The 57,331-nt window shown below is 54.1% G+C and carries 54 protein-coding genes and 1 tRNA gene (2 of these 55 running past the window's edge); 36 read left to right on the forward strand and 19 right to left on the reverse strand.

The genetic code is table 11. The features are described from left to right. Positions 1-973, reverse strand: partial view of an AI-2E family transporter gene (locus MKY58_RS08040; RefSeq protein WP_339324137.1) — the 5' portion only. 110 nt of this gene lie to the left of the window's left edge; only the first 973 of its 1,083 coding nucleotides appear in the window; it begins with the start codon at positions 971-973; its stop codon lies off the left edge, out of view. 207 nt (positions 974-1,180) lie between these two features. Between MKY58_RS08040 and MKY58_RS08045 the strand changes: the two genes are divergently transcribed. Beyond that, the gene (locus tag MKY58_RS08045; RefSeq protein ID WP_339324138.1) at positions 1,181-1,297 is read left to right on the forward strand and encodes a YjcZ family sporulation protein; all 117 of its coding nucleotides are present in this window, start codon (positions 1,181-1,183) and stop codon (positions 1,295-1,297) included. A 78-nt stretch (positions 1,298-1,375) separates the two neighbouring features. Here MKY58_RS08045 and MKY58_RS08050 read toward each other — a convergent pair whose 3' ends face one another. Further along, positions 1,376-1,537 (reverse strand): mechanosensitive ion channel protein MscL, encoded by a 162-nt coding sequence (locus MKY58_RS08050; protein ID WP_339324139.1) that lies wholly within the window; start codon positions 1,535-1,537, stop codon positions 1,376-1,378. A gap of 146 nt (positions 1,538-1,683) precedes the next feature. Between MKY58_RS08050 and MKY58_RS08055 the strand changes: the two genes are divergently transcribed. Further along, entirely contained in the window at positions 1,684-2,418 is a 735-nt protein-coding gene (locus MKY58_RS08055; RefSeq protein WP_339324140.1) for a glycerophosphodiester phosphodiesterase, read from the forward strand. A gap of 105 nt (positions 2,419-2,523) precedes the next feature. Here MKY58_RS08055 and MKY58_RS08060 read toward each other — a convergent pair whose 3' ends face one another. Both MKY58_RS08060 and MKY58_RS08065 read right to left on the reverse strand, forming a co-directional pair. Further along, the gene (locus tag MKY58_RS08060) at positions 2,524-2,682 is read right to left on the reverse strand and encodes a hypothetical protein (RefSeq protein WP_339324141.1); all 159 of its coding nucleotides are present in this window, start codon (positions 2,680-2,682) and stop codon (positions 2,524-2,526) included. 205 nt (positions 2,683-2,887) lie between these two features. Then, entirely contained in the window at positions 2,888-3,091 is a 204-nt protein-coding gene (locus tag MKY58_RS08065; RefSeq protein WP_339324142.1) for a hypothetical protein, read from the reverse strand. Positions 3,092-3,433: 342 nt separating this feature from the next. Here MKY58_RS08065 and MKY58_RS08070 point away from each other — a divergent pair, with 342 nt between their 5' ends. After that, the gene (locus MKY58_RS08070; RefSeq protein ID WP_339325085.1) at positions 3,434-5,296 is read left to right on the forward strand and encodes a bifunctional UDP-sugar hydrolase/5'-nucleotidase; all 1,863 of its coding nucleotides are present in this window, start codon (positions 3,434-3,436) and stop codon (positions 5,294-5,296) included. A 440-nt stretch (positions 5,297-5,736) separates the two neighbouring features. On the opposite strand, the gene MKY58_RS08075 is transcribed toward MKY58_RS08070, so the two are convergent. Then, the gene (locus MKY58_RS08075) at positions 5,737-6,360 is read right to left on the reverse strand and encodes a DUF1259 domain-containing protein (protein ID WP_339324143.1); all 624 of its coding nucleotides are present in this window, start codon (positions 6,358-6,360) and stop codon (positions 5,737-5,739) included. Between the two features lie 216 nt (positions 6,361-6,576). Next, a tRNA-Val gene (locus MKY58_RS08080) sits at positions 6,577-6,649 on the reverse strand. Positions 6,650-6,877: 228 nt separating this feature from the next. Between MKY58_RS08080 and MKY58_RS08085 the strand changes: the two genes are divergently transcribed. From MKY58_RS08085 to MKY58_RS08095, 3 genes are all read left to right on the forward strand, one after another. Further along, complete coding sequence (locus MKY58_RS08085) at positions 6,878-7,054, forward strand: hypothetical protein (RefSeq protein WP_156124513.1); 177 nt, start codon at positions 6,878-6,880, stop codon at positions 7,052-7,054. A 290-nt stretch (positions 7,055-7,344) separates the two neighbouring features. Next, positions 7,345-7,791 carry a GNAT family N-acetyltransferase gene (locus tag MKY58_RS08090; protein WP_339324144.1) on the forward strand — a complete coding sequence of 149 codons (447 nt, stop codon included), beginning with the start codon at positions 7,345-7,347 and terminating at the stop codon, positions 7,789-7,791. An 82-nt stretch (positions 7,792-7,873) separates the two neighbouring features. Continuing rightward, on the forward strand, positions 7,874-8,113 hold the full coding sequence (locus tag MKY58_RS08095; protein ID WP_339324145.1) for a DUF3892 domain-containing protein: 240 nt from the start codon (positions 7,874-7,876) through the stop codon (positions 8,111-8,113). 72 nt (positions 8,114-8,185) lie between these two features. Here the strand turns inward: MKY58_RS08095 and MKY58_RS08100 are convergent, their stop codons facing one another. After that, positions 8,186-8,923: an MBL fold metallo-hydrolase gene (locus tag MKY58_RS08100; protein ID WP_339324146.1), complete on the reverse strand. Its 738-nt coding sequence runs from the start codon at positions 8,921-8,923 to the stop codon at positions 8,186-8,188. 109 nt (positions 8,924-9,032) lie between these two features. On the opposite strand from MKY58_RS08100, the gene MKY58_RS08105 reads away from it, so the two are divergent. The 3 genes from MKY58_RS08105 to MKY58_RS08115 all read left to right on the forward strand — a co-directional run bounded on the left by MKY58_RS08105 (position 9,033) and on the right by MKY58_RS08115 (position 10,424). Beyond that, complete coding sequence (locus MKY58_RS08105; RefSeq protein WP_339324147.1) at positions 9,033-9,227, forward strand: hypothetical protein; 195 nt, start codon at positions 9,033-9,035, stop codon at positions 9,225-9,227. Positions 9,228-9,457: 230 nt separating this feature from the next. Beyond that, the gene (locus tag MKY58_RS08110; protein ID WP_339324148.1) at positions 9,458-10,015 is read left to right on the forward strand and encodes a copper amine oxidase; all 558 of its coding nucleotides are present in this window, start codon (positions 9,458-9,460) and stop codon (positions 10,013-10,015) included. Positions 10,016-10,109: 94 nt separating this feature from the next. Further along, complete coding sequence (locus MKY58_RS08115) at positions 10,110-10,424, forward strand: DUF1292 domain-containing protein (protein ID WP_036707624.1); 315 nt, start codon at positions 10,110-10,112, stop codon at positions 10,422-10,424. Positions 10,425-10,502: 78 nt separating this feature from the next. Here the strand turns inward: MKY58_RS08115 and MKY58_RS08120 are convergent, their stop codons facing one another. Beyond that, positions 10,503-11,978: an aminotransferase class I/II-fold pyridoxal phosphate-dependent enzyme gene (locus tag MKY58_RS08120; RefSeq protein WP_339324149.1), complete on the reverse strand. Its 1,476-nt coding sequence runs from the start codon at positions 11,976-11,978 to the stop codon at positions 10,503-10,505. Between the two features lie 158 nt (positions 11,979-12,136). Between MKY58_RS08120 and MKY58_RS08125 the strand changes: the two genes are divergently transcribed. After that, entirely contained in the window at positions 12,137-13,450 is a 1,314-nt protein-coding gene (locus tag MKY58_RS08125) for an MFS transporter (protein WP_339324150.1), read from the forward strand. 173 nt (positions 13,451-13,623) lie between these two features. Here MKY58_RS08125 and MKY58_RS08130 read toward each other — a convergent pair whose 3' ends face one another. Next, positions 13,624-14,247: a DUF1054 domain-containing protein gene (locus MKY58_RS08130; protein ID WP_339324151.1), complete on the reverse strand. Its 624-nt coding sequence runs from the start codon at positions 14,245-14,247 to the stop codon at positions 13,624-13,626. Between the two features lie 271 nt (positions 14,248-14,518). On the opposite strand from MKY58_RS08130, the gene MKY58_RS08135 reads away from it, so the two are divergent. Then, positions 14,519-15,115 carry a hypothetical protein gene (locus MKY58_RS08135; RefSeq protein WP_036707625.1) on the forward strand — a complete coding sequence of 199 codons (597 nt, stop codon included), beginning with the start codon at positions 14,519-14,521 and terminating at the stop codon, positions 15,113-15,115. Between the two features lie 192 nt (positions 15,116-15,307). Next, on the forward strand, positions 15,308-16,732 hold the full coding sequence (gene gndA, locus MKY58_RS08140) for an NADP-dependent phosphogluconate dehydrogenase (RefSeq protein ID WP_339324152.1): 1,425 nt from the start codon (positions 15,308-15,310) through the stop codon (positions 16,730-16,732). 15 nt (positions 16,733-16,747) lie between these two features. Here the strand turns inward: gndA and MKY58_RS08145 are convergent, their stop codons facing one another. Next, complete coding sequence (locus MKY58_RS08145) at positions 16,748-17,062, reverse strand: hypothetical protein (RefSeq protein WP_339324153.1); 315 nt, start codon at positions 17,060-17,062, stop codon at positions 16,748-16,750. A 281-nt stretch (positions 17,063-17,343) separates the two neighbouring features. Here MKY58_RS08145 and MKY58_RS08150 point away from each other — a divergent pair, with 281 nt between their 5' ends. Beyond that, on the forward strand, positions 17,344-17,859 hold the full coding sequence (locus tag MKY58_RS08150) for a shikimate kinase (RefSeq protein ID WP_339324154.1): 516 nt from the start codon (positions 17,344-17,346) through the stop codon (positions 17,857-17,859). Positions 17,860-17,993: 134 nt separating this feature from the next. Here the strand turns inward: MKY58_RS08150 and MKY58_RS08155 are convergent, their stop codons facing one another. Beyond that, on the reverse strand, positions 17,994-18,299 hold the full coding sequence (locus MKY58_RS08155; protein ID WP_339324155.1) for a rhodanese-like domain-containing protein: 306 nt from the start codon (positions 18,297-18,299) through the stop codon (positions 17,994-17,996). A gap of 174 nt (positions 18,300-18,473) precedes the next feature. On the opposite strand from MKY58_RS08155, the gene aroA reads away from it, so the two are divergent. The 8 genes from aroA (at position 18,474) to MKY58_RS08195 (ending at position 27,292) form a co-directional block, all read left to right on the forward strand. Beyond that, the gene (gene aroA, locus MKY58_RS08160) at positions 18,474-19,766 is read left to right on the forward strand and encodes a 3-phosphoshikimate 1-carboxyvinyltransferase (protein WP_339324156.1); all 1,293 of its coding nucleotides are present in this window, start codon (positions 18,474-18,476) and stop codon (positions 19,764-19,766) included. Positions 19,767-19,825: 59 nt separating this feature from the next. Further along, positions 19,826-20,266, forward strand: a complete 441-nt coding sequence (locus tag MKY58_RS08165; protein WP_339324157.1) for a CoA-binding protein — start codon at positions 19,826-19,828, stop codon at positions 20,264-20,266. A 211-nt stretch (positions 20,267-20,477) separates the two neighbouring features. Then, positions 20,478-22,364, forward strand: coding sequence for a glucose PTS transporter subunit IIA (locus MKY58_RS08170; protein WP_212947093.1), 1,887 nt, complete (start codon positions 20,478-20,480; stop codon positions 22,362-22,364). Next, positions 22,361-24,112 (forward strand): phosphoenolpyruvate--protein phosphotransferase, encoded by a 1,752-nt coding sequence (gene ptsP / locus MKY58_RS08175; RefSeq protein WP_339324158.1) that lies wholly within the window; start codon positions 22,361-22,363, stop codon positions 24,110-24,112. Before MKY58_RS08170 ends, ptsP begins: the two co-directional genes overlap by 4 nt. Before the next feature lie 370 nt (positions 24,113-24,482). Continuing rightward, a complete protein-coding gene (locus MKY58_RS08180) occupies positions 24,483-24,926 on the forward strand; it encodes a hypothetical protein (protein WP_339324159.1) in 444 nt (147 codons plus the stop codon). Positions 24,927-25,030: 104 nt separating this feature from the next. Continuing rightward, a complete protein-coding gene (gene ytxJ / locus MKY58_RS08185; RefSeq protein ID WP_036707638.1) occupies positions 25,031-25,375 on the forward strand; it encodes a bacillithiol system redox-active protein YtxJ in 345 nt (114 codons plus the stop codon). Positions 25,376-25,468: 93 nt separating this feature from the next. Next, on the forward strand, positions 25,469-26,479 hold the full coding sequence (gene ccpA / locus MKY58_RS08190; protein WP_212947090.1) for a catabolite control protein A: 1,011 nt from the start codon (positions 25,469-25,471) through the stop codon (positions 26,477-26,479). A gap of 114 nt (positions 26,480-26,593) precedes the next feature. Continuing rightward, a complete protein-coding gene (locus MKY58_RS08195) occupies positions 26,594-27,292 on the forward strand; it encodes a 5'-methylthioadenosine/adenosylhomocysteine nucleosidase (RefSeq protein WP_339324160.1) in 699 nt (232 codons plus the stop codon). 202 nt (positions 27,293-27,494) lie between these two features. On the opposite strand, the gene MKY58_RS08200 is transcribed toward MKY58_RS08195, so the two are convergent. Next, a complete protein-coding gene (locus tag MKY58_RS08200; protein ID WP_339324161.1) occupies positions 27,495-28,127 on the reverse strand; it encodes a GNAT family N-acetyltransferase in 633 nt (210 codons plus the stop codon). 291 nt (positions 28,128-28,418) lie between these two features. Between MKY58_RS08200 and acsA the strand changes: the two genes are divergently transcribed. Then, a complete protein-coding gene (gene acsA / locus MKY58_RS08205; protein WP_339324162.1) occupies positions 28,419-30,143 on the forward strand; it encodes an acetate--CoA ligase in 1,725 nt (574 codons plus the stop codon). Between the two features lie 224 nt (positions 30,144-30,367). On the opposite strand, the gene MKY58_RS08210 is transcribed toward acsA, so the two are convergent. Both MKY58_RS08210 and rpsD read right to left on the reverse strand, forming a co-directional pair. After that, positions 30,368-33,526 carry a transglycosylase domain-containing protein gene (locus MKY58_RS08210; protein ID WP_339324163.1) on the reverse strand — a complete coding sequence of 1,053 codons (3,159 nt, stop codon included), beginning with the start codon at positions 33,524-33,526 and terminating at the stop codon, positions 30,368-30,370. A gap of 198 nt (positions 33,527-33,724) precedes the next feature. Continuing rightward, positions 33,725-34,324 (reverse strand): 30S ribosomal protein S4, encoded by a 600-nt coding sequence (gene rpsD / locus MKY58_RS08215; RefSeq protein WP_339325086.1) that lies wholly within the window; start codon positions 34,322-34,324, stop codon positions 33,725-33,727. 438 nt (positions 34,325-34,762) lie between these two features. Here rpsD and MKY58_RS08220 point away from each other — a divergent pair, with 438 nt between their 5' ends. The 5 genes from MKY58_RS08220 to MKY58_RS08240 all read left to right on the forward strand — a co-directional run bounded on the left by MKY58_RS08220 (position 34,763) and on the right by MKY58_RS08240 (position 39,906). Continuing rightward, positions 34,763-36,742 carry a sensor domain-containing diguanylate cyclase gene (locus MKY58_RS08220; protein ID WP_339324164.1) on the forward strand — a complete coding sequence of 660 codons (1,980 nt, stop codon included), beginning with the start codon at positions 34,763-34,765 and terminating at the stop codon, positions 36,740-36,742. A gap of 155 nt (positions 36,743-36,897) precedes the next feature. After that, complete coding sequence (locus tag MKY58_RS08225; protein WP_339324165.1) at positions 36,898-37,725, forward strand: hypothetical protein; 828 nt, start codon at positions 36,898-36,900, stop codon at positions 37,723-37,725. A 186-nt stretch (positions 37,726-37,911) separates the two neighbouring features. Further along, on the forward strand, positions 37,912-39,027 hold the full coding sequence (locus MKY58_RS08230; RefSeq protein ID WP_036707653.1) for an aminopeptidase: 1,116 nt from the start codon (positions 37,912-37,914) through the stop codon (positions 39,025-39,027). A gap of 109 nt (positions 39,028-39,136) precedes the next feature. Beyond that, positions 39,137-39,382, forward strand: coding sequence for an HPr family phosphocarrier protein (locus MKY58_RS08235; protein ID WP_036707782.1), 246 nt, complete (start codon positions 39,137-39,139; stop codon positions 39,380-39,382). A gap of 230 nt (positions 39,383-39,612) precedes the next feature. Then, positions 39,613-39,906: a YlaN family protein gene (locus tag MKY58_RS08240; protein ID WP_036707656.1), complete on the forward strand. Its 294-nt coding sequence runs from the start codon at positions 39,613-39,615 to the stop codon at positions 39,904-39,906. Between the two features lie 82 nt (positions 39,907-39,988). Here the strand turns inward: MKY58_RS08240 and cax are convergent, their stop codons facing one another. Further along, entirely contained in the window at positions 39,989-41,053 is a 1,065-nt protein-coding gene (cax, locus tag MKY58_RS08245; RefSeq protein ID WP_339324166.1) for a calcium/proton exchanger, read from the reverse strand. Between the two features lie 148 nt (positions 41,054-41,201). On the opposite strand from cax, the gene MKY58_RS08250 reads away from it, so the two are divergent. Next, a complete protein-coding gene (locus tag MKY58_RS08250) occupies positions 41,202-41,588 on the forward strand; it encodes an Asp23/Gls24 family envelope stress response protein (protein ID WP_339324167.1) in 387 nt (128 codons plus the stop codon). A gap of 58 nt (positions 41,589-41,646) precedes the next feature. Here the strand turns inward: MKY58_RS08250 and ftsW are convergent, their stop codons facing one another. The 3 genes from ftsW to MKY58_RS08265 form a co-directional block, all read right to left on the reverse strand. After that, positions 41,647-42,876 carry a putative lipid II flippase FtsW gene (ftsW, locus tag MKY58_RS08255; protein WP_339324168.1) on the reverse strand — a complete coding sequence of 410 codons (1,230 nt, stop codon included), beginning with the start codon at positions 42,874-42,876 and terminating at the stop codon, positions 41,647-41,649. 12 nt (positions 42,877-42,888) lie between these two features. Then, positions 42,889-43,236 (reverse strand): YugN family protein, encoded by a 348-nt coding sequence (locus MKY58_RS08260; RefSeq protein WP_036707659.1) that lies wholly within the window; start codon positions 43,234-43,236, stop codon positions 42,889-42,891. 218 nt (positions 43,237-43,454) lie between these two features. Then, positions 43,455-44,801 carry an ISLre2-like element ISTco1 family transposase gene (locus tag MKY58_RS08265; protein WP_339320778.1) on the reverse strand — a complete coding sequence of 449 codons (1,347 nt, stop codon included), beginning with the start codon at positions 44,799-44,801 and terminating at the stop codon, positions 43,455-43,457. A 232-nt stretch (positions 44,802-45,033) separates the two neighbouring features. Here MKY58_RS08265 and MKY58_RS08270 point away from each other — a divergent pair, with 232 nt between their 5' ends. The 7 genes from MKY58_RS08270 to MKY58_RS08300 all read left to right on the forward strand — a co-directional run bounded on the left by MKY58_RS08270 (position 45,034) and on the right by MKY58_RS08300 (position 52,608). Then, a complete protein-coding gene (locus tag MKY58_RS08270) occupies positions 45,034-46,209 on the forward strand; it encodes a M20 family metallopeptidase (protein ID WP_339324169.1) in 1,176 nt (391 codons plus the stop codon). A gap of 141 nt (positions 46,210-46,350) precedes the next feature. After that, the gene (locus MKY58_RS08275) at positions 46,351-48,039 is read left to right on the forward strand and encodes a DNA repair helicase XPB (RefSeq protein WP_339324170.1); all 1,689 of its coding nucleotides are present in this window, start codon (positions 46,351-46,353) and stop codon (positions 48,037-48,039) included. Further along, complete coding sequence (locus MKY58_RS08280) at positions 48,036-49,922, forward strand: helicase-associated domain-containing protein (protein ID WP_339324171.1); 1,887 nt, start codon at positions 48,036-48,038, stop codon at positions 49,920-49,922. The genes MKY58_RS08275 and MKY58_RS08280 overlap by 4 nt, the downstream gene beginning before the upstream one ends. Before the next feature lie 97 nt (positions 49,923-50,019). Continuing rightward, on the forward strand, positions 50,020-50,460 hold the full coding sequence (locus tag MKY58_RS08285) for a YlbF family regulator (RefSeq protein ID WP_036707668.1): 441 nt from the start codon (positions 50,020-50,022) through the stop codon (positions 50,458-50,460). Between the two features lie 35 nt (positions 50,461-50,495). Further along, positions 50,496-50,759, forward strand: coding sequence for a YlbG family protein (locus MKY58_RS08290; RefSeq protein WP_036707670.1), 264 nt, complete (start codon positions 50,496-50,498; stop codon positions 50,757-50,759). A 343-nt stretch (positions 50,760-51,102) separates the two neighbouring features. Beyond that, a complete protein-coding gene (locus tag MKY58_RS08295; RefSeq protein ID WP_339324172.1) occupies positions 51,103-51,540 on the forward strand; it encodes a hypothetical protein in 438 nt (145 codons plus the stop codon). 198 nt (positions 51,541-51,738) lie between these two features. Further along, positions 51,739-52,608: a PHP domain-containing protein gene (locus tag MKY58_RS08300; RefSeq protein WP_339324173.1), complete on the forward strand. Its 870-nt coding sequence runs from the start codon at positions 51,739-51,741 to the stop codon at positions 52,606-52,608. Between the two features lie 88 nt (positions 52,609-52,696). On the opposite strand, the gene MKY58_RS08305 is transcribed toward MKY58_RS08300, so the two are convergent. Then, a complete protein-coding gene (locus MKY58_RS08305) occupies positions 52,697-54,454 on the reverse strand; it encodes an NFACT RNA binding domain-containing protein (RefSeq protein WP_339324174.1) in 1,758 nt (585 codons plus the stop codon). 278 nt (positions 54,455-54,732) lie between these two features. Between MKY58_RS08305 and MKY58_RS08310 the strand changes: the two genes are divergently transcribed. Next, a protein-coding gene (locus tag MKY58_RS08310) for a calcium-translocating P-type ATPase, SERCA-type (RefSeq protein ID WP_339324175.1) crosses the window boundary here: on the forward strand, positions 54,733-57,331 show its 5' portion. Its footprint extends 188 nt past the window's final position; the window shows 2,599 of its 2,787 coding nt (coding positions 1-2,599); the start codon lies at positions 54,733-54,735; its stop codon lies off the right edge, out of view.

Raw genomic sequence — 57,331 nt, forward strand, 5'->3', positions numbered from 1 at the left:
CGGAGATGTCGCCGCCGATCAGCAGCAGCACGATAATCGTGAGCGGATGGATGTCCAGTCTTTTTCCGTAAATGATCGGGGTGAGCAGGTTGTCCTGGATTTGCTGCGCAACGATGATGACGACTAGCGACCAGACCGCAACCGAAGGCGAATCGATAAAGCCGACGATCACGACGGGAATGGCGGCGATGACGGCCCCCACGTAAGGGATCAGGTTCAGCACGATCGAGATCAGCGCCAGCAGCAGCGAATACGGCAGTCCGATGATCAAAAAGCCGATATACATCAGCACGCCGAGCATGATGTTCAGGAGCACGCGCCCCACGATGAAGTTGCTGAGCGCAGCATCGATCTCCTGCAACACTTCGCGGCCTTCCTGCCGGTATTTCCGGGGAACCAGGTGAAGAAGGATCGGCCCCAGCTTGCTGCTTTCTTTCAGCATGTAGTACAACACGATCGGCACGGTAGCGATGATGACCACGACATTGGACAACACGGAGATGAAATCCGATACCGAATTGGTAACCGCCGTGATCAGCTTGTTCAAGTATTGGCTCAGCCGGTTCATCAGGTCGGACTCGCTCGGAATGAGCCTCGCGACAAAACGGTTATGCTGCAGCTGGTCGAGCTGCTTCTGCATTCTTTCCACGAAAAAAGGCGCGTTTTCCGCAAAGTTGATGACCTGCTCACGCAGCGTCGGCCATACAAGAATGCTGAACAACACGATCAGCCCGGCAAACACGAGATAAATCAACAGGATCGACAATGGCCGCGGCCAGCGGTGCTTTTCCAAAAAATTGACGATCGGACGCAGCAGATAATACATAAAACCCGCCAGCATGACCGGAATGATCATAATGTTGAACAAAAGAACCAACGGATTGAATATGAAGCTGACCTTCGAGCCTAAATAGATGATTAACAGCGCAAAAATCAGCCCAAGGCAAGTGCGAAAATATTTGCTTTGCGGCAAGCGAATCCCCCCAGTTTTGCATAGACGTCAAGCAACCTTTTGCTATCTATTTCCCTTTAACCAAAATGGATGCTTTTTATTCATGCAAACGGCATCCGCTGGAAGCAAATGTTCATTCAAGGCAAAAAAAAGAAGTGCTAACGTCCAAACCATTGGCCAAAAGGCCTCATACGCTAGGGATGAGCAATGGATGAAGGAGGGAGTTCGATGGGTGAAGTGGTTGGCGGAGGTTACGGATACCCTGGCGGAGTATTCCATTCGACGGCTGCAATTCTGGTTCTCTTCATTCTGCTTGTCATTATTACGCGCGCAATCGTGTATTGATGACCCGGCACTTGGCATCCTGGCGAAACATCGCCAGGGTGTTTTTGCGTTCCGGCGGGGGATGTCCGCACGCTTGCATCAATAAATGATCCGGCGATGGACTTGAACGGGCGTTCCGTATATGCGGCTCAAGCGGCGGGCCTCCTCGGTCACCTGGACAAGCATCGCGTGAAGGCGCTGGCTCATGGGGCGAATCGTTTCCTTTACCTCTCCATGCACGATAACGTCGAATACGATCATTGTTTTTTCAGCTCCTCAAGTATTCTTTTTCCCGGGTCTGTAATCATGATAGAATATGGTTGTTAACAGGCCATGAAATGGAGCAGCAAGTTATGTTAATTTTCCACAATATCACTGGAGAAGGTAGATCGGGGAGGCTGAAGGGAATGGGAAACGTCGTTAATTTTGCGCACAGGGGTTCATCCAAAATTTGTCCCGAAAACACGATGGCGGCTTTCAGAAAAGCACTGGAGCAAGGGGCGACCGGCATCGAAACGGATGTGCAGCTTACGAAAGACGGACATTTGGTGCTGATTCACGATGAAACGCTGAACAGGACGACGACCGGCACCGGCTGGGTGAAAGACCACACGTTAGATGAATTGAAGGAGCTTGATGCGGGGAGCTGGTTTCATCCCGATTTTCGGGGAGAGCGCCTTCCGCAGCTCGACGAGCTTTTGGAACTGGCCAAAGACGGGGGAACGATCATCAATATCGAGCTCAAAAACGGGGTCGTGCCTTACGAGGGGCTTGAAGAGAAAGTGATCCAAAGGGTGCGGGATTACGGGTTGAGCAACCAGGTCGTGATCTCCAGCTTCAACCATTACTCCTTGCTGCTCTGCAAACAAATCGCCCCGGAAATCCGGACCGGCATCCTTTATATGGAAGGCCTCTACGAACCATGGGCATATGCCGGCACGCTGCAGGCCGACGCGCTGCATGCTTACCACCGCGCAGTGCTGCCCGAATTCGTGGCTGCCGCCAAAGCGGCGGGAAAAGCGTATCACCCGTTTACCGTCAATGACCCGGACGAAATGCGGAGATTGCTGCAAGCCGGCGTGGACGGAATCATTACGGATTATCCGGATCGGCTTGACGCTTTGCTGGCGGAGGAAAAATAAAAAAACGAAAATAAACCGGATCCGCTGCGGATACCGGTTTTCTTTTCGCTATGGGAATCACTGCGGAAGACGATCATGCGTTAGAGGGACCGCGGCAAAAAGAGGTCAAGACTCTTCCTTTTTATGTCTGGCCGCTTCTTCCGAGCCTTCCTCCAAAATTTCCTCGATCATGCTGGTCGAAGAGGGATTTTCGCGTTCGGGATCCGGAATCGGATCTACGCCGGGGAATCTTTTCTCCTCCTCATGGCTGCGATGCTTATCCATACCAATCCACTCCTTTTTTCGATATCGGAAGGATGCCGCATAGGTTCATAGGATGTTCCGAAAAGGGTTTCCCTATGCGGGAGGCGGCGTGATGGACCTTTACCGCTGCGTCCTATGTAATATAAACGGGTGGACCGGATACGAAACAGGGCGCGGGGGAAAAAAGCTCAAGAAAAAAGCTGCCCCATCGCTGCGGCAGCGCCGTTCATCCGTTGGATTGGAAAGCGATCAGGCGCGATACGTGGCTCACTTCGTCCATCGGGATCCAGAAATGACCCAGCGGGGTGCGCATTTTTAATTTTGCGGGATCGTTGGACGGTTCAGGGATGCCCGTTAAGGTACTGCCGTCCACGCTTTTGACGAAAATCGTATGCTCGTGTTTGATGGCTAATTCGATGACCTTTTCCATGCGACTATTCTCCTGTAAATACAGACTATCGAATCATGTTCTAGTTCTATCATACGGGAAAGTCTGCAGGTTATAAAGTTCTTTTTTAAAGGTTTTAAGACAATAGGCCTAAACGCGAACCAGGTATGTTACATATTCATGCTCCAGAAATCAATCCATTTCCAGGCTCGAAAATACGCTTGATAGCATGGATGAGAAGTAAGATCGCGGCGATAAGTTCATGCTTGACCATATTTCATTCCCCTGTGTATACTTTTTCTTAAACAAATGTTCTCAATCGCGTAACATTTGTTCAACGATTCATACAACAAAAAGGGGAGAGTGTTGTTTTTGAATTTTAAAATGAAAGCGAAAACAATGGTAGTCACGGGGCTGCTGTCCACGTTGTTCGCCACGTCGGCGTTCGCGGCGCCGCTGCATCCGGTGCAGCATACCGATTGGATGCAGGAGAAACATATTGTAAACGGTTTCGAAAAAGGGGACCTGATGCTGGCGCAGCATATTTCCCTCGGGGAAGCGGTCGCTTTGTTCGCCAGAATCCAAGGCGAGCAGGCAAGCACGCCGAAAGGATACTGGGCAGCCAATTATTTGGATTGGGCCGCTAAGAAAGGCGCCATTACGAAAGAAGAAACGGCTCAAGGAAGAACGTATCCTTCCTCCGAAAAATTGGCGAAAATCGCCAAGGCGCTTGGAATCGATTTGAAGCTGGCTTCCGGAACGCAGGTGACCCGCGGCGATTTCATCAATGCCCTCGGCGAAGCCGTTACGGAGCATATCACGATCGCGCATACGAATGACGTGCACGGCCACATCCAAGAAAATGCGAAAGACAAAGAGTTCGGTTACGCCAAAATCGCTACGCTCGTCAAACAATGGCGCGAAGAAAACAAAAACTTCCTGTTGATGGACGCGGGCGACACGTTCCAAGGAACGATCTACTCGAACCAATTCAAAGGCGAATCCATCATTCCGATCCTGAACAAACTCGGTTACGAAGCCATGACCGCAGGGAACCATGAATTCGACTTCGGTTATGAGCAGCTGCTTAAATTGCGGGACAAGCTCGACTTCCCGATGATTAACGCGAACGTGTTCAAGGCGGACGGCACAAACCTGCTGATTCCTACATACACCGTTGAAGTCGGCGGCCAAAAAATCGCCTTCATCGGATTCGTGACGGAGGAAACGCCGATCGTTACCCATCCGAACAACGTCATCGGCCTTACGTTCAAAGACCCGGTCGAAATCGCCAAGAAGCTGGTTCCGGAAATGAAGGCCCAAGCGGATCATGTGGTCGTCGTATCGCATATCGGCGTTGAAAAAGACAGAGAAATCGCGAAAAACGTGTCGGGCATCGACCTGATCATCGGCGGGCATTCCCATACGCCGCTCCGTACGCCCGAAAAGGTAAACGGCACCTATATCGTGCAGGACTGGGAATACGGAAAATCGCTGGGACGCGTGGACTTATACTATTATAATAAAGATTTGGTCGGATTCAGCGGCGGATTGGTCGAATACGACGAAAGCGTCAAAGCCGATCCTGAAATCGAGAAGCTGGTTCAGGAGGTCGTGAAAAAGGTTGACGATGCGATGAACGTGGTCATCGGGAAAACCGAAGTCGATCTTCACGGCGAAAGAACCGAGGTGCGCGCGGTCGAGACGAATTTGGGCAACTTCATCGCTGACGCGATCATTGAGAAGACCAAAACGATCAAAGGGCACGAAGCCGACGTGGCTTTGGTCAACGGCGGCGGCATCCGCGCCAGCAAAAAAGCCGGGGACTTGACGAAAAAGGACCTGTATTCGATCCTTCCGTTCCCGAACACGTTGACGGTGGTCAAAGCGACGGGGGCCGACATCAAAGCGGCACTTGAGGTATCGGTCAAAGGCGTGGAGAAAAAAGACGATCTTCCGGGCTCCTTCCTGCAGGTCGGCGGATTGTCCTACGTCTACGACGTGACGAAGCCGGTAGGGGAGCGCGTCCTGGAAGTGAAAATTGGAGGCCAGCCGCTTGACCCGAACAAAACGTACACCGTGGCGACAAACGACTTCATTACGTCGGGCGGGGACGGATATTCGATGCTGAAAAAAGATGAAGTGCTGAACACCGGATATACGTTCTATGACGTCGTGGAAGAATATCTGGAGAAGGTCAAAGTGATCAGTCCGAAAACGGAAAACCGCATCGTCGAGAAAAAATAGAAGAATTCAAGCGAAGGGGCCGGCCAGATTGCCGGTCCTTTTGGTTTTGCCGACCTCCAAGACGGAGCACATTCATGCGGTTGAAAATAGGATTTTACATAAAGCATACACAATGAGAAATACACCCGCAATTAACGTTAATATTCCATGCAAACGCGTAAACCATAACCGTTTATCGGTTGCGTAGGGATCGCCGAATCCGCCGAACCATCTCGTATCCGGTCTTTTGATCGTAAACATGCCGCATGTGATCATGATAACCCCCCACAATATCCAAGACATACGAATCACTCCTTTGCATATAAAACGCAAGAAGGAACAAATAGTTATACCAAAAAACAGAGGAAAGGAAAAAGAAGTGCTTGCCAGAAGCACTTCCTTCAATGGTGCATTTTTAGATTTTGCTTAGTGAACCGTTAATCCCATACCTTCATTTGGTATCATGAAAATCGCTTATTGGATCTTAAAGCTCTGTTCATCACACGAGGTTTTTTCGTGACCAGACTTCGATTGGCGACGCGTGGTCTTTGAGTGGTTCTTGTTCTGCTTTGAACGCCGGACCGTTTAGGTCTGTTTGTGCCATAGAATCTGCTGCTGGATAAGCTTCCTTGGCTTGATCCATTAGAGCGATGTTCGCCACTGGATCTGCTTGGCCGTATCGTTCGGGTAGTCAGCACCCGAAACGCTTCGGCCGATTTCTGGGCGAAGACAAGCGGCGGCTCAATGGACTTGAAATGGATGAACATGAGTACGGGGTTCGTTAACAGCCAGTGATTGTGTATCGCTGTGACTTCAATTCCGCGCTGGCGGAGTGCGGAGACGAACGGATTAATTTCTTCCTGCAAAATAACGGTTTCACCCAAATTGAGCGCATTTCCGCGGCTGTCCAGGTCTTCAAACGAGAAAAAAGCAGCGATGGCCAGAACCGATTTTGTTCTTCTCCCTTGAATCAACGGTTGAAGGTTGCTGCGAACTCTTGTCACGGTACAAACGCCATTTGCCACTTCCGCCGTCCCGCCTAAAATGCTTGCGAACTTTGAGCACAGCGAGTTTTGAATGGACATACAAATATACCTCCTTTTCAAAGATGGTATATTATATGAAATTTTAATAGTTTTGCTCGTTATAAAAATACTATGTATCAATATTTCCGCAAAAATATAAGATACTGCTAATTTTATATGGAAGGGGCTCATTCCGCTCCCCAATGCAAGTTTTACAGTGGGCATATTCCTGAGGACAAAATAAAAGAAGCCTTGGTATACCAAGGCTTCTGGAGATGATCTGCAGTGGGCTCGAACCACTGACCCCCACCCTGTCAAGATGGTGCTCTCCCAGCTGAGCTAGCAGATCGTATCGAAGAACAATTTATATATTACCAGGGAAGAAGAGGAGTGTCAACAACTTTTTTTCAAAAACATGCATCGCGAAATAAAATTTTCATATGATTGAAATCCATGAATAGATCATGGCAAAACCCGGGAAAACTGATGACAAAGCCCGTGGTCCAGCGATGGGCGTTTCGAAACGGGCAAAAAGGTTAAATAACTCAGTAAAAACCGGCTAAAGGAGTGGCCTCTCATGCCAAAAACATGGCGGTACAAAATTTTGGGCTGCTGTCTGATCGTGCTGCTGTCGGGCTGTTCGGCGTTTCAGTCCAGCGCGGATCGCGGCGATGACTCTCCGGTCATGATAGATATCTACGACCCTTCGGTTCCGGAAGACGTGTATTCCAAGGGAGAAATTACGCCCCCGTAGTCATGCGGCAGCAGGCAAAAGAGGCAGCGGCCGCTGCCTCTTTTTATTCTTCATCCCATTTGCGGGAATAGCCCTTTTTTGTCACATAAATAAAAGAATAGATCAGCACGGCCGACATGACTGCGCAAAGAAAGATCGTAAATCCCATTCCCATATGGCCCATCCGGCTCCTCTCCGCGATATACCTCCACTATACATGAAATTCATTTTTTTGTATAATAATCGAACCGTGTTTTTGGCAATGGAAGCGGTAAAACGGACACAACGAAAGACGAAAGAGAGGTTTCATCATGGCTGCCGAAATCATCACTGTAACGACGCCGGAACTGCTGCAGCAGGGACTGGACATCCGGAAAAAGGTATTCGTCGAAGAACAAAACGTTCCCCTGGACCTTGAAGTCGACGAGTTCGATACGATCAGCGACAACGTGCACCATCTGTTGGTGCAGGATGAAAACGGGGACTACGTCGCCACGGGGCGTTTGATTTACTACAACAACGAAACGGCAAAAATGCAGCGGATCGCCGTGCTTAAGGAGCATCGTCAAGGCGGCTACGGCCGCATTCTGCTGATGGCGCTCGAAAACCGCGCTCGCGAGCTGGGGCTTGCCTATGCCCTTTTGGACGCGCAATGCCAAGCCGAAGGTTTTTACGCAAAGCTCGGTTACGAGACGATTTCCAAAGAGCCCTTCGACGATGCCGGCATTCCCCATGTCCGCATGAAAAAAACGCTGTAAGGCGAATAAAGGCTTCATTGCCGGGAGATGCTAAACCATGCCCGCATTTTGGGGCATCTCACGCGTAAAGGAGCGGATCACCATGGGAAATCCAGGCCGTGAAACGTTTATCGCCGTGCAAAAAAACGGCGACGGCGATTTGACTGCTTTCAAAACTTCGACCGGACGCGTCTTGAAATACGATGAGGCGCTGCAGGAAGTCAAAGCCGGAGCGATTGCCGGCGTCAACGTGTTTAAAGGAAGAGACGGGGAAATGTATATTCGCGGCGACGCGGATGGCGATCCATCGAACAATTTGGATAATTTGCCCCGTTTTGAATAAGACGGCAAGCTAAAAAAAGCCGGTGCAAGCATGGTATATGCTTGTACCGGCTTTTTGCCGTGCAGGGACGGATTAAACCGGGTATATGCGCCCCTGTTCGATAAACGCCATGCCCCCGGTTTTGCCGATGAAGTCGTCTTTGTTGTCCGCGTAATGCATCAGATAGGTCATGCTGCGGATTTGCTCCGGCAGTCTCATCAGTTCGTCAAGCGTCGTGTGAACTTCGCCCGGGCCTTCAAGCTGGCAGTCGTGCATAATCATGCGGCAGCCGCGCCGCTCGACAAGCTGCTGCAGCAGTCCGGGATCATAGACCATATCCGCGCTGTAAAACAGCCGTTCGTTTATAAACAGGGAATAGCTGTTTTTGCCGGGGATATGTCTGGTCGGAATCAGTTCGATCCGGATATGCTCGGAAATGTCGTAGGCCTGATCAGGCGCGAGCGGGCAGACCTCGAACAGATCCTCAAGGCATGTGATCTCCCCCTCCTGGTAAAGTCCTCCCCGGAGCGAATGCTCCCAGAGCACCGTGACCAGCGTCTCGGCTATGTACAGTTTGATTTTGCGCTTGTAGGTGAATTTCATCTTAAACGCGAGCTCCTCCAGTCCGCCCACGTGATCCGCGTGGATATGGGTAATGAGGACGGCGTCCACGTCTTCGAAGGATTTGCCGAGCCGGTGCAGCGCAAGCGGAGCGGTGACCCCGCAATCGATGAGAAGGGTGAAGGCCCCGTCCGTAAGCAGGGCGTTGTTGTTGAAGTAGGTTTTGGCAAAGGCGCTGCCGGTGCCGATCATTTGCAGTTCCAAATTCAAGGAATACACCTCCCGTGATGTCTCAGAAATCATTATATACCATAGGTTCCACTTTCGGTTTGTTCTCCATACAATGCAGCAAAGGCTTTTAGGAAATGGGGAATCAGGCATGGTCAAGTCAAAAGGCAAAAAACCGGCGCAAGCTAAAGGGGAAAAAGTGCATAAAGGCATGAGGCTGGTGACGTCGGAGGTGTGCGAGGCGTGCAAAACGCCATGCGCGCGCGGAATGGCTTACGCCGCCCGCATGAGGGAGCCGGGCGCCGTCGGCAAAGGCGTGCCTTGCATACTAACGAAAGTGAATTAACCGTTATTTGGTCAAGGGCAACCTGCGTGTTTACGCAGGTTTTTTCGTGCTGGCGAGGAAGAGAGACACGGCGGGCTATTTTTAATGCGAGGATTTTGCAACTTAAGACAGAGACCTGAAATTTTGGTTTCAAAAATTTAACCTGATAAAGGGAAGTTCCGACCGCAACTTGCACACTTACTTTTAGTATATATATACAACAGCATGAAGGAAATGGAGGGAATGAAAGGATGAGAAGCTGGAAAAAGATTTTGGTATGCGTCTTTGCCTTCTCCCTGATGGGGGGCTCCGTCATGTTCGCGGATTCGGTGACCCAGAAGATCAAGGTTTGGATCAACGGTCAGGAAGTGCAGGACGGCGGTTACGTGATCGACGGCAAGACCTACGTGCCCATCCGGGAGTTTAACGGCGTGGTGACTTGGGACGGAGATTCGAACCAGGTAAAATTCATCAAGCCGAATGTACATATTTTCCTATTCAACGGCGATACCGTATTCGGTAACGTCAACAAAGGCAAGCTGAAATTCAACGTATTCTGCCAGGTCGACAGTTTGGCGGAACATGTGTCGTCCGTCAAGGTCGCCATCACCGATCCGTCCGGCCACGTCAAGGACATTCAGACGCAGGATTTGGGGAGCAACCAAAAAGACAACTTCTGGTTCCGCACCTATGATTTTACGTACGATTTCAAAGTCGCCGGAAAATACAAGGTCGGATTCTACATCAAAGCGTCCAAAAAAGCCGATTACGAACTCGTTGCCGAAAAAGTAATCACCGCTCTGAATTAAAAACCCGTTTTTGGAATAGGATAAATTGACCACAGCCTTCCGACATGATACGATACGAAGGTATGACTATATAACCTAAAGCGAGGTTTTTGTAATGAGCGATCACACACATGAGCACGGCGATGCATGCGGCCATGACCATGATCACGATCATGAGCATGAAGAGTTTGTTTTGACGCTGACCGACGAGCAAGGCAACGATGTAGAGATGGTTCTTGTTGAAACGTTTGACGTTGGCGAGAATTTGTATGCGCTGCTGCTCGAGCGTGAAAATCCGGAAGCTGACGGCATCATTCTGCGCGTGGAAGAAGAAAACGATGAGATGATGCTTTACAATATTGAAGACGAAGAAGAATGGAATGCCGTGGAAGCGGCTTACAACGAGCTTGTTGCCCAGCAGGAAGACTGATTCTTCGGGAAGCCTCCAGAGCATAAAGAAACCCGGTGCCGCATTTGCGGTACCGGGTTATTTTGTTTGCGCCCTTGTTTAAAAAATAGGGTCGGTTTCCACGATCACTTTGACGTTTTTGATGTAACGGTCTTCCGGTCCTTTCACGGGCAGGCCGACGTCGACGTGGTCGATGATGTAATCGATGTTGTCCTGGGAAATGACTTCGCCGGGCAGCAGGATCGGGATTCCGGGCGGGTACACGTAGATGAACTCGGCGATGATCCGGCCGGCGGATTCCTTGAACGGAATCACCTCGGTGTCCCCGTAGAAAGCATCCCTTGGGATGAGGGAGAGCTGAGGGATTTCCGGGATTTTGACGATCAATTCGTTGGCCTCGTTCACTTTGTGATACGTCTCCGACAGCTTGCGGAGCGCGGAAAGCAGGATCGATACTGTTTCCTCGTTATCGCCCGGGGTGATCAGGCAGAGGATGTTGTACATGTCGCTCAGTTCCACTTCGATGTTGTAGTGCTCTCGCAGCCAGTTTTCCGTTTCGTAACCGGTGATGCCCAAATGGCGAACGTGAATCGTCAGCTTGGTCGGGTCGTAATCGAACGTCGCTTCGCCTCCGAGGATTTCGTCGCCGAAGCAGTACAAGCCGTCGATTTCGTTGATGCTGCGGCGGGCTTTTTGCGCAAGTTCGATCGTTTTTTGCGCCATGGCGTGGCCGTTAATGGCCAGGTTCCGTCTGGAAGTGTCCAGCGAGGCCAGCAGCAGGTACGAGGTCGAGGTCGTCGTCAGCATGCTGATGATCGTTTGCACGCGCTGCGGATTGACGAAACCGTGTTTCGTATTCAGATTGAGCACCGAGCTCTGCGTCATGGATCCCCCGAGTTTGTGAACGCTCGTTGCCGCCATATCGGCGCCGGCTTCCATGGCCGACATTGGCAGGTCCTCATGGAAATGAATGAGCACGCCGTGGGCTTCGTCGACGAGGACGGGCACGTTGCGGCTGTGGGCCAGGTCGACGATTTCCTTCAAATTGGCGCATACGCCGAAATACGTCGGGTTAATGACCAGGACCGCTTTGGCGTCCGGATGGCGATCCAGGGCGCGCTGGACGGATTTGGTCGTAATGCCGTGGTCGATGCCCAGGTTTTCGTCGCGTGCCGGAGACACGAACACCGGCTTGGCGCCGGAGAAAATGATGGCCGACATGACCGATTTGTGAATGTTCCGGGGGACGATGATTTTATCGCCCGGGGAGCATACGGACAGGATCATCGTCATAATGGCACCGCTTGTCCCCTGTACGCTAAAATAAGTATGGTCCGCGCCGAAAGCGTCGGCAGCGAGCTTCTGCGCTTCTTCGATGACGCCGGTCGGCTGATGCAAATCGTCCAGCGGCGCGATGTTGATCAAATCTATGGATAGGGCGTTATCGCCGATAAACTCCCTGAATTCGGCGTCGGTTCCCATGCCCTTTTTGTGTCCGGGAATATGAAATTGTACGGGATTGCTTGCCGCGTGTTCCATCAAAGCAGTAAATAGCGGCGTACGGCGGTGGTCCATCGTATGCTGTCACAACCTTTCATCTGTTAAAATTACAAGGATGAGTATAGCAAAATGGGGGGCGATTGCAAGCATGCATTTCGCGCCCCGGTGAAAATCCGGGAAGAATTTGGGGTACATTATAAATATGCGTTATTTTAGGGGAATTATTGCAAATCATGAGTAGAGGATGTGAGGCCATGCCGCCGATCGCGGGAGCAGCCGCCGTAAAACGGCTCAGATCCCCTTTTTTCGTAGGACTGCTCATCATTATATTTTTAGTCGAGTTCATGAAGGGCTCGCTGCTGGTCGCCGTGCTGCCCGTCTACATGAAAAATTCGCTCGGGCTTTCCGCGCATACCATCGGAATCGCGTTTTCCCTCCAATACATCGGCGATAACCTGTTCAGGAGCCCGTTCGGCTGGATCGGGGAGCGGCTCGGGTACCGGAAAACGATGGCCGGAGCGTTGATCATGACGGTGATTGCCCTTTGCATGATCGCGTTTTTTTCGGGGGCGTTCTGGCTGTCGCTGGCCTGTTTTATTCTCGGGCTGGGGACGTCGCCGCTGTGGCCGACCGCCATGACGGGGACGACGGAAATATCGGGGCCGCAGGGCAGCAACGGGCAGGCGCTGGGCACGCTGGAAATGGCTTCGCTGGCCGGCACGGGCGCCGGTCCGATCGTCATGAATTTTTTGATGGACCGGACGGAGAAAAACTACCATACCGCTTTTTTGATTTTGATCGGGGTCGGTATTGTTTTGGTGTTGGTCGCGCTGCTGCTGCCGTCGAAAGTGAAAATCCCGTTCCAAACGGCGGCCGCGGCCGCCACCGCAACGGGCAGGGGCATGTTTGCGGTCTTGGCAGGGAAGCTCGCCCATCTGGGAGCAAGCGTAAAATCGACGCTGCGCGAAGTCCGGACGACGCTGAAGGTAAGCTGGATGGTGTATCCCGCGCTGTTCCTCCAATCCTTCGTCATCGGGCTATTGAGCCCGGTCATCACGTTGTACGTGCAAAACGAGCTGCGCATTTCCCCGAACATGTACAGCCTGCTGCTCATTGCGGGGGGAGGAATTACGGTGCTGGCCTTGATCCCGAGCGGGAAGCTGATCGACCGTTTCGGAACGGGACCGTTTTTGAATGCGGGATTCCTGCTGGCCGCCTTTTCGCTCAGCTTTTTTTCGATCGTGCGTTCTCTGCCGCTGGTTTTCCTGTTCGTATGCATCGTCGGCATCAGCTACGCGATGATCCTGCCCGGATGGAACACCTTCGTGTCGCATTTGGTTCCGAAAGGGGAGCGCGGGGCGGTGTGGGGGTTTTTCCTTACGCTCCAGGGGTCGGGGATGGTCGTGGGCCCGGTCGTATCCGGACAGCTGTGGGACCGGCTCGGGCATTCGTCGCCATTTCTGGCGAGCGCGGTCGTGATGGCATTGCTGTTCGTGATCCATCTGGTTCTTTCGCGGCGCATGAAGGCCGGGGCGCAGCTTTCGTGAGGGGCGCCCAGTTCGCGCCGAAGGGCTCGCCCTTTAGCAAAAAAAGCTGCATCCCGGCCGGCGATTCGCCGAATTCCGGTTGCAGCTTTTTTTAAACACCATCAGACTTCATGTTTCGTTTCGCGAAACGGAATCACCGCCTGTCAAAAGACGGCGAAACCGTATGCGCTCGGCTAAAATGCCATTTTGTAAAGGGGAAGCAGCGTTTCGAAGGTCGACTGGATGACGGAGACGAGCTCCGGTCCGTTTTCCAGCACCGCCTCGCCTTTCGGAATGCGGAGACCGCAGAGCACTTCGGCTTTTTTCACTTTTTCCAGCCTGTCCGCCATCTCCGAGAAAGCCTTGGGACTCATGTCCGCATGGGGGGTGAAGCCCGGATCCATATGATCCATGGACCAATAGAAATGCGCCGGCAAGCTTTGGATCACTTGGCTGCGGTTTTTCTCGAGATGTTTCGCGAACGTGACCTTGTTCGGGCTTTCGTAAATGACGGCAAAAATAATGAACAGATGGGATTCGAACATCCCTACCTGGAAATGGGGCAGCGCTTTATACCCTCTTTTGCTGGCGGCCCAGGCCACCCACGTGTCATTCGGGGGATTGATGGTGCGGCGCGCGTGTTTGGCGACATGGGGGAACATTTCCTCGCCGCAAAGGGCGGACAAAAACGGGGCCATTTCGCGGCCGAGCTCCTCCAGCTTCGGTCTGACGTTCGCAATCAAAGCTTCCATGCGGGGTTCGAGACCGGGAACATTGAATACTTCGAAATCCTTGGAATGAAATCCTTCAAACGGCATGATGCGCCTCCTTTTAAGCAATGGGTTGATGTCTATTTTAAGGCCGACCGCGTGTCGTTGCTGCCTGTTTGGCAGAGGCGGGGAGCGGGTAAAAATAGTCAATAAACCAAGTTACCGTTACATAAGATAAAGTATAAAATAGAACAAAGACTTATTTCAACGTAATCAGGACTTTGCAACATCGGCTGCAAGCAAGCATCTTTGTTTTTTGCAAACCCTTTAGTCGCAGGTTGTTCGTCAAAGGCGGTCCAAAACTGAAGGAGGGAGTGCCGTGAACAAAAGCTATGAAGTGGAGTATTGCAATCTGGAGCTTCGGTTTAACCGGCGGCATATTCAGGACCTGATTAAGGATTTGATACAGGAAGGATACTCCCTGTACTGGAGCGAAAACGAATCGCTGTTCATCGTTTCCGTCAGAACGGGGCGCAAACTTGTCAAGCTGCGGTTCAACCGGACCAAAAACGGCTACAAAATGGTCGGGGATTACGTGATCCGCGACGCCAAACTGGCGGAGTGGATGGAGAAGCTGATCGAGGATACGCGGGGCCATGCAGTGGTCAAACGATTCAAGGACCGCCAGATTTTGGTGGAGAGCATTTTATTCGGCGAAGTCATCCGTTTGGTTGAAATATCCGGATACCAGCAAAGGGTGCTGTATCAAAAGGGGCCGTTCATGACAGAGCAGGAGATCTCGAAGCTTTACTTCTCGAAGGAAGGCGAAATGAGGCTGCTGCTTCTCCGGCTGGAAGTGGATGACGAACTGGAGCGCCTTCACGAAGCGCTTCAGAACGGAGATGAAGATAAAGCGGAGCTTTGCCGCAAAAAGCTGGCCGATCTTTCCCGGCAGCTGCTGATGCTCGAATGGTAACGCATACGCTGGTAAAGGCGGGAGGAGCCTGATGGGCGGGGACATTTCCGCAAATAGAAAAGCAAGTGACTAAAAGCACCTCTGCAGACAGCGGGGTGTTTTGTCACGAGATGTTTACATCGTGGGGTTCACTTTCGCGCGTAAACACGCTAAAATAGGTGTATTCATTTTTTCCAAAAAAAAAGGCAAAGGATGGAGGACCATATGTCGAAGCAACAAATCGGTGTCATTGGCCTTGCGGTCATGGGCAAAAACTTGGCTCTCAACATTGAAAGCAGAGGCTTTACCGTTTCCGTATTCAACCGTTCCCCGGAGAAAACAGAAGCCCTTCTCGAAGAAGCGAAAGGCAAAAACCTTACGGGAACCTTCTCCATGGAGGAGTTCGTGGAGTCGCTGGAGAAACCCCGCAAAATTTTGATCATGGTACAAGCCGGCAAAGCGACGGACGCGACCATCGAGCAATTGATCCCGCTGCTGGACGAAGGCGATATCATCATCGACGGCGGCAACGCTTACTTCCCGGATACGCAGCGCCGCAGCAAAATGCTTGAAGAAAAAGGCTTCCGCTTTATCGGTGCAGGGGTTTCCGGCGGCGAAGAAGGGGCTCTCAAAGGACCTTCGATCATGCCAGGCGGACCAAGAAGCGCTTACGAGCTTGTCGAGCCGATCCTGACATCGATTTCCGCCAAAGTGAACGGCGAACCTTGCTGTACATATATTGGTCCGGACGGCGCCGGCCATTACGTAAAAATGGTGCATAATGGCATCGAATACGGCGACATGCAGCTCATTTGCGAAGCTTACCACCTGCTGAAGGATGCGCTGGGCCTCGGCGCGGAAGAACTGCACCAAATTTTCAGCGAATGGAACAAAGGGGAGCTTGACAGCTACCTGATCGAAATTACGGCCGACATCTTCTCGCATAAAGACGAAGAAACGGGCAAACCGATGGTGGACGTCATCCTGGACGCGGCCGGCCAAAAAGGTACCGGAAAATGGACGAGCCAAAGCTCCCTGGATCTCGGGGTTCCGCTGTCCATGATTACCGAATCGGTATTCTCCCGCTTCTTGTCCGCCATGAAGGAAGAACGCGTGGAAGCAAGCAAAATCCTGAACGGTCCGAAAGCGGATGCGTTCCAGGGCGACAAAGCCGAATTCATCGAAAACGTGCGCAAAGCGCTGTTTGCGAGCAAAATCGTATCCTATGCCCAAGGGTTCGCCCAACTTCGCGTCGCTTCCGACGAATACGGCTGGGATCTGAAATACGGCGACCTGGCCAGAATCTGGCGCGGCGGCTGCATCATCCGTTCCCGCTTCCTGCAAAACATCACGGACGCTTACGAGAAAGATCCGGGCCTGAAAAACCTGCTTCTCGATCCGTTCTTTAAAGACATCATCGAAAACTACCAAGACGCATGGCGCCAAACGGTGTCCGCAGCAGTCAGCCGCGGCATTCCGGTGCCGGGCTTCGCGAGCGCGCTGGCTTATTTCGACAGCTACCGCACCGAAAGACTTCCTGCGAACCTGCTTCAGGCGCAGCGCGACTACTTCGGAGCGCATACGTTTAAGCGCGTCGACAAGGAAGGCGTCTTCCACCATAACTGGATCCAGGAATAGGAAGCCGTTTTTCGGCTACGACCGCTCCGGGCGATCCGCAGGGACAAGCCCGTGCATGGCCTCCTGAAGGCAAGTCCGGATGCGTTCGTCCTGCGCATGGCCCGCCGCGGAGCGGTGCAGCAGAAGCAACGCGGCTTCGCCGAAGTATTGAAAATTTTGCAGTAAACGTGGCTTGGGGAGTTCCAGCAGCGCTGGTTCGCCTTGAGCCACTTTTTGTTGCACGTAATGCAAAACCCATAACATGTCCTCCCGGCACAAAATATGCCGCGGGTCCGCGATCTGTTTGATTCTTGACAACGTTTCGGGCGAATGGGAACGGGATTCTGGCATGACGGATACGACCACTCCTTACAAAACTCCGAATTTTCCACAACATCGTTTCGCTTGGCGTCAGAATTATAGGTCCATGGCATGTATATGCTAGACTGGCAGAAAATAGACTGATCCGGGGCAATCCCGTGTCCGTACGGCGATGACGGGCAAACGACTGCATGGATCGGGCTTGCGGACAGAGGGAAACGGCGATTGTTTTGCGAGATTGTCGAAAGTTTTTGGCCTGTGGTATGATATGAAAAAGCTTGAGATTGAATGGAAACAAAAGGGGTGCTCTATTGAACCAGACGGAACAAAATATCATACTGATCGGAATGATGGGGACCGGAAAGTCGACGGTTGGCGAAATTTTGGCCGAGAAGCTGGGGTATTCGCTGGTCGATCTGGACGCGTCCATCGTGGCTCAGGAAGGAATGACCATTCCCGAAATGTTCGAGCTCCGCGGAGAACCTTATTTTCGGAACGCCGAAACTTGCGCCTTGCGAAACGTGTTGTCTTCGGGCGGGCGGAAGGTCGTGGCCACCGGGGGCGGATGCGTCCTGCGCGAGGAAAATCGCGAGCTGATGCTTCAAGGCGGATTCGTTGTGGCCTTGACGGCGGAAGCGGAAGCGATCGTGGAACGGGTTAAGGGAGACCGGAACCGGCCGCTGCTTGCCGGCGGCGCCGAGGAACGGATCCGGACGATTCTGGAGGAGCGGAAAGACGCGTATCGTTTTGCCCACTGCACGGTGGATACCAGCCGGATCGGGGCTGATGAGGTGGCGCTAAAAATTTTAACGCATTACCGCGTCTAAGCCGTTTTGTGTTAAGATAAGGGCAAGAGGTTTCTGCGGAGGGCGATTTCGCCTGCGCATTCCAGCGGCACGAGAGGCGGCCGGATAAACCAAAAAAACGGCAGGTCCGCAAGGACTGCCGCTTCGATGCAGGCTTATGCTTCGTCTTCGTTCCACTGAAGCATGCCGCCGGTCATGTTGATGCATTCGATGCCAAACTGCTGCAGGTATTGGCAGGCCCTCATGCTGCGGCCGCCGCTGCGGCAAATCAGGATGACCTCGCCTTCCCTCGGGATTTCATCCAGGCGTTCCGGGATTTGCCCGAGCGGGATATGCTTCGCTCCGCTGATCATGCCTTGCGCGACTTCATCGTCTTCGCGGACGTCGATCATCTGGAGGGATTCGCCTGCTAGAAGGCGCCGTCTCACTTCGGACGGTTCTATTTCACGAATGGACGTCATGGGAATTAACCTCTTTTCCGTAGTTTTGATAAGCCAGGGTTTTGACGAAAGCTTGGGCTTTCGCAAAAACCTTATGTAATTATGTTTATGATAACCAAGCTTTAAATGGGCTGTCAAATCGCATTTGCATCCCGGTTAGAGCGTGAACTAATTCGAGAAGGAGACATGGGGCATATGGATTTGATTGTAAAACCGACACCGCGGCTGCAGGGAGAGATCGGCGCGCTTTCCTCCAAAAACTATACGACGCGTTATTTGCTGGTCGCAGCCTTGGCCGAAGGGACCAGCACAGTGTATTTTCCGGCTCATAGCGAGGACAGCGACGCGATGCGCCGCTGCATTCAGGATTTGGGAGCCGTGCTTGTCGAAGACGAGGAAAAAGCGGTCATTACCGGCTTCGGCCGCCGTCCGCGGGACGTCAAGGAACTGAACGTCGGCAATGCGGGAGCCGTCCTCCGTTTTCTGATGGGCATCGCTTCGCTTTGTCCGGACGTGATGTTCGTGAATACATATCCCGATTCGCTCGGCAAACGTCCGCACGACGACCTGATTTCGGCCCTGGAGCAAATGGGGGTTCAGGTGGAGCATAACGACGGCCGCCTGCCGATCCGGATCCGCGGCGGAAAACCGAAAGGCGGGCGGATTCAAGTGTCCGGCTCCGTCAGTTCCCAGTATTTGAGCGCGCTGCTGTTCCTGACGCCGCTCCTGGAAGAAGACAGCGAAATCGAAGTGACCGGCGATCTGAAATCGAAGGTCGTCGTCGGCCAGACGCTTGAAGTGTTGGAGCAGGCGGGCATCGTCATCCATGCAAGCGATGATTACATGCGGTTCCGCGTTCCGGGCAACCAATCCTATCAGGCGAAAACGTATACGGTACAGGGCGATTACCCGGGTTCCGCCGCCGTGCTTGCCGCCGCCGCGGTAACGGAGTCGGATGTCCTCGTGAAACGACTGCCGGTGGAAAGCAAGCAAGGGGAACGGGCCGTGGTCGACGTGCTGCGTTTGATGGAGGCGCCCCTGACGCATGAAAACGACGAAGTGCACGTGAAAGGCAACGGAAAACTCAAGGCGGTCGAGTTCGACGGCGACGCGGCAACCGATGCGGTGCTGGCGATGGTGGCCGCGGCCGTGTTTGCGGAGGGAACGTCCCGGTTTTACAACGTGGAGAACCTCCGTTACAAGGAATGCGACCGAATCACGGATTATTTGACGGAGCTCCGCAAAGCCGGAGCCAACGTGGAGGAGCGCCAAGCCGAAATTATCGTCCACGGGCGTCCGGAAGGCGTCGAAGGCGGCGTGGAGATCAACGCCCATTACGACCATCGCGTCATCATGGCGCTGACGATCGTCGGGCTGCGCGCCAAGCAGCCGCTGACGATCAAGGACGCGCATCACGTCGCCAAATCCTATCCGCAGTTTTTTGACCATATGAAGGCGCTTGGCGCCCAGGTCGAATGGGTAAAATAATACAGCTTCCATATCCACCCGCATATATTCACATATATTAAGGAAAGAAGGGATCAGACATGGCTTTCGAAAATCCGACGCGCGACGAAATCAGGGAAATTCTGCAGCAGGCCGGAAATATAGCCGTCGTTGGTCTGTCCGATAAACCGGACCGGACCTCCTACATGATCGCCGAGGCGATGCAAAACCGCGGATACCGTATCATCCCGGTCAATCCGAACGCGGCGGGACGCCAAATTTTGGGCGAAACCTGCTATGCTTCGTTGAAAGATATTCCCGAGCCGGTAGACATCGTCAACGTGTTTCGCCGAAGCGAATATTGCGCGGACGTTGCTCGGGAAGCGGCCGAGATTCATGCGAACGTGTTATGGCTGCAGCTCGGCATCGTCAGCGATGAGGCGGCGGCTATCGCCGATCGGAGCGGCATGAAAGTCATCATGGACCGCTGCATCAAAGTGGAAGAGGCGATCACGCAGCCGGACCGGTCTGGGCACCGATAAACCGGCCTGCGGGCCAGGCATCTCCGGGATTTGCTTCCCGGGGATGTTTTTTTGCCCATTCAGAGCGCTTGTCCGTTTGGTCGGAATCTTGCAAATCCTTTTTGACAAAATGTCGATCTAAGCTTACCATTTGAAATAGCGCAGATTTTGCAGGAACCGGTAAGCATGGCTTTGCAATTTCTGATCTGTTTTTGAAAGGAGAGTGCCTTTCTTGAATTGGCTCGGATCACTGCAGCAGCTCGGAAGAGCGGTTATACTGCCCACGATGGTCCTTCCATCAGCCGCCATTTTGCTGAGCGTAGGCAGTCTTCCCTGGGCCGCATGGGGTCTTCCTCACGTCGCTGAGGTATGCACGTGGGCCGGACAGGGCATCTTCTATTTCCTCCCGTATCTGTTTGCGGTCGGCGTCGCCTGGGGGCTTTCGAACCAAGCCGGGCCGGCGGGACTTGCGGCGCTTGCGGGCATGTTTATTTACGACCAGATCACGCGGCATATGGGCGGCGGCAATATACAGCCCACGACGCTGATCGGCGTGCTTTTCGGAATATTGTCGGGCGTCGCCTCAAACCGATACAAGCATATCAAACTGCCTGAAGCGGTGCAGTTTTTTGGCGGTTCAAGGTTTGTCCTCCTGTTCATGGGGTTGTTTTCGACGCTGTTTTCCTGGGCGCTGCTGTTCATCACCCCTTATTTGCAGAAGGGGCTGGACGAGCTGACGCTGCTCATGAACCATCTGGGCGGATTCGGCTTGTTTTTGTACGGCATTTTGTACCGGGTTCTGACAGCATTTGGGCTGCATCATCTGCTCAACAACATTTTCTGGTTTCAGGCGGGGTCCTATCAGACGCCTTCCGGAAATATCGTGCAGGGCGACCTGCCGCGCTTTTTTGCGGGCGACCCGACGGCGGGCGGCTATATGGCGGGGTTGTTCCCGATCATGATGTTCGCGCTGCCGGCCATCGCGCTTGCGATCATCCAGGAAGCCCGCGAGGACTTGAAGCCGAAGATCAAAAAGACATTTTTGACGGCGGCGCTCGTATGCTTTTTAACAGGGGTGTCCGAGCAGATCGAATTCGCGTTTTTGTTCGCGGCGCCGTATTTGTTCATTTTGCACGCGGTGCTTTCCGGGGCGGCCATGTGGCTTACCTACGAGCTGGATATCCATCACGGCTTCTCCTATTCGGCGGGGGCCATCGATTTTTTCCTGAACCTGCATCTGTCCCATCACGCCTGGCTGCTCATTCCGATCGGCATCGGCTACGGTTTCGTCTATTATTTTCTGTTCCGGTGGGCGATCCGCAGGTTCCAGATTCCGACGCCCGGACGGGAGGAAGGTTCGAACCTCGAGGATTGGGCGGGAAGCATTCCCTACCAGGCGCCGCTTATTTTGGAGGCACTTGGCGGCAAGGACAACATCGTTCAGGTGGAATCCTGCATTACCCGGCTGCGGCTAACCGTCAAAAACGACAGGCTCGTGGACGGCAATGCGTTAAAGCTGCTCGGGTCGGCGGGCCTCATCAAGCTTGGCGGAGGAAACGTCCAGGTGGTGTTCGGCACGTATTCCGAACTGATCCGCGAGGAAGTCAACAAACTGCTCCAGCGGGACCTGCCGCGCGTGCTCTTCAGCGCGCCGGTGCAGGGCCGGATGCTTCCGATCGAGGAAGTGCCGGATCAGATTTTCGCGGCGAAGCTGGTGGGCGACGGGGTCGCCTTCATGCCGGAGCGCGGGGAACTGGTCTCGCCGGTTTATGGAACGATCGTGCACGTTTATCCTACGATGCATGCCATCGGCATATCAACGCCGGACGGTCTCGAAGTGCTGCTTCATATCGGGATCGACACCTCCCAGCTTAAGGGAGGGCATTTTTCGGCGGTCGTGAAGGAAGGGGATGCCGTCGAGCCGGGTCAGCTGCTCGTCAAATTCGACCTGGCCTACATCAAGGCCCATGCGACATCGATCGCGACGCCGATGGTCATTACGAATCCGGACCGCGTCAAATCCTGGAGCTTCGCGCCGTTCAAAACGGTCAAAAAAGGACAGACGTCGGTCATGTCCGTAGTATTACACGACAGAAATGTTGGAGGTTTGGAAACATGATTCAAGGTATCGGAGCATCTGCCGGCATCGCAATTGGAAAAGCATTCGTCCTGCCGAACTGGGAATGGGATCTGCCCGAAACCGGCATAGACGCAGTTGATCTGGCCAATGAGTTTGAGCGGCTGTATGAAGGGATACGCACCTCCAAAAACGAAATCGAATATATCAAAAACGAGTTCCGCGATATCGTCGGGGAAGAGGAATCCAGCATCTTCGATGCGCATTTGGCGATTCTGGACGATCCCGTATTCATGAATGAAATCCAGGGCGTCATCGAACGGCAGTACAAGGCGGCCGAAGTCGCGGTGAAGGAAGCGATCGACCACTTTGTTACGATGTTCGACCTGCTGGACGACGAATATATGAAGGAGCGGGCGATGGACATCAAGGACGTCGGCAACCGCTTGCTGAAGCATCTGCTTGGCGCGCCGGAAATTACGCTTCCTTCGGATACGCAGCCTTACGTGCTCGTCGTAAAGGAGTTGTCCCCGTCCCAGCTCGCCCATCTGAATCCGGCCCATGTCCTGGGCGTCGTCACGATGGTGGGCGGCAAAACGTCCCACGCCTCGATCATGGCACGGGCGCTTGGCATTCCGCTCGTGGCCGGCATCGAGGGGAAACTTGCCGAACCGATTCAAACGGGGGACCTGATCGTCATGGACGGCGATTCCGGCAAGCTGTTCGTCAATCCGGACAAAAAAACCGTCGACCAGTTCGAATGCACGCGGGTGGAGCAGCAGGTCCGCAAGGAACGGCTGGAGCTGCTCGCCTCGGTCGAAGCCGTCACGAAGGACGGCACGGAGATGCGGTTGTCGGCCAACATCAGCTCGGTAAAGGAGCTCGACATGGCCGTGAAATACGGGGCCCTTGGCGTGGGGCTCTTCCGGACGGAGTTTTTATACATGGATCGCGCGAACTTCCCGAGCGAAGAGGAGCAGTTCCAGGTTTACCTTCAGATCGTTCGGAAAATGGAGGGACGCCATACGGTCATCCGGACGCTGGACATCGGCGGGGACAAGCAGCTCGATTATTTTCCGCTGCCGCAGGAGGACAATCCTTTCCTCGGCTTCCGCGCGATCCGGATCAGCCTGGAACGCCAGGACCTTTTCCAGACGCAACTGACGGCGATTTTGCGCGCCAGCGCCTACGGCAAAACGAAAATCATGTATCCGATGATTTCCTCGGTGGATGAAGTGAGACAAGCCAACGAGATTTTGCGCCGCGCCATGGCCGATTTGGATGCAAGGGGTATTCCGTACGATCCCGAGATTCCGGTCGGGGTCATGATCGAAATCCCTGCGGCCGTCACGATCGCGGATTTGATCGCTAAGGAATGCGATTTTTTCAGCATCGGCACGAATGACCTGGTTCAATACGTGCTCGCCGTGGATCGGATGAATGAGCAGATCGCCCACATGTATCATCCTTACCACCCGGCGATCCTCCGCATGCTGCGCACGATCGTGGAAGCGGCGCGCGATGCGGGCATTCCCGTCAGCGTGTGCGGGGAGATGGCGGGGGACGAACGTTCCATACCGCTCTGGATCGCGCTAGGCGTGCACGATTTGAGCATGTCGATCCAATCGCTGCTCCGGGTGAAGCACCGGATTTTGAACACGTCGGCCCAAGAGGCGCGCGCTGTTGCCGAGGAATGTTATAAGCTGACCACAAACGGCCAAATCGAACGGCTGCTGACCGATTTTAACGAATCCAGCCGTTTTGAGAACCAAGCGCGCCGGAAGGAATGAAGGAAAAGACACCCACGTTTCGTGAGGTTGAAGCTGCAATCGATTAATGATAAAAACGCATGAAACCCCGCATTCATTCCGAGTGCCGGGTTTTTTTTCGACGAAAAATGATAGGCTTCGGAAACGCGGAGGGCTTTCATCTCCGCTCTCGTTCTTCCGCTAACTGCGGGCTGTCTGACGGAGGGTTGCATCAACCGGATACCAATTCTGCTGGGAACCGGCCGATATGAAAGAGATGGGCTTTTTGGTAAATAAAACAGCTGGCCCAAGCAGGGAGGAATCGCGGCCGGCCGAGGCGAATACCAACATCAGCCGGTATCGGCACTCATCCGAGTAGACAGATAGAAGAGAGAGATTGAGGTGGGGTATTGTGTCAATGAAATGCAACTGCGAGCAAAGCCTGAAACTGGAGCTTCGGACGGTTAAATATAGCCGGAGCGTGACGATCCGCCATGTCCCCGTACTGGTATGCGATCAATGTATGACGTACGAACTTATACCTTCCATGCGGTCGGACTTGAAGAGATGCATCGATTTGCTGGGTTCCGATCCGGGAAAAACGAGCTTTTCGATGACAGACCACCATGAACTGGCCGGCGTCATTTACGACGTGCTGGCCGATGAGGATTGTCCCGATGACAGGCTGCACGCAAAATTCGAAGACGAAATCGAGGGGCGGATCAACCTCCTTTTGGATATGTATAGATTGGCCGAAAGCATGCGCGACGATGAATGGGTATCGGACATCCGCCAGCGCCTTTCGCAGCTGTCCGTTATCCTGCCGGAAATGAATGTATTTCATGCTGATGTATGAAAACAAAATATTTTCAGAATTATTTTCATAGTTCGTTGGATTTTTCACGAAGTTTTTGATACGATAGTAGGAGGAATGAATCGAAAAAAGGAGATGTATATCAAATGGCGACGATGACCAAACTGACTACTAGCCAGCAGCTGCATTCCGCATTGGCAGCTTCGGACGAAAAGCCTCTGCTCCTGTTCAAGCACAGCACGCGCTGCCCGATCAGCGCCGGGGCCTATCAACAGATGATGTCATACTTGCAAAACGAGCCGAACGAAGCCGTAGAATACGCATTAATCCATGTGGTCGAGGATCGCCCCGTCTCGCTGGAAGCGGCGGATCTGCTTGGCGTGCAGCACGAATCCCCTCAGGTGATTCTGGTCAAAAATCAGGCGCCGGTCTGGCATACATCTCATTCTCATATCACGGAAGATGCTTTGAAACAGCACCTGAAAGGATAGTAAAGCGTTATCATTGCAGAATGCGACAATTTGTCGTATCATAATTTTAATGGGTTGACGAGTGAAAATTTATTGGCAATGGAGAGAAGGAATTTGACGGTAACCATTTACGATGTGGCACGTGAAGCAGGCGTATCGATGGCAACGGTATCACGGGTTGTAAACAACAACCCCAACGTGAAGCCTCAGACCCGGAAAAAAGTATATGAAGCAATCGAACGTTTGGGATATCGACCTAATGCGGTGGCAAGAGGCCTTGCCAGCAAAAAAACGACGACGGTCGGGGTAGTCATTCCCGATATCTCGAACTCTATTTTTGCGGAAATCGCCCGGGGCATCGAAGACATCGCCAACATGTACCACTATAATATCATTTTGTGTAACGCCGATAAGAAGAAGGAAAAAGAAATTCGCGTCATCAACACGCTGCTCGAGAAACAGGTCGACGGCTTGCTGTTCATGGGCGGAACCGTAACGGAAGAGCATATTCAGGCATTCCAAACCTCCGCCGTACCGATCGTGCTTTGCGCGACGCGGGATGAACAGGGAACCTATCCTTCCGTGGATATCGATCACGAAGCGGCGGCATTTGACGCTGTCAACACGCTCATCCGCCACGGCCACCGCGAAATCGCGATGATCAGCGGCACGCTTCAGGACCCTGCCAACGGGTACTCCCGTTTCCAAGGGTACAAAAAAGCGCTGGAGAACGCGGGAATCGAATACCAGGAGGACCTTGTCCGCATCGGTAACTACCGCTACGAGTCCGGCGTCGAAGCCATGAAATATTTCCTTGGGCTGAAGAAAAAGCCGACGGCTATCTTTGCGGCAACGGACGAAATGGCGATCGGCGCCATTCACAGCATCCAGGACGAAGGGCTGAAAGTGCCTGACGATTTCTCCGTGATCAGCGTCGACAATACGCGTATGGCTTCCATGGTTCGTCCGCTGCTGACAACGGTTGCTCAGCCGATGTACGATCTTGGGGCGGTGGCCATGCGTCTGCTGACCAAGCTGATGAAAAAGGAAAACGTGGACAACCCCCGGGTTATTTTGCCGCATGAGACGATTTTGCGTCTATCCGTCAGCCACGTGAACGAATAAGAAATAGAAACGATATGAAAAAGGTTATGTTACGCTGAAAAAAAGCTTCCTTGCGGGAGCTTTTTTTCACATATCGGTCTGGAAACCGAAATTTAGGAAAAGGGAGAATGAAAGATGCCGGAAACAATCGGAATCATTGGAGCGATGGACGAAGAGGTCGAGCTGCTGCTGGCCGGGATGAACGGCTCGGAAACGGTGGAGAAGGCCGGAATCCGCTATCATAAAGGGAGATTCCACGGCAAAAACGTCATCGTCTGCAAATCGGGAGTCGGGAAAGTGAACGCCGCGGTGACGACGCAAATTTTGATCGACTTTTTCGGCGTATCGAAAGTGTTGTTCACGGGCGTCGCAGGCGCCGTTCATCCGGAGCTTAACATCGGCGACATCGTCATTTCCTCCGAATGCCTTCAGCATGATATGGACGTGACGGCGCTCGGTTTCGAACGCGGGGTCATCCCTTATCAGGAGGTTTCCGTTTTTCAAGCCGACAAGGCGTTGATCGCGCTTGCCGAAAAGGCGTGCAGCGCGCTTGGCGAAGTGAATTTCCGCGTCGGGCGGGTACTCTCCGGCGATCAATTTATCGCCAGCGTGGAACAGGTCTCCTGGTTCTATGAACATCTGCAGGGGGCGTGCGTCGAGATGGAAGGGGCGGCGGTCGCCCAGGTTTGTTACATGAACGGCGTGCCGTTTGTGATCATCCGTTCCATGTCGGACAAAGCCGACGGTTCGGCGCATGCCAACTTCGCGGAGTTTACGGTAGCGTCTTCGCGCCGTTCGCATGCCATTTTGGATGATATGCTTCGGCAAATGTAAAATAGGCTCATCAGCGAACAAGCTGCCCGGCTAGGTTAACCACAACCCCGGGCGGCTTGTTTGCTGTTGGAAGATGCGGCGGAGCAAAAGAGGGGGGCTGCCGGCAATTGAGCACATAACAAATAAGCCGTCCCGGACGAGAGCGGCGCTCGGCAGGGGACAGCTGGTGTTTTTTATGAGATGGATTTTGCCAAAGCATGGGCTAATACATGAAACGCTGCTGGAAACGGATGCGGTCGAACTGCTCCTTCGACGAAATCGGAACATCCCGGCCGATCCGGACCATAAGGCAGTTGGCCGGATGCGAGCAAATTTCCGGATCGTCGGTCGCGTACCAGACCATGTCGACGACCTTCATCAGCCGTTCCATCATTTTGCGGTAATCCCATACGTTCAGCCCACTGCTTTTTAAATCCCAATGCCAATAATATTCCGTCGTGAACACGATATATTGTTCCATTTGCCCGCCTTCGAAGGCGGTTTTGATCATTTTCTGGCCGAGGCCCAGCGACCGGTAATCGTTGGCCACCTCGATCGCGCCAAGCTCGATCAAATCCTCCATATGGCCTTGGGACCAGCGCTCTTGCTCGTCCGGATAATGGAAGGTGACGTAGCCGACGATGACGTTTTCCTCGCGGGTGATGATGATCCTTCCTTCCGCAAGCCCGGCGATTTCGATCAGCGCTTCGTGCTGGTCTTTCGGACGGCGGAACGCATCGAGGTCGGGGTGCATGGTTAACTCGGACAATCTTCCGGGCGGCACGGGGCCTTCAACGACCAGGCAGCGCTCGCCAAGAGGCACGGTTTCGACATGGTACAATTTCAGGTGTTCCATCTGGACGCTCCTTTCGGCTTCTAACCTACTTATAGCAAAAAAACAATTAAATGAAAAGCGATGGCAGGAATTTTCATCCTATGTTATAATGATTTCTGACAAAAAACAGTCACAATTTTTGATCTTTACATCTGCCGGACCTGCTGTATCATGTTTTTCGCTTATCGGAATCATCGGAAAAAGGTTTTGAAGACTGATTGCGTGTGTATGTTGTCATTATGGCATGAACTCATACAAATTGTAAGCGCTGCCCTATCAATTTTTGGGAGAAACAGAGGGAGGATGAAAGAAATGGATCAAAATCAAAACGAAATTTTACCAAGCGTCGCAACAACGTCCAACCTGGGCGATTATGAAGAAGCCCGCTCGAAATTCCAATGGGAGGAAGTCGAGAAGCACTTCAGCTGGTACACGACCGGGAAGGTCAATATGGCGTACGAGGCCATCGACCGTCACGTTGCGGAAGGCCGCGGCGACAAAAAGGCTTTGCTCTACAGCGACACTGCGCGGGACGAAAGTTATACCTTCGGCGACTTGAAGGAGCAATCCGACAAGTTCGGCAACGTTCTCCGCAAATACGGGATCGGCAAAGGCGACCGGGTGTTTATTTTTATGCCGCGCAGTCCTGAACTCTATTTTTCTCTCATGGGCATTCTGAAAGTGGGAGCCGTCGTCGGCCCGTTGTTCGAAGCGTTTATGGAGACGGCCGTCAAAGACCGTCTGGAAGACAGCGGCGCGGTAGCGCTCGTCACGACAAGCCAACTGCTTGGCCGGGTCAAGCGCGACGAGCTGCCTGAGCTGAAGCATATTTTCGTGGTTGGGGATCAAGTTGAGGAAGACGGCCAAATTCATGATTATTTCGGTGAAATGAAAGAAGCTTCTTCCGACCTTTCCATCGAATGGCTCGACCGGAACGACGGCTTGATCATGCACTACACTTCGGGTTCGACAGGGAAGCCGAAAGGCGTCTACCATGTGCAAAATGCCATGATTCAACATTATTACACGGGCAAAATGGTGCTGGACCTGCGCGAAGACGATATTTATTGGTGTACCGCCGATCCGGGCTGGGTGACGGGCACGTCGTACGGCATCTTCGCTCCGTGGCTGAACGGGGCAACGAACGTTATTCGCGGCGGACGCTTCAGTCCACAAGATTGGTACGGCACGATCGCTAAAAATAAAGTAACGGTATGGTACAGCGCTCCAACCGCATTCCGGATGCTGATGGGCGCAGGGTCGGACATCATTTCCCAATTCGACCTGAGCAGCCTCCGCCACGTGCTTTCCGTCGGGGAGCCGCTGAATCCGGAGGTCGTTCGCTGGGGACATAAAGTCTACGGCCAGCGCATCCATGATACGTGGTGGATGACGGAAACCGGAGGGCATTTGATCTGTAACTATCCATCGATGGCGATCAAGCCGGGATCGATGGGCCGTCCGATTCCAGGCGTGGAAGCCGCGATTCTCGACGACAACGGCAACGAGGTTCCGCCGTATACGATGGGCAACCTGGCCATCAAAACGCCTTGGCCGTCCATGATGAATCAGATCTGGAATAACCCTGCCAAATATCAGGAATATTTCCGGATCCCGGGCTGGTACGTTTCCGGCGACTCGGCTTACATGGACGAAGACGGGTACTTCTGGTTCCAGGGGCGCGTCGACGACGTCATCAACTCCTCCGGCGAACGGATCGGACCGTTTGAGGTGGAAAGCAAGCTCGTCGAACATCCGGCGGTAGCCGAAGCCGGCGTCATCGGCAAGCCTGATGCTACCCGCGGCGAAATCATCAAAGCGTTTATCTCGCTGCGCGAAGGCTATCAGGAATCCGAAGAGCTGAAAAACGAAATTTATAAATTCGTGAAAGAGGGACTCTCCGCCCACGCGGCGCCGCGGGAGATTGAATTCCGCGACAAGCTGCCGAAAACGAGATCCGGTAAAATCATGCGCCGGGTGCTCAAGGCTTGGGAGCTGAACCTGCCGACAGGCGACCTGTCCACGATCGAGGATTAATCGCATATACCGTTTATCCAGGAAGCACCGGACCATTCGTTCCGGTGCTTCTTTTTGTTGGGAGGGGAAATCCCTGAGCAGGCGGTTTACCGGATTGCAGCCGCTTCGATGGCCGGGAAGCAGGGGTTAGGGTGGGGCGGGACGGAGCGTTTTCTTGGAAGTTGACTTTAGAACGTAGAAAAAAGGCTTACCCTGCGATTTGCAGGATAAGCCTTGGATGGCCGTCATTTTTTCTCGAAATACGAGGCCGGGGATGGAGGAGATTCCCCCGCCGAATTAACGGCCGTGACCCGGAAATAACCCGCTACCGGCGCCGCTGCAGCATATTGGAAGCCGGGCTCCCGGCTGGAGCCGATTTTGGAATAGGATCCATTGGGTTTCTCGCTGTAATAAACGTAGTATTCCGTCACCTTCTCCTCAGGACGGGACGGATTCCATTGGAACAGGATGCCGTTTTCCAGCGGCGAAATCTGCAGGCTTACAGGCGAAGCTGGCGCCTGCAGCTGCGCGTCCGAACCCGTAACGGATTGGCCCGGAATTTGCTGGCCATTAGCGCCCGGATCGAGCGACGTGCCCGGGTCGACCGATGTGCCTGGATCAATCGGAACGCCGGGGTCCGTGTTTGCGCCGTTGTCTCCAGGGAGCCCGAGCGTTCCGTCGCCGAGGCTGCTTACCGTTGCGCTTGGCGCCGATTCTTTGCCTGCGACATCGACCGCCGTCACATAAAATGCGGAACCGGCATCGGCAGGGCTGGTGAATGAAGTCGCATTGCCCGCCAGCACGATTTTGCCCGTATTTTGGAAAGCGCCGCCGTTTTGGGACCGGTACAGCCGGTATCCGACGACATCCGATTGCCCGGATGGATTGAACGTAATCGTTGCGCTGCTGCCGTTCAAGGCCATTCTGACGTTGCCTGGCGCAGCCGGAGGAGCGCCGTCATCCACGCGCGGATCGATTTCGGTCGGCATATCCTCGCCGGCATCGCGCGGAATATAGTAGGAAAGCGGCTCATGGCCTCCGCGCATTTTGGCGAATGCGGCTTCAAGCTCCTTGATGAGGTCCGGAATCGGTTTCTCGCGTTTAATGACGACCTTTTCCTTCAGCATATCCTCAGGCGTCCCATCCTTCGGAATGTAGTTGACCCCGTTGTACGTGATGTATTTGACTTTGGCGATGGCGTCATCGCTTGCTTTAGGCACGTATTTTACGTTAAACAGATCGGTCACGAATTTATCGGTTAAGGAAGTCGGCAGTTTACCGCTATAGGCCGATACCGTCTTGGAAACGATGCCTTCGGGTTTATCGAATTTCGCCGTCTTGAACAAATCCGCTTCCTTTTCAGCGACTTCGTTCATGATCAACGTCCATATGGACTGGGCCCGTTTTCTGGCCGATTTGGTCGTCAGGGTGTTTTTCGGCTCCTTGTAGCCTACCCATACGCCAAGCGTGACGTCAGGCGAATAGCCCATAAACCAAACGTCGGCATAGTTTTGCGTAGAACCGGTTTTCCCGACGATCGGGATTCGTTTGAAATGCTTGTAGTTTTTGCGGACAACATCGCCGGTTCCGTCCGTAATGACGGTGCGAAGCATATCGGTCATCAGATAAGCGGTTTGCTTCGAAAATGCCTGCACAGGCTTGGATTCATGCTGATAAACGATGTTGCCGTTCGAATCGACGATTTTTTCGATCATGTAAGCATCGTTGAACGTACCTTGGTTGGCGATGGCGCTGTAGGCGTTCGTCAGCTCTTCGACGGTGACTCCGTACTTCAGACCGCCCAGGACGCCCGTTTGGGCCGAGTAATCCTCTTTTTGGATCGTCGTGATGCCGAGCTTTTTGGAAAAAGCCCAAGCCGCATCGATGCCGACGACATTGTTATACAGCTTCAAGGCGATCGTGTTCACGGACTTGTTCAACGCTTTCCGGGCCGTCATCAACCCGCTGTAACCCGAAGTCGAGTTTTTCGGGATGTGGAATCCCTTTTGGCCGTCCTTCAGAATGATCGGGGCGTCGTCCAGGATGCTTGCGGGCTGGATGGCGCCGGATTCGATGGCAGGCAGATAAGCGGCGATCGGTTTCATGGTCGACCCCGGCTGACGAACCATCTGCGTGGCGTAGTTCATCTGTTCTTTGTTGAAATCCCGGCCTTCGAGCATGCCCAAAATGGCGCCCGTCTTGTTGTCGATCATCATGGCGGCCGTTTGCTCAGGACCTTTCGTTTTGCTGTCCGGTCCGAAGTTATCCTTGTTTTCGCCGATTTTATGCATCGAATTATAAACGCGTTTATCGATGGTGGTATATACGCGGTATCCGCCGGTCTTCAGCTGTTGATTTGCCGCCTCGAGCAGATCGCCGTCTCTTTCGGACGGATCTTCCGGGTCTTTGCCCGCGTTTTTCAAATTCAGCTCCATCAAAATTTCCGAAGCCTGGCGTTCGGTCTCCATCATCAGGTAAGGGTAGGTCGAATACGCCTTTTCGACGCGGGGAGCGAGCGCCTTGCGGATATCGAAGGCCATCGCTTCCTTGTACTGGGCTTCCGTGATTTTGTTTTCCTCCAGCATGCGGCGCAGCACGAGGTGCTGGCGGTCCAGCGCGCGCTTGAAGGCGTCCGGATTAAAATCGCCCTTGGAATTGTAAGCGGAGTATCGGGTCGGAAGCTGCGGCAACCCCGCAAGGTAAGCGGCCTGAGCGACGTTAAGCTGATTCAGATCATTGATATTAAAAATGCCCTTTGCAGCTGCTTTGATTCCGTACAAGTTGTATCCGCTGGCGCCCTTGCCGAAAGGCACCTTATTCAGGTAAGCGGTCAGAATCTCTTCTTTCGTCATGAACCGCTCCAGGCGGAGCGCAAGCAATATCTCCTTGATCTTCCGGTCATCGGTCTTGTCGAGGCTCAGGAAAACGCGTCTGGCCAACTGCTGCGTCAGCGTGCTGCCGCCGGTTTGGACGGATTCTTTCAGCACCTTTTGCCTTACGGCACGCAGCGTGCCTTTCATGTCTACGCCATTATGTTCAAAAAAGTGGTTGTCTTCTATGGAAATGACGGCATCGATGACTAATTTCGGAATTTGCTTGTATTCCACGGGACGCCGGTCTTCATCCGTGCGGATTTGACCGATGGGCGTCTGTTGGTCGCGAAAATAAGCAAAGCTGGTGATGGCGTTTTCACCCATTTTCTGATCGATCAGTTCCCTGGAGCGGACGGGTTCGTCTTTGACGATATGAGCGACGTAACCCATGGCGGCGCCTCCGACGAACAGGGCTCCCATCAGTCCGACGACAAACAGCCAGAGGATGACCAGGCCCGTGACCCGGGCGTAGGACCGCCTCGGTTTCGTGGCTGGCTGCTTATCCGGTTTTTTATTGTTATTTTCAACCATTCGCGTGCGTTCCTCCTTTTAACGGAACTATTATAGCATAATTTGCGGATTTTGAATGCAGGGAGCGAATGAGGGCTTTTTTTCGTGAGATTTGACATATTTGAAGGGCAAATCGTACAAAGCAGGCGGGCCGAAACGGTCCCGAAAAACGGCAAAAAGCCCGGAACCGAAGGTTCCGGGCTTTCTTTAAGGCAAAGATTAACGGTTGTAGAATTCGACGATTTGTTTTTCGTCGATGTCTTGGGAAAGCTCAGCGCGTTCAGGCAAACGGATGTATTTGCCTTCCATTGCCGCATCGTTGTATTCCAGGTAGCCTGGAAGATGGCTGCGGTTTTCCAAAGCTTCTTTGATGGAAGAGAGGCCGCGGCTTCTTTCGCGAAGACCGATTACGTCGCCGATGTTCACCATGTAGGAAGCAACGTCGACTTTTTTCCCGTTAACGGTGATGTGACCGTGGGAAACCAGCTGACGAGCGCCTGCACGGGAGTTGGCGAAGCCAAGACGGTAAACGAGGTTGTCCAGGCGGCTTTCCAGCAAGAACATGAAGTTTTCGCCGGCGATCCCTTGCATTTTTTGAGCTCTGTGGAAAAGAGTGCTGAACTGCTTTTCACCCAAACCGTACATGTGGCGCAGTTTTTGCTTTTCAGCGAGCTGCATGCCGTAGTTGCTCACTTTTCTCCGTTGGTTAGGACCGTGTTGTCCCGGAGGGAAAGGGCGCTTCAATTCTTTGCCTGTACCGCTGAGGGAGATGCCCAAACGGCGGCTCAGTTTAAATTTAGGACCAGTGTAACGTGCCATGTTATAGTAGACTCCTTTATTTTCAAATATTAATGTGAAATAGGGCTCTATTTGCGCCGGGTTAGTTGATTGTGTTAGCCTTATCGGCAGTAACACCTGATTGAAAAGTTCAGCCGCTGTTCGAATCAGCAACAAACCGCGAGAGGGTGACACAACGTTACGCCCAAATTCAGACTGAATACAGTCTTGTTCATCAATAGATTTTAAACGAATGCTCATGGCAAAGTCAAGTCCTGAGAAATATCGAGAAACGTCTAATTTTGTCGATAGGCCTATGGTCCTAAAAAAGTAGGACAAAATCTCTGAAATTTTGATGCAAAATCGGTTTGAAGAGAGTAGAATAAGGGTATTATGAAAGTTTTTGAAGATTTACCGCTTATTTCGACCACCATGGTGCCGTGCGACACCTTTTAACACGGTGTAAAGGAGCGCCTGCTAATGCCAGAACATCAACAGGATTTTTCCAAACATCAAAGTTTGTTTCAGACCCATATTGAATCGGCGTCTCCGAGCGAGTCTTCTCATTTATGGTTGAAGGAGATGGACATCACCGGCCATGACTTGCCTTACGTTCGGGAGGTCCTGCAGCAATCCTTCGAGGATTGGCGAAAGGAGACGGGGGCGCTGCCTTTATCGCAGCAATCCGATTGGGCCGTCGCCGATCACGAGGGCGCATACGCATGCGGCGAGACGGCGGTCCATGAACTGCTTGCCGCGCATTGCCCGGACCTTTTGAAGCGCTGCCTGGCATCGCATGATACGGTTTGCGGCGATATCGGACCATCCGGCCGTTATGGATTCGCCGGACGAAGGATTTGCCTCGTGCCCATACTGTCGCGGAACGGGGAGCTGCTTGTTGCCGTGCTTGCTTGCGTGCTTCCGAAGGATGGCAGCGTCAGCGGCACCGATGCCGTCCGTGCGACCGCGCTGCATTACCGCTCTTGTTTTTTCAAACGCTATGAATACATATTCGTGTCCGACGTCATGAAGGTTCAAAAAAATGCGGAACGCGAGGCGAGCCGCAGATCGATCCTGTTCCAAATCATGCAGCGGATGCATGACCAAATCGACGTGGATACGGTGATCACCGAAGTGCTCGACAGCATCGCGATCCTGTATCCTTCCATTGAGCTCAACCTCATGATGTCCCAGGATCACGAGCACCGCAACCCGAGGGTGAGACCGCTGGTGTTCCACCCGTGGGGCGAAGACATTTGCGTGCGGGCCTTTATGGACGGAAGATTGACGGTTCAGGAGGGCATGGAGGGACGGGATGAGGCCGAGATCGCCATTCCGTTCGGAGGCAAGCAGGGCATTTACGGCGTGTTCCATCTGAAAATGACCCGCGAACTGAAGGAAGATCTGGATCTGCAGCTCATTACGATGATGATCGATACCGCCGGCAATGCTTTTGAAAACGCCAAGCTGTACGAGCAATCCAATTTGCTGATCCATGAGCTCCGGCTGATCAACGAACTGACGCAGCGGCTCAACCAAAGCCTGCAGCTCGCGGACATCTACAAACTCGCGACGGGGGAACTGCTCAATATTTTTAACGCGGATTATTGCTGCTTCCTTCAATGGAATGAGGAACGAAACATGCTCGAGGTCATGTCGTGCAACGAGCCGTCGCTTTCGCGGGACCTTTTCAGCAAAGATTACGGCTTCGGCGGACTGGTGTACGAAAAAAAGGAACCGATCATTTTATCGGATTACCATTTGAACACCAAGGTATCGTCCAAACTGATGGAAGTGACCGGATCGCAATCGCTGATCGCTACGCCGTTAAGCGTCAACGGCAAGGTGATCGGAGCCGTCTTGCTGACGCATCGCAGCCCGCATTTTTTCTCCTACGACAATTACCGCCTGCTCCAAACGCTGGCCAGCCATATCGGGCTGTCCGTCAGCAACGCTCTGCTGCATGCCGAGCTCAGGCGCATGGCGAACCGCGATATGCTTACCGACATGTATGCCCGCCATTATCTCGACGAAGCGATCCAGGATTCGCAGGCCAAAGATTTTTGCGGCTCCCTGATCGTCGTGGACATCGACCAGTTCAAGCAGGTCAACGATACTTACGGCCATCAAAAAGGCGACAAAATTTTGAAGCAGGTCAGCGAAATTTTGAAAACGTCCATCCGGCCCGTCGACATTCCCGCAAGATGGGGCGGCGAAGAACTTGCGGTATATTTGCCGCAGCTCGGCCTTCATCAGGCCATGAAGGTGGCGGAAACGATCCGGACGCGGGTGGCGCAGGAGACCAATCCCGGCGTGACCGTGTCGAGCGGCATTGCCGAATGGTGCATTCTCGACAAGCACATCAGCGTGGACAGCCTGTTTTACAGAGCCGACATGGCGTTGTACCGCGCCAAAAACAGCGGCCGCAACCAAATTCAAATCGAAGACATGAACGAATGAGAAAGAGCGATCTGTGCCAAGCAGCAGGCGCTCTTTTTTTGCGCAAAAATAATAGTTCGGGGGCGTTCCGCGCGGCCCGTTTTCGGACGACGGCTGCATAATCGTTTGCGGCAAAGGCAAGCCTAAGCCCAAAAGTGCGAGAAGAGGGATGCCTTATGAAAAAGAGGAGATTCTGCCGCGGTTTTGCCGTATCGCTGTGCATATGTTTGGGGTTGACGGGGTGCGGCATGTTCCAAAACCAAAAAAGCCCGGAAGCGTGGTTCAAACAGACACTCGGCGGGTTAGCCGGCATCGATTCCTTCAAGTTTAGCGGGGAAGCGGCCGTACGTACCCAATCGGAAAAAGGCTTTCGGGAGAGCTTGGCCTACGAGGGGATCCTGACCGAACACGACAAGCTGACGATCCGCAGCATGCTGCCTGCGCAAGCCGCCGGCAAGGATGCGTCGAATGCGGTGCGAACCAGCAGCTACCATGCAGCCGAATCCGGATTCCGGCGGCAGGACGGCCATTGGGTTCATCTGTTCAGCGAGGGCAGCGCGGCGCTGGGCACGTCCCTGGCCCGGTTTAATCCGCTCGCACAACTCGACGCGATCGACAAGCTTCCGAAACAGATCAGGGAGGCTTCGGGCGCTGCGCGCGGAACGAAGGTGCTCCGGATCGAGCTTACCCCGCCGGCCGCCAAACAGTGGCTTACCGAGCAGCTGGAAACCGAGATGGATGCGGTCCGGAAGCAGGCAGAGGAATCCGACCAAGGGCTTTCCGCCAAGGAAAAGCGCCGGCTGACCGACGTATGGAACAAGGGCAACGGCCAGATGAGGCAAATGCTCGAACACGCGGAAGTCGAAATGGTGTATTATTTGACGATCGACAAACGGACCGGCTTTCCGGTCAAGCTTTCTTCCGAGAGCGATATACGCTACCTCAATCTGCATCATCGGGAGGAACATGAACAGATGGTCAACGACGTCGCTTTTCACCCATGACGGGGGTGCGGCTCTTTTGGTCGATGGATTAAACATTCCGCTAGACGCCGCGGTTCATCCTGCGAAGTACGCCGATCGGCGTTTTCTTACTGTTTGAAGGCGGAAGAAAGTGCTACAATAGAGGACGAATAAATTAACCTTTGTTCAAAAAAATATACTGCACGGATTTTTAGGAGGAATAAACAGATGCGAGATCCTAGAATTCAGAAGCTTGCCGAAAATCTGGTGGGTTATTCGGTAAACGTACAGCCGGGCGAAAATGTCCTGGTCGAAATGATCGGCTCGGAGCGGGATTTGCTGAAAGCCGTGATCGAAGAGGTACATAAACGCGGGGGCAACCCGTTCGTCGAATTGACGGACCGAGGGGTGCAGCGCGCGATGCTCATGAACGCAACCGAAGAAATGGTTAAAACGTGGGCGGAATACGATTTGGAACGCATGAAAAAAATGGACTGCTACATCGGCATCCGTTCCGGCGAAAACGTAAACGACCTCGCGGACGTGCCGGACGACAAAATGCGTTTGTTTAACCGCCTGTACAATCATCCCGTTCACAGCGGGCAGCGCGTCAACCATACGAAATGGGTCGTTCTGCGTTATCCGAACGCGAGCATGGCGCAACTGTCCAATCAGAGCACCGAAGCCTTCGAGGATTTCTACTTCGACGTGTGCAACCTGGATTACGCCAAAATGGACAAAGCGCAGGATCCCCTTGCCGAGCTGATGAGAAAAACGGACAAAGTCCGGATCGTCGGTCCGGGCACCGATTTGACGTTTTCGATCAAAGGGATCGGGGCGACGAAATGCGCGGGCGAAAAAAACATCCCCGACGGCGAAGTATATAGCGCGCCCGTCCGCGATTCCGTCAACGGCACGATCAGCTACAACACCAGCACCGTATATCAAGGCATCACCTTCGAAAACATCAAGTTCACGTTTAAGGACGGAAAGATCGTCGAAGCGACAAGCAATGATACCGAGCGCTTGAACCAAATCCTCGATTCCGACGAAGGCGCCCGTTACATCGGCGAGTTTGCGATCGGTTTTAACCCGTACATTCTGCATCCGATGAAGGATACCCTGTTCGACGAAAAAATCGCGGGCAGCATCCATTTTACGCCGGGGCAAGCCTATGAGGATTGCGACAACGGCAACCGTTCGTCGATCCACTGGGATATCGTTTTGATCCAGCGCCCGGATTACGGCGGCGGCGAAATTTATTTTGACGACGTGCTGATCCGCAAGGACGGATTGTTCGTGATCGACGAGCTGAAAGGCCTCAACCCGGACCAGTTGGTGTAATCTTCGAAAACGAACCAGAAATCCCTTGCACAGGAAAGCGGATTCAATGTATCATGAAATTGGCAGCATGAATATAATACCTGATACCAAAAGCTACGGAGGGATCACAATGTCCAGTAATAACGCAGCTGTAGTGGAAATCGCCCAGACAGCGGGCAAGTTTACTTCTTCCATTGTGCTTCAGGCAGACAACAAGTACATTGATGTCAAAAGCATTCTGGGTTTGTTTACGACCCTTGTAAGCAATAAAGGCTATGAACTCCATGTTCATGGACCGGATGCGGATGAGGCGAAAGCGGCTATGAAAGAAGTATTCGCGAAACACGGCCTGAAAGTCGAAGTCGTAGAAGAATAATGATTCTAAAAAAAGCGTTCTGCCCATGCGGCAGGGCGCTTTTTTTAAGCGGTCTTTCACGAATATGCAAACTATTTTTCCCGATGATGCTTCGGATTAAAGCGGTCCGGCTTCGGCGAAGGTGCGCCGGTGGACGTTTTTATTACGATGTTCTTGTATTGGGCTCTGATTTCGTCTAATATTAAAGAAGAGAACAAGGGTGTGACTTTTGGACATAGGGGGGAAGATGCATGACTTCTTCTGAGCTGCAGGAACAGTTGAACATGAAAGCAATCAGTCTTCTACAAGAAGATGCAGATAAAATACAGAAGCTTATCGAAGTACAAATGGAGAATCTGGCAACCCGCTATTGCCCTCTCTATGAGGAAGTGCTGGACACCCAGATGTACGGATTTTCCAGAGAAGTCGACTTCGCGGTCAGAGCAGGGCTGCTCCCCGAGGCGGCAGGCAAACAGCTTGTCAGCCAGCTCGAACGCAATTTGGCGATCCTTTACGAGGCACTGAACAACAAGAAGGCGGAATAAGCCCGTTCTTTTTTTCGGGGCCACACGTTAAAAAGCATGAACTCCTTGAACGGAGTCCATGCTTTTTTTGTACGCCGGCACGTTATACCATAAAAAAGGAAACGCCGAGGATGACATAAACGACCAGCAGCAGCAAACCTTCGTACCAGTTGGTTTTGCCGTCCTGGATAATCGATTTGGCGATAAATACCGATACCCCGATGGCCAGCAGTTCAATGACCGAAAATACGAGGTTCATGGTGTTGCCGAAGAAAAAGCTGGCAAACACGAGCACGGGCGCTACAAACAGGGCGATCTGCAGGCTGCTGCCCACGGCAATTTCGACGGCCGCGCCGATTTTGTTTTTCATGGCCAGCATAATCGCCGCGCTGTGTTCGGCAGCGTTCCCGATGATCGCGACAAGGAAGGCGCCGACAAACAGCTCGCTCAGGCCGAATTTGCTCGTAAACGTCTCCAGTGTCCCGACAAGCCATTCGCTGACAAACGCGACCATGACGGTGGCGATAATCAGGTAAAGGATCGATCTGCCCTTGGACCACTCGGGCCCATGCTCATGCGGCAGCTCCTCGTTTTCCGTCACGTCGGCGAGGTAATCCTTATGCGTGATCATGGAAAAAATAAGCCAGAAAATGTACGCCACGATCAAAATGCCCGCCACGATCAGGCTCAGCGTCTTGGAATCGCTGGTCGTGATGGCATGCGTGTTCAGGAACACGGCCGGAACAAACAAAGAAATAACCGCCACGATCATGAGCGATCCGTTCATGCCGGCCAGCGAAACGTTGAAGCTCTGGATCTTGAATTTCAAGCCGCCTGCAAAAATGCTTAATCCAAGCACCAGCAGCAGGTTGCCGATGATGGAACCGGTCAAGCTCGCCTTCACCATATCGAACAGCCCTTCTTTGACGAGAAAGATGGCGATGATCAGCTCGGCTGCGTTACCGAATGTTGCATTCAGAAAACCGCCCAAGCGCTGGCCGGCATAGTGGGCGACGCTTTCCGTCGCTTTCCCCAGGAAGCCTGCCACAAAGATGACGGAGATGGCTGCGAGAACGAACTGAATCGTCGAATCCCAGCCCCCGTAGTGGGCGATCCCGCTCAGGACGAAGAATGCAATCAGTAGAAAAGGGCTCAACCATTTTTTCAATTTTCGACACCTCGAGATATGTAGGATGAACATTCTTTCTCAATATACCCAAAACATGCTAAGTTGTAAACAAATCGGCCTTCCGATATTTGCTTTTGATTCCCGTAGGATTTACAATAATTGATAATGAGGCGAAGGAGGAAGGGGAATGACTGAACAACTTCAATTGGAGTCCGGAACGATCCGGATCGCAGATGATGTCGTATCGAAAATTGCCGGATTGGCTGCGCTCGAAACCCCTGGCATTGCCGCCATGTCGGGCGGATTGTCGGAAGGCTGGGCCAAGCGCCTGAGCGGCAAAAACGTGCAGAAAGGCGTTACCGTGGAGGTCGGGCAGCTCGAAGCCGCGATCGATTTGCGGATCATCGTTTTGTATGAAACCCCGATCCACGAGGTATGCCGCATGCTGCAGCAAAATGTCCGCACGGCGGTGGAAAGCATGACGGGGCTGCGGGTCGTGGAAGTAAACGTCAAGGTCGAAGGCGTCGCCTTCAAGGACGATGAAATCGAGGACGTTACGACGCGCGCGAAATAAAGCGGCTAAACAGAGCCGACAGGACGGCATCACCTTGGATCGAACCGAAAAAAAGAGACTACACGGATCTCCGGTAGTCTCTTTTGATTTGCACGGACTTGACGACTTCCTGTTTGGCAGGCTGGTTCACCGATCGCGAAATGCTCAGCATGATTCCCATGGCAAACATCATGATCAGCAGGGAGCTGCCTCCGTAACTGATGAACGGAAGGGTAACCCCGGTCAAAGGGATGGTCTGCGACACCCCGCCGATGTTGACGAAGGCTTGGATCGCGAACAGCCCCATGACGCCGATCCCCACGAGCGTTCCGAAAGGATCGGGACACCTGAGCGCGATGATGATGCCCCGCCATAGAAAATAGACGTAGACCAGCAGGAACAGGCTTGTCCCGATAAAGCCGAATTCCTCCGCCATGACCGGAAAAATAAAGTCGTTGTACGGATTTTTGATGTAATTCAGCTTTTGGATGCTTTTGCCGAAGCCGGTGCCGGTCACTTGGCCGTTCCCGATCGCGGTCAAAGACTGAATCAGGTTGTAACCCGTATCTTCGGGATCCTGGTAGGGATCGATCCAAGCCATGATCCGTCCCATCTTGTAATTGCTCGACTGCGTCTGCGGCGCATCGCTATGCGTGATCGATTTGATCAGGGAATTGGCGCCAAGCACGAGGCTCGCTCCCAGAACGACCAGGAGGAACGAGCCGAGCATATGTTTCAGGCTGGCGCCTCCCGCATAAATGATGAGCGCGCTTGTCGCCACGAGGATCAGGGTGGAGCCCAGATCCGGCTGCATCATGATAAGCCCGGCCACGAAGCCGACGATGACCATGACGGGAATATAACCCGTCCGCAAATCCCTGAAGCGCTCTCCCTTTTTGACGATCAAAGCGGAAAGATACAGGATGATCGTGATTTTGGCGAGCTCCGTCGGCTGGATCCCGAGTCCGGCGATCTGCAGCCAGCTGCGGGCGCCGTTGATGCCGCTCGTAAAGGGCACGAGCACCAGCAATATCACGGTGAAGAAAAACATCGGCACGAACAGCTTTTTATATTTGGTGTAATGGATGTTCATCGCCACAAACATGACAACGGTGCCCAGGATGGCCCAAATGAACTGCTTTTTCGTGAAATAAAGCGGGTCATGATTGAATTTCTCGCTGGAAATGGTGAGGCTTGAACTGGCACTAAACACCATCACCAGCCCAAAACCGACCAACAGAAAAGTAAGGATTAGCAGCTGAAAATCCGGTGCCCCTCTTTTCCTCAGTTGGGGTTTCTCTTGAGTCATAAAGGGCCTGCCCTAAGCTTCCAGCGCAGCTTTGAATTGCTGGATTTTTTGGTTGGCGACGTTAAGAATTTTGGAAGGAATCGGCGTCTCGTATTCCAGCCCGTGGGGGAATGTCGCTTTTCCCATGTAAACGGCTTCGATTTCGAGCACGGCGTGCGGCTTTTCCAGCTTTCCTTCGACGGCGCGCGTGTTCATGCGCAGGAAATATTCCGAGTTCGTGTCTTTATCCTCGATTTTATAATCGTATGTAGCCCGGGTGTATTCCCACTGCCAGCGCACGAATCCCGTTTTTTCAGCTACTTCGTCCAAAAATGCCAGGTCGCTTTTCAGACCGACAAGTCCCGTATTTTCAAAAATCATCCTACAAAATCCTCCCTTTAATTGCCTGTAAAGTTCTTTACTCATGATATTATGTTTCAAGCGCTTGTGCAAGCTTTGTCGGCGCGCGGTCAGTGTCAAGCTAGCGTGGGCAGTCATTTAAGATGCCTGGAACGCGAACCCCGAAGGAACCTCTTCCTTGTAAGCGCTTTGCTTCGTTCTTTCATCAAACACAAGTGATTTGTCAGAATTTTTTGCCGTTATCCGCGAAGTGCTTTGAGTGCCATACCCGTTGTGCTGCTTTGCTTCGGTCCTTGCAGCATGCGAATCATTCCAGCGATACAACCCTTGACCGGTTGCGTCACGTTCTTGAGCAATTGCCGCATGTTTATCGACTGCTGCGGCGTTGCCTGCTTACTCGCTTGTCCTTCAACCGTTCTTACCACCGTGCCCGCTTCTTGAATCCTCATCATCGTCCTCAGCATCGCCCTGACGCCTCGCTCACTCCAACTGTACCCGCCACGCTTCGTCCGCTTGGCGAATATACGCATCTGCGATTCCGCGCTTCCCATCGGGCGCATGCCGCTTGTGTCGATCCCCTTCGCCTGGAGTGTTTTTCGGTAGTCGTCCAAATGCTTCTCATGCCGCTTTAGAAATCTTTTATACGGCTTCCAATCCTTCCGGTTCTCTTCCGCTATCTCTTGCTCCGACACGCCTTCCAGGACCGCCATAAGCGCGGCTGCATCCTGTTTGGCCAAAGACCGTCTCACGGTCTCCCACACCTGCGGCAAATGACCAACAAAGCGTTTCAAATCACGCGCCACATGAAAGCGGTCCAGCATGTACAGACATTGGTGAAAGTAGGATGTACATTCCCCGATCCACGCCGCGCCGTCTCCGTTCACCACAAGCCACGTGTTCTCGTCGATTTCGTAACGCTCCACCAGAAAGTCCCCGAACCCTTCCCAGAAGTCGCCGCCGCTCGTATGCAGGTAATGCTGTTTGTTCTTCAGCTGTACCCGCTTGCCGTTCTTCTCCCAGCCTTCGTGTACGACTGCAATTGCGTTCTCCATCCCGCGCTTTTTGCTCCGCTGCAGCTTCGTGTACAGCCCATCCACTTCCACGAACAGCACGCGGGCAGCGCGCCGTTTCACCGCTGGCATCGGCTGTTGCGCACGCTCCATCAGTTTTTCCCTGATCGCTTGGTGGCTCAGCACATTGTAGCCCAAAAGCTGCTCCAGCCGCTTTGCGCTGTCCCGGTACGACGGTCCTTGGCTTGCGAATGCGATTGCTGTCTCTTCCAAATGCGGACTGACTTTCCCGCGCCCTTCGAATTGCAACAGCTGATCCAGCAGATACACGTGTTTGCCGCTTCTACGGTCACAGTACAATCTCCGCTTAAAGCGCACATTCCCGAACACTGTGTTGACGCTTGTTTCACGCTCGTCCTTTACTCGATAACGCTCTCGGTCCCGTTGCTCCAGGATCTGCTGATCCAGCGCCTCCAGCACCTGCTTCATCGCACGAGCGAATTCCTCCTGCATTTTCCGGAAAATCCATTGCTCAATCTCTTTCATCGTCGGCATTATTGTGGTAAAGTGGCTCACAGGAGCTTCCTCCTTCTTGGTGTGTTGTGCGTCAAACATCACTTTACCAAGGGAGAAGCTCTTTTTCTATATCCGCTTTTTCCAATTCCTACACCCACAGAGATTTTACACTATCCGGCGCGCGGGACATACCCCGTCCGGCCGGTTTCTGCTACAATGGAAAAAAGGCATTGTGGCCGGAGAGCGGAAAACAATGCGGTAGACATTCTTTTTGGCGAGAGGACGTGTGTACATGAAAGAAGAGGAAATACTGGACGCGCTGCAGCCGCAAATGGTGGAATGGAGGCGCTTTCTGCACCGAAACCCCGAGCTTTCGTACCATGAACGGAAAACGTCGCAGTTCGTGGCCGGCAAGCTGCGGGAGCTCGGGCTGGCCGTATCGACCGGGGTGGGCGGCGGTTACGGCGTCGTCGGCGTTTTGACAGGCGGCAAGCCCGGCAAAACGGTGGCGCTCCGGGCCGACATGGACGCACTGCCGATCCAGGACGAAAAAACATGCGAATATGCTTCGGGGGTAGCCGGCGTGATGCACGCATGCGGCCATGACGGCCACACGTCGACCCTGCTGGGCGTCGCTGCTTATTTCAGCCGGCGGCAAGCGGACGTTGAAGGGGAAATCCGCTTTATTTTCCAGCCGGCGGAAGAGGTTTGTCCGGGAGGCGCCCGCGGCATGATCAATGCCGGCGTTCTCGATGGGGTCGACGTCATTTACGGGGTCCATTTGTGGACGCCGTTTGTGGCCGGGACGGCGGCAAGCGCGCCGGGACCGCTCATGGCGGCGGCCGACGAATTTTTTATCGACATCACGGGCAAGGGCGGGCATGGAGGCATGCCGCACGTGACGGTCGACAGCGTCGTGGCGGGGGCGGCGGTCGTCATGCAGCTGCAAAGCATCGTCAGCCGGACGGTTGATCCGCTGAAGCCGGCGGTCGTGACGATCGGCACCATCCAGGGCGGCAGCGCGCAGAACGTCATTGCGGAATCCTGCCGCATTACGGGAACGGTCCGCACCTTCGACGAAGAGACGCGCCTGCTTATCCGCAAGCGGATTGAGGATATCGCCCGTCTGACGGCCGAAACCTACGGCGCCAAGGCAAACATCGAATATCTTATGGGATATCCGCCCCTCGTGAATGACGAGGAGGAAACCGGCCGTTTCTTCCGTGTGGCGCCGGGCGTGTTCGGAGAAGGGCAAGTCAGCGAGTGCGCCAAAATCATGCCTGCCGAGGATTTTTCGTATTACCTGGAACGGGTTCCGGGGTGCTTCATGTTCGTGGGAGCGGGCAACGAAAGCCTTCAGGCGGTTTATCCGCATCATCATCCCCGGTTCGATTTCGACGAATCGGCGATGCTCGCCGCGGCCAAGCTGCTTGTATCGATGACGCAGTCCTATCAGGGCTGGGAATAAGCGGAGGCGGGTTCCGGCTTAACGGCACCGCAAAATGCAGAATAGTCTGGGGATCTTTGGGAAAACATAAAGGTATCCGAAAAACGAAGTTCACTTCCTGCGTTAGGAGGTGGACTTTTTCCATATGGAAAGGAGCCGAAGATGAACGATCTTAAAGCCTGCATCGTCCAGCGCGACCGGACGGTGCTGCTGGAATGCGCCCATCCCGGATTCGAGGCGGCTCGGGAGAAGCTTGCCCGGTTTGCGGAGCTTGTGAAAAGCCCCTCCGCTTTCCATACCTACAGAATTACGCCGCTATCCTTATGGAACGCGGCCGCTTTGGGCAGCACCGCCGAAGACATTGCCGCCGACCTGGAGTCGATTGCGCGGTGGGGGCTGCCGGCGGGACTGCTGCAGGAAATCCGCGGGCTCGTGTCAAGGTACGGCAAATTGATGCTGGAAAGGGAAGCGGACGGCGAAGGGGACACGCTTTGCCTGACGGCTGCCGACAGCCGGCTTCTGGACGAAGCGGTCGCCTCCCCGGCATTGTCGGAACTTGTGCTCGACCGCATCTCGCCGGTCCAAGCCCGAATTTCGGCCGCGGCGAGGGGCCGCCTTAAACAGGAGCTGATGCGCTATGGGTTCCCCGTGCTGGATTTGGCTGGGTATCACGAAGGCCAGGCGCTGCGGCTCCAGTGGCAAAATGGCGGCGAAGGAAAGCCGTTTTCCCTCAGGAGCTATCAGACGGAAGCCGTTGAGGCGTTCGAAGGCGTAACGGGCAGCGGCGGCAGCGGCGTATTGGTTCTTCCCTGCGGGGCAGGCAAGACCATCATCGGCATCGCCGCGCTTGAAAGACAGCAGTGCGAATGCCTCATCCTGACGTCGAACACCACTTCCGTCGAGCAGTGGATTCGCGAATTAACCGAAAAGACGACGCTGAAGCCGGATCAAGTGGGCCAATATACCGGCGAACGGAAGGAAGTGAAGCCGGTTACCGTCGCCACGTACCAAATTTTGACCCACAGGCGTTCCAAGGAAGGCGAATTCGAGCATATGAAGCTGTTTAACGAGCGGAACTGGGGGCTCATCATTTACGATGAAGTCCATTTGCTGCCGGCCCCGGTGTTCCGTGCGACGGCGGAAATCCAAGCCACGCGCAGGCTGGGACTGACGGCGACGTTGGTCAGGGAGGACGGATGCGAACAGGACGTCTTTTCGCTCATCGGTCCCAAACGGTACGAAATGCCATGGAAAGAACTTGAGGCCAAAGGCTGGATCGCCCGGGTCGAATGCAGCGAAATCCGCGTTCCGATGGATGCCGCGCTTCGGGAAAAGCATGCATACGCCGAAGGCAAAGACAAATTCAGGCTTGCCGCGGAGAACCCCGGCAAAACGGCAATCGTCGCCGATCTGCTGAAGAGGCATCCGCAAGGGGGCGTTTTGGTGATCGGGCAATATCTGGACCAGCTGCAAGCGCTCGCCGCCGCGATCGGCGCGCCGCTCATCAGCGGCAGGACGCCGCAGCGCCAGCGGACGGCTTTGTTTGCATCGTTTAGGAAGGGGGAAACGCCCGTGCTCGTCGTGTCTAAGGTAGCGAATTTCGCCGTAGACCTTCCGGACGCATCGGTCGCGATCGAAGTGTCGGGGAGCTTCGGATCAAGGCAGGAGGAGGCGCAGCGGCTAGGCCGGATTTTGCGTCCGAAAGCGGGGGACAACCGGGCGTATTTCTATACGCTCGTGACCGAAAACAGCAAGGAAGAGGAGTTTGCCGTCAAACGACAAATGTTCCTCGTCGAGCAGGGGTATGAATATGCGGTCCATTCCGCAAGGGAGGTGCGTTCGGGAACATGAGCATCAACGATTCGTCCGAATGGAATGAATGGCCCAGCCAGCTCGCCGAATGCGAGGCCGAGCTGTTAAAGGGGCTGGCCGGCCGTTTTGCGGGTCAGCCGTTCGGCGAGCCGGCATGGGAGGAAATCGGCGGCATGGCCCGCAGCGGGGCGGAGCTGAAGCTGTCGTTTCTCCGCCTCCGGAAACGCGGATGGGTCCACGCCGTCAAAAAAGCTTGGGGCGAACGGCTGTATTACATTCCGGCGGAAAAGCTGATCCGGCTGCTGCCGGCTTTTTATGCCCCGCCATGCGCAGGCGCCGCCGCATCAGGGCTTAATATCCGGCGGGAAGCGGGCCCCGGACTCGCGCTGGACCTGCTGCATGCGCTGGCCTGCGTCGCGGACCAGGGGCTTCCGCTGACCGCCAAAGGGACGGTGCACAAAAAAAGCTTGCAGAAGCTGCAGGAGCCGCTTTTTTTAAGCCATGAACACGTAAGTCGGCTCTCCCTTCAGTATGCGCATCAAGATACGTACGAACCGGCCATTGCCGTCGTGCTCGACCTGCTGTTATGCATGGGATTCATAACGGATAGGGACGGAGCATTCCGGCTTGATGAGCAACGCCTAGGTGAATGGCTCAGCTTGTCCGAGCATGAAATGAACCGCATTCTGCTTCGAACCGCGATCGAGCGGTACGGGCCAAACGATGCCGGCATGCAGCTGTTTCGGTATTTCATTTGCCTCCTTGCAACCCCCGAACGGGAATGGATCGACGTTCCGGCGCTGCTGCGGTGGATGGAAGGCGAAGGGATGCTGAATGCGGCGGATGCAGCGGGCCAAGCGGAAGTTTGGCTTTGCGCTCTTGCCGGATTCGGCTGGGGAGACGTGGCGGAGGCGGATAACGGAGATTGCGCATTCCGGTGGACCGTCGACTCCCGGCGTTTGCTGTTTGAGGACGGCGGAGAAAACGGGGAGGACGACGCGCGTTTTTACGTCCAGCCGGATTTTGACGTCATATGCCCTCCCGGCGTCCCGTTTTATCTGCGCTGGAAGCTGCTGGCCTGTACCGAATTGGTGCAATGCGACCGGGTGTCCGTGTACAAACTGACGCGGGCGGGTACGGCCAAAGCGGCAGAAAAGGGGTTCGGGGCGCCTCAAATATTAAGCATGTTGGCCCAAGGCTCCGCCGCCGAAATTCCGGCGCATGTCGCGGCAGCGGTGGAGCAGTGGGGCAAGGAAATCGGCCGGACCCGGTTCGACGAAGCGCTTCTGCTGTCCTGCATGACCGAGGAGGAAGCCGACCGCATCGCCGCGCATCCCCGGCTCGAAGGTGAGCTGACGCGGATCGGGCCCAAACACTTTATGGCCAAAGCCTCCGAAACGGGCAAAATACGCAGCATGTTGGAAGGCATAGGGCTGGCTCCGCTTAAAAGGGTCGGCAACGGCGACGGTAAGCCCCCCGCGTATCCGCTGATCGGCGATGAACCGAAGCCGGAAGCCCGGGAGCGGTTGATGCCGGGTCGTTATTACGAGGCACAAGGCCTCGTCTATTCGGGCCGCAACGTCCGTTTTTTCGATCCGGATCACGACATTCCCGAGCCGGTTTCCTTGTTTCCGGGATATGAGCGGCTTCCGGCAAGATGGCTTCAAGATTTCCGGAGCTACCACAGCTCCACCGCGCAAAGCATCGTCGAGCAGGCTCAAAGCTGGCAAACCCGGGTTTTGCTGAATCTGGGGGGGAAGCGGGCGGAATTCGCTCCGACGGCGGTATATTCGGCTCCCTGGAGGGCGGAGGGCGTTTTGCACGATTTGGAAACCGGGACGTTCGAGCGGCGCGAGCTTGCGGCCGAAGACCTGGGAGAGCTGAAACTGATCGTTCCCAAGCTCGACGGGGAGACGACGTAGTGCCGAAATCCCTCTTCTTAAGGAAGACGGGTTATGATATGATAGAAGAGTCCACTTGACGACAAGTGGAACTTTTAAGGAATTGGGATGAATTTTCATGAGCGTATCAGAAGTGCAGACAATGGACATGGCTGCCGTACTGATGAACGCCTATGAATTAGGCGATATGATCAATCAGTCCGTCGAGGTGTCTGATTATTTATATTGGAAGCAGCGCGTTGACAGCAATCCTGAAATCCAGGAGCTGGTCCGCCTGCTTGCGAAGAAGAAAGAGCTCTTCGAGGAAACCCAGCGTTTCGGACACTTCCATCCGAACTACCACAGCGCGAAGGATGAGGTGAAGGCCGTCGAGGAACAGCTGGATCAGTTTGAGGAAGTCGTACGCTTTAAGCAAGCGGAAAAGGAGCTCGACGATCTGCTTCACCAGATGTCCGAAATGATTGCGTTTTCCGTATCGGACACGATTAAGGTGCCAAGCAACGATCCGCTTCCGAAACGCGGCTGCGGCGGCGGGGGCAAATGCGGCTGCGGCGGTTAAGCTGTAGACAGGGAACATAAGCGAGGTGGGAAAAGATGTTTGCAGAACGGACAGGTTATATTATATGGGTGACGGATGTCAAGGCGGCCAGAAATCTTGAAAAATACGGAACCGTTCATTATATTTCGAGGCGCATGCATTATGTGGTGATGTACGTCAACGCGGATCGGGCCGAAGAAACGGCCAAAAACATTCGCAGGCTTTCCTATGTGCGAAAGATTGAGCGCTCCTACCGCAACGAGATCAAAACGGAATATACGAAAGACGTTCCCGACAAAACGAGATTTTACGGCCTATAATATCGAAAGGGGCCCGTTCTTTCAGCGGGGATGACCCCGGTTTCCCATCGAACATAAGACGTTTTTTCGCAAAAGCAGCCTAACGGCTGCTTTTTTTTATTCCGCGCTCCGGAAAGCAGCTTCTACGGGGAGGTCCCGGGCGGTCGAACGTTTCGAACGGGACGGGAGCGGATTGCGGCCTTCGGGGCATGCCTTGTTTCAAGCTGCCGATATTTAGTCGGAGAGCCATCTGGAATTCTATTAATTTTAAGACTTTTTTACTTGTGCAACCCGATGTTGTGATGTAATATAATAGGTAAATATATCTAGACTGAAAGTCCTATGTGGTGGAGAGTGATGTTCCATGCGCGACAGAGGAATGGAAAGGTGGACCACCTATGAACCATTCTACGTTGTCCTGGGCGATAAAAAGGTTGCTGACATCGTCATAACCAATCATGCAAAAACGAGATATAACGACCGCATCGAGCGCGGGGATCACCAAACGGACGACATTGCGGCATGGATGTGGGAATGCCTGAAACAAAGCCGGATGCTCCCCTATTACCGGAATGAACAGGACGTTTATCTGATTGACGAGGATTTGGTCGTCGTTGCGGAATTTACCGAACTCGAGGGCGAATTTGACATCAGCGGCAATCCTTTGCATAAAATGATCGTGGTTACGTTTTTGGGACGGATGTCCGAAACGATCGAATTAAGAGATTTGAAGTCCTATTATTCCTGGCTGCGCCATTCCCGAAGAATGACGCTCATCAAAAACACCCGAAAACGCAGATAGATTATTTACATAACGGCTGTATGGCAGGCATGGATCCGACTCTTTCGGATGCATGCCTTTTTTACGGTTAGGCTCGCGAATCCTTGCTTATATTAAGGAAGTTTCCCGTCGCGCAAGATCCGTTTGCGGTTGATTTGGCGGCAGCTGTCCGAATCCTTTACAATAAATACAAGACAAAACGATGTGGAGGAATGCTCAATGACTGTTGCAACGGAAACATGCGACCTGCATACGCACACGCTGGCGTCGGACGGCATGCAGAGCCCCGTGGAAAACGTCCGGCTTGCCCGGGATAAGGGGCTTGCGGCGATCGCCATCACCGATCACGATACGGTCGCGGGCGTGAAGGAGGCGATGGAAGAAGGCGTCCGCAGCGGCGTCACCGTCGTCCCCGGCGTCGAAATCAGCACCCGCGCAAGCGGAAAAGACATTCATGTGCTCGGGTATTACGTCGATTGCGGGAACGAACTTTTTCTGCAGCGGCTGGCCGACCTGCGGAATACGCGGGACGAACGCAACGCGAAAATGATCGCGAAGCTGCGTGAGCTGGGCGTGGACATTACGATGGAAGAGGTTATCGCCGGGCTCGGGAGGGAACTGGGTCCCGATGAGACCGTTGCCCGCCCGCATATAGCGGACGTGCTGGTCGGCAAGGGATATGCCCGCGATATGCGGGATGCGTTTGACAAATATTTAGGGGAAGATGCCCCTGCGTACGTTTCGGTTCCGCGGATTTCGCCGGGTGAAGCGTGTTCTTGGATCCGCGAAGCTGGAGGAACCCCAGTGCTTGCCCACCCGGGAATTTACGGCGACGATGGGCTGGTCAGGGAAATATTGGAACAGGCCCGACCAGCGGGCATCGAGGTCTTTCATTCGGATCACGGGCCCGAGGACGAGAAACGCTATCAGGCCATGGCGGATCAATACGGGCTGATCGTGACGGCCGGCTCCGATTTCCATGGGGCAAGGCAGGGCGTCGTGTTCCACGGCGAGATCGGTAACCGGACGGTTTCGGCAAAGGTGCTTGAACAGCTCCGGCAAGCGTCCGCAGGTTTCGGGTTAGGCTAAAAGAGACTCATCACGGAAAAAAAGCTGCGCGTTTCTGCTTGGGAAAGCAGGAGCGGCAGCTTTTTTTAATGGGTTCCGGCATTCGTGATTATTTCAGCGCGTTGGCGAGACTTTTGATCCGTTCCTCATCCGGCGTGATGACCAGCGTTTTTTGATGGTCGTAGATGACGAATCCGGGTTTGGCCCCGTTTGGCTTGTGGACGTGACGGATCAGGGTGTAGTCGACGGGAACGCTGCTGGATTCTTTCGCCTGGCTGTAATAAGCCGCAAGCATGGCCGCTTCCTCGAGCGTCCGGTCGCCGAATTCGCTGCTGCGGATCACGACATGGGAACCGGGAATGTCTTTCGTATGCAGCCAAGTATCCCCCGAGGCGGCCAGCTTGTTGGTCAAATATTCGTTTTGCAGGTTGTTTTTGCCGACGTAAATTTCGACGCCTTCGGACGAGGTGAACACATGCAGCGTCGGACGGTCGTTTTTTTTCTTTTTCTTCGTCTTTTTGCTGCGGTCGCGGAGGTAGCCCTGCTGGATCAGCTCCTCGCGGATTTCGTCGATGTCGCTCATGGACGCGTAGGACAGCTGCTGCAGCAGCTCGTCCATGTAGCGGATTTCTTCCTTCGTTTTCTCCAGCTGCTCTTGAATGACGACGAGGCTGTTTTTGTATTTGTTGTATTTTTTGAAATACCGCTGGGCGTTATCCGACGGCGTCAGCAGCGGATCGAGCGGGATGGAGACCGTCTTTTGCTCCTCATCGTAAAAATTGACGAGTTCGGCCGTTTTGTCGCCTTTTTGGATCGTATGCAGCGAAGCGAACAGCAGCTCTCCGTAAATCCGGTACCGGTCGGCATCGTCCGCCTCGGCCAGATCCTTGTGCAGGTGGTCGAGTTTTTTGATGTTTTTGGAGCGTTCGTTTTGCAGGAAACGAAGCAGGTCGCTCACCTTTTGCTTGACCGTGTCCCGTTCGGCTTTTTCCCCGAAATAATCCTCCATGCAGGCGCTGATCGAGTCGTAATGTTTGATCTCGTCCGCAAGCAGCGTCAGGTTGACGGCGGAAAACACCATTTTGCCCTTGGCGTTCGCTCCGGAGACCGGCTTGTATTCGTGCTTTCGGACAGGCTCCATCACGGAGGTGAAAGCATCCCATAAGGCGGCGCACCGCTCATACGTTTCGTCCTCGCTCGCTTGAGGGTCAAATGCGGCACCCGTCCCGGCACGGTGCGCGATTTCCTGGGCGACCAGCGGACTCACCCCGCTGAACGTATCGACGATCCAGGCAACGGGGTCCTGGGCGCCGGAGCATTTGACGAAAAATTCTTTGCGGTCCGCTGCCAGCGGGTCGAGCTTATGTTGCTGCGGCGGTTCGGTGTAGGCAAACCCCGGCATGACGATCCGGTAGCTGCTGATGCTGGGCGTGACGTGATGAATGCCGTCGAGGATGGTTTCGCTCGAATGGTCGGTCAAAATGATGTTGCTGTGGCGTCCCATCAGCTCGACGACGATTTTTTTGGTGGATACGTCCCCGAGCTCGTCGCGCTGGCGGACCGTCAAATGGATGATCCGCTCCATGCCGACCTGGCTGATGTCTTCGATGATCCCGCCCTCGCAATGTTTGCGCATGAGCATGCAGAACATCGGCGCTTCCTGCGGATTCATGAAACTCCGCTCCGTAAAATGCACCCGCGGATACGTCGGGTTTGCCGACAGCAGCAGCTTGGCGTTGCCCTCGCGCGTGCGCAGGTGCAGCAGAAGGTCGTGGTCTCCGGGCTGGTATATTTTGCTGATGCGGGCTCCCCGGCATTTTTCCAGCTCATGCACGATCGCCCTTGTTACGATTCCGTCCAATGACATGTTTTATATTCTCCCATCTATCATTTATGTAAGCCGTTGGCTTGATTGCGGTTGATGATCCGGATTTTGCGTGATTCGGTACGGCCGATCGACGGATTGCCGCAAAATCCTCGTTCCAAAAACCCGTCCTCTCTATGATGCCATAGTTTGCCCAAAAACTTAAGAGGCCGCTTCTGTGATATTTCAGGCCCTGTCCGAATACATTTACGTTAGAACAGGTGGAAAAGCTGTCGGCCACTTGCCGGCGGCAGCACAAAGAGCGGGAGGGAAAGGGAAGCATGGAACAAAAAGCATGGCATCAGATGAATGCCGAAGATCTGCAGCAGGTTCTGGGCGTCCAGCCGCAGAGCGGCCTGACGGAAGAACAGGCTGACGAGAGAAGGAAGCAGCACGGGAGCAACGAGCTGTCCGAGGGCAAAAAGATCTCTTTATTCGCGCTGTTTTTGAACCAGTTCAAGGATTTTATGGTACTGGTGCTGATGGGGGCCACGCTCGTGTCCGGCCTGTTGGGCGAATATCTGGATGCCGTTACGATTATTGCCATCATTTTGCTGAACGGGGTGCTGGGATTCGTCCAGGAATTCCGGGCCGAGCGTTCCCTGCGCGCGCTGAAGCAGCTGTCGGCTCCGTCCGCCAAAGTGCTCAGGGAAGGCAGGGTCGTCTCGATCCCTGCGAAAATGCTTGTGCCGGGCGACGTCATCCTGCTGGAGAGCGGCGACCGGGTTCCCGCGGACGTGCGGTGGCTTGAAACGAGCAGCTGCTACGTCGAGGAGTCGGCGCTGACGGGCGAATCGGTTCCGGTCGGCAAGCACAGCCAGGTCATATCGGAACCGGAGGTGCCCCTGGGCGACCAGAAAAACCTCGGATTCATGGGCACGATGATGACCCGCGGCACGGCGAAAGGCATCGTCATCCGGACCGGCATGGATACGGAAATGGGCAAAATCGCGGACCTGATCCAAAATACCGACGCGCAGCAAACGCCGCTGCAGCACCGGCTGGAGCAGCTCGGCAAACTGCTTATTATACTTGCCTTGGGTCTGACCGTCATGGTCGTGGTGGCAGGCATTTTGCATGGGCAGCCCCCGGTCAGCATGTTCCTCGCGGGCGTCAGCCTTGCCGTCGCCGCCATACCGGAGGGGCTGCCGGCCATCGTGACGGTCGCTTTGGCTCTCGGCGTGCAGCGCATGATCAAACGAAAGGCCATCGTCCGCAAACTCCCTTCCGTGGAAACGCTGGGCTGCGCGTCCGTCATTTGTTCGGATAAGACAGGCACTTTGACCCAAAACAAAATGACCGTCACGCGGCTTTGGGTCGGCGGCCGGGATCTGGAAGTGACGGGAGACGGCTATGCGCCTACCGGCCAGATTCTCGAAAAGGGAAAAACCATCGACGTCCGCAACGATCAAGCCTTGCGCCGGCTGCTGCAAATCGGCGCGTTATGCAACAACGCGGAAATTTACGAGGTGCAGCAAACGGAGCCGAAAGGCAAACGGAAAGGAAAAGAGGAGCCTGCCGGCCCCGTTTGGGGGCTGAAAGGGGATCCGACCGAGGGCGCGCTCATCACGTTGTCCTCCAAAATGGGCATGACCCCGGAATCTTTGTCCGGTTTGTACAAGCGCGACCAGGAATTCCCTTTCGATTCCGAGCGCAAGCTGATGTCCGTCGTGGTCAGCCACCAGGGCGGCCGGCTGCTGTGCACGAAAGGGGCTCCGGACGTCCTCCTGAACCAGTGCGCTTACATATTATGGGAGGGCAACGTGGTGCCGTTCACCGCGACCTTGAAGCAAAAAGTGCTGGCGGCCAACGAACAGATGGCTTCGAACGCGCTGCGGGTGCTTGGAGCCGCTTACCGCGAAGTCCGGGCGCATGATGCGTTAAGCAGCGAAAAGGAAGCCGAAACCCAGCTCGTGTTCGTCGGTTTGGCCGGCATGATCGATCCGCCCCGGCGCGAGGTGCGCGACGCGATCAACACCTGCCGCCGCGCCGGCATCAAAACGGTCATGATTACCGGGGACCACGGCACGACGGCCGAAGCGATCGCGCATCAGCTAGGCATCATGCCCCGCGGCGGGCTGGCCATGTCCGGACAGGATCTGAACCGGATGGACGACGCGGAGCTGGATGCGAAGGTGGACAACATTTACGTCTATTCCCGCGTCTCGCCGGAGCATAAGCTGCGGATCGTCAAATCGCTGCAGCGCAAAGGCCATGTCGTGGCCATGACGGGCGATGGCGTCAACGACGCCCCGGCGATCAAAGCCGCCGACATCGGCATCGCCATGGGCATTACGGGAACAGACGTGACGAAGGAAGCTTCGGCGCTCGTGCTGAGCGACGACAACTTCTCCACCATCGTGGCGGCCATCGAGGAAGGGCGGAGCATTTACGAAAATATCCGCAAATTTATCCGCTACCTGCTGGCGTCGAACGTCGGCGAAATTTTGACGATGTTTTTCGCGATGATGCTGGCGCTGCCGCTCCCGCTGCTCCCGATCCAGATTTTGTGGGTCAATCTGGTGACCGACGGCTTGCCGGCGATGGCGCTTGGCGTCGATCAGCCGGAGAAGGATTTGATGGAGCATAAACCGCGCGGCGCGAGAGAAAACATCTTCGCGCGGCGGCTCGGCTGGAAAATCATCAGCCGCGGCTTTTTGATCGGGTTTTGCACGCTGGGCGCCTTCTGGCTGACGCTGCGGGTCGACCCGGGCAATGCCGGACAAATCGCCAAGGCGCAGTCCGTTGCGTTCGCGACGCTCGTTTTGGCGCAGCTCATCCATGTATTCGACTGCAGAAGCTCGCGGTCCATTTTCCACCGGAATCCGCTGCAAAACAAGTATTTGGTGCTGGCGGTGCTCTCTTCGGTCGTCCTGATGC

The sequence above is a fragment of the Paenibacillus sp. FSL W8-0194 genome, from assembly GCF_037969745.1.
Taxonomy (GTDB): domain Bacteria; phylum Bacillota; class Bacilli; order Paenibacillales; family Paenibacillaceae; genus Paenibacillus_AQ; species Paenibacillus_AQ cookii.

Excerpts from the sequence above, each read along its gene's own strand:
- MKY58_RS08045 (WP_339324138.1), top strand. The coding sequence starts at position 1,181 with ATGGGTGAAGTGGTTGGCGGAGGTTACGGATACCCTGGCGGAGTATTC.
- MKY58_RS08050 (WP_339324139.1), bottom strand. The coding sequence starts at position 1,537 with ATGATCGTATTCGACGTTATCGTGCATGGAGAGGTAAAGGAAACGATT.
- MKY58_RS08055 (WP_339324140.1), top strand. The coding sequence starts at position 1,684 with ATGGGAAACGTCGTTAATTTTGCGCACAGGGGTTCATCCAAAATTTGT.
- MKY58_RS08060 (WP_339324141.1), bottom strand. The coding sequence starts at position 2,682 with ATGGATAAGCATCGCAGCCATGAGGAGGAGAAAAGATTCCCCGGCGTA.
- MKY58_RS08065 (WP_339324142.1), bottom strand. The coding sequence starts at position 3,091 with ATGGAAAAGGTCATCGAATTAGCCATCAAACACGAGCATACGATTTTC.
- MKY58_RS08070 (WP_339325085.1), top strand. The coding sequence starts at position 3,434 with ATGAAAGCGAAAACAATGGTAGTCACGGGGCTGCTGTCCACGTTGTTC.
- MKY58_RS08075 (WP_339324143.1), bottom strand. The coding sequence starts at position 6,360 with ATGTCCATTCAAAACTCGCTGTGCTCAAAGTTCGCAAGCATTTTAGGC.
- MKY58_RS08085 (WP_156124513.1), top strand. The coding sequence starts at position 6,878 with ATGCCAAAAACATGGCGGTACAAAATTTTGGGCTGCTGTCTGATCGTG.
- MKY58_RS08090 (WP_339324144.1), top strand. The coding sequence starts at position 7,345 with ATGGCTGCCGAAATCATCACTGTAACGACGCCGGAACTGCTGCAGCAG.
- MKY58_RS08095 (WP_339324145.1), top strand. The coding sequence starts at position 7,874 with ATGGGAAATCCAGGCCGTGAAACGTTTATCGCCGTGCAAAAAAACGGC.
- MKY58_RS08105 (WP_339324147.1), top strand. The coding sequence starts at position 9,033 with ATGGTCAAGTCAAAAGGCAAAAAACCGGCGCAAGCTAAAGGGGAAAAA.
- MKY58_RS08110 (WP_339324148.1), top strand. The coding sequence starts at position 9,458 with ATGAGAAGCTGGAAAAAGATTTTGGTATGCGTCTTTGCCTTCTCCCTG.
- MKY58_RS08115 (WP_036707624.1), top strand. The coding sequence starts at position 10,110 with ATGAGCGATCACACACATGAGCACGGCGATGCATGCGGCCATGACCAT.
- MKY58_RS08120 (WP_339324149.1), bottom strand. The coding sequence starts at position 11,978 with ATGGACCACCGCCGTACGCCGCTATTTACTGCTTTGATGGAACACGCG.
- MKY58_RS08125 (WP_339324150.1), top strand. The coding sequence starts at position 12,137 with ATGAGTAGAGGATGTGAGGCCATGCCGCCGATCGCGGGAGCAGCCGCC.
- MKY58_RS08130 (WP_339324151.1), bottom strand. The coding sequence starts at position 14,247 with ATGCCGTTTGAAGGATTTCATTCCAAGGATTTCGAAGTATTCAATGTT.
- gndA (WP_339324152.1), top strand. The coding sequence starts at position 15,308 with ATGGAGGACCATATGTCGAAGCAACAAATCGGTGTCATTGGCCTTGCG.
- MKY58_RS08145 (WP_339324153.1), bottom strand. The coding sequence starts at position 17,062 with ATGCCAGAATCCCGTTCCCATTCGCCCGAAACGTTGTCAAGAATCAAA.
- MKY58_RS08155 (WP_339324155.1), bottom strand. The coding sequence starts at position 18,299 with ATGACGTCCATTCGTGAAATAGAACCGTCCGAAGTGAGACGGCGCCTT.
- aroA (WP_339324156.1), top strand. The coding sequence starts at position 18,474 with ATGGATTTGATTGTAAAACCGACACCGCGGCTGCAGGGAGAGATCGGC.
- MKY58_RS08165 (WP_339324157.1), top strand. The coding sequence starts at position 19,826 with ATGGCTTTCGAAAATCCGACGCGCGACGAAATCAGGGAAATTCTGCAG.
- ptsP (WP_339324158.1), top strand. The coding sequence starts at position 22,361 with ATGATTCAAGGTATCGGAGCATCTGCCGGCATCGCAATTGGAAAAGCA.
- ytxJ (WP_036707638.1), top strand. The coding sequence starts at position 25,031 with ATGGCGACGATGACCAAACTGACTACTAGCCAGCAGCTGCATTCCGCA.
- MKY58_RS08195 (WP_339324160.1), top strand. The coding sequence starts at position 26,594 with ATGCCGGAAACAATCGGAATCATTGGAGCGATGGACGAAGAGGTCGAG.
- MKY58_RS08200 (WP_339324161.1), bottom strand. The coding sequence starts at position 28,127 with ATGGAACACCTGAAATTGTACCATGTCGAAACCGTGCCTCTTGGCGAG.
- acsA (WP_339324162.1), top strand. The coding sequence starts at position 28,419 with ATGGATCAAAATCAAAACGAAATTTTACCAAGCGTCGCAACAACGTCC.
- MKY58_RS08210 (WP_339324163.1), bottom strand. The coding sequence starts at position 33,526 with ATGGTTGAAAATAACAATAAAAAACCGGATAAGCAGCCAGCCACGAAA.
- rpsD (WP_339325086.1), bottom strand. The coding sequence starts at position 34,324 with ATGGCACGTTACACTGGTCCTAAATTTAAACTGAGCCGCCGTTTGGGC.
- MKY58_RS08220 (WP_339324164.1), top strand. The coding sequence starts at position 34,763 with ATGCCAGAACATCAACAGGATTTTTCCAAACATCAAAGTTTGTTTCAG.
- MKY58_RS08225 (WP_339324165.1), top strand. The coding sequence starts at position 36,898 with ATGAAAAAGAGGAGATTCTGCCGCGGTTTTGCCGTATCGCTGTGCATA.
- MKY58_RS08230 (WP_036707653.1), top strand. The coding sequence starts at position 37,912 with ATGCGAGATCCTAGAATTCAGAAGCTTGCCGAAAATCTGGTGGGTTAT.
- MKY58_RS08235 (WP_036707782.1), top strand. The coding sequence starts at position 39,137 with ATGTCCAGTAATAACGCAGCTGTAGTGGAAATCGCCCAGACAGCGGGC.
- MKY58_RS08240 (WP_036707656.1), top strand. The coding sequence starts at position 39,613 with ATGACTTCTTCTGAGCTGCAGGAACAGTTGAACATGAAAGCAATCAGT.
- MKY58_RS08250 (WP_339324167.1), top strand. The coding sequence starts at position 41,202 with ATGACTGAACAACTTCAATTGGAGTCCGGAACGATCCGGATCGCAGAT.
- ftsW (WP_339324168.1), bottom strand. The coding sequence starts at position 42,876 with ATGACTCAAGAGAAACCCCAACTGAGGAAAAGAGGGGCACCGGATTTT.
- MKY58_RS08260 (WP_036707659.1), bottom strand. The coding sequence starts at position 43,236 with ATGATTTTTGAAAATACGGGACTTGTCGGTCTGAAAAGCGACCTGGCA.
- MKY58_RS08270 (WP_339324169.1), top strand. The coding sequence starts at position 45,034 with ATGAAAGAAGAGGAAATACTGGACGCGCTGCAGCCGCAAATGGTGGAA.
- MKY58_RS08275 (WP_339324170.1), top strand. The coding sequence starts at position 46,351 with ATGAACGATCTTAAAGCCTGCATCGTCCAGCGCGACCGGACGGTGCTG.
- MKY58_RS08280 (WP_339324171.1), top strand. The coding sequence starts at position 48,036 with ATGAGCATCAACGATTCGTCCGAATGGAATGAATGGCCCAGCCAGCTC.
- MKY58_RS08285 (WP_036707668.1), top strand. The coding sequence starts at position 50,020 with ATGAGCGTATCAGAAGTGCAGACAATGGACATGGCTGCCGTACTGATG.
- MKY58_RS08290 (WP_036707670.1), top strand. The coding sequence starts at position 50,496 with ATGTTTGCAGAACGGACAGGTTATATTATATGGGTGACGGATGTCAAG.
- MKY58_RS08295 (WP_339324172.1), top strand. The coding sequence starts at position 51,103 with ATGCGCGACAGAGGAATGGAAAGGTGGACCACCTATGAACCATTCTAC.
- MKY58_RS08300 (WP_339324173.1), top strand. The coding sequence starts at position 51,739 with ATGACTGTTGCAACGGAAACATGCGACCTGCATACGCACACGCTGGCG.
- MKY58_RS08305 (WP_339324174.1), bottom strand. The coding sequence starts at position 54,454 with ATGTCATTGGACGGAATCGTAACAAGGGCGATCGTGCATGAGCTGGAA.